Origin of the sequence: Mesorhizobium sp. B2-8-5 (assembly GCF_006440675.2) — a bacterium.
In the GTDB taxonomy this organism is placed as follows: domain Bacteria; phylum Pseudomonadota; class Alphaproteobacteria; order Rhizobiales; family Rhizobiaceae; genus Mesorhizobium.
Genome location: NZ_CP083951.1, coordinates 283,382 through 339,078, shown reverse-complemented (window position 1 = coordinate 339,078; position 55,697 = coordinate 283,382). Strand labels below are relative to the sequence as shown.

Genomic DNA, 55,697 nt, shown 5'->3' with positions numbered 1-55,697 from the left:
GATTTCCTCACGCTTCTGCTGCGCGCCGAGGGGCCGGACGGACTGACGCGCGCCGAAGTCGAGGACAACATCATCACCTTCATCGGCGCCGGCCACGAGACGACCGCGCGGGCGCTGGGCTGGACGATCTATTGCCTCGCCGGGGCGCCCTGGGAACGCGACAAGGTCGAGCGGGAGATCGACGCCGTGCTGGCGCGCGAGCCCGATCCGACCAAATGGCTGGATGCCATGCCGCTCACCCGCGCCGTTTTCGAGGAGGCGCTGCGGCTCTACCCGCCGGCACCCTCGATCAACCGCGAGCCGATCGAGCCGGAGACCTGGAACGGGTTGTACATTCCGAAATACGCCGCCGTGCTGGTGATGCCGTGGGTCGTGCATCGCCACCGCAAGCTCTGGGACAGGCCGAACGCCTTCCTGCCGGAGCGCTTCCATCCGGAAAACCGCGACCGGATCGACCGGTTCCAGTACCTGCCGTTCGGCGCCGGGCCGCGCGTCTGCATCGGTGCCAGCTTCGCCATGCAGGAGGCGATCATCGCCCTGGCGATCCTGCTGTCGCGCTTCCGGTTCGACGTGACTCCTGAGACCCGGCCATGGCCGGTGCAGAAGCTCACCACGCAACCGCAGGGCGGCCTGCCGATGCAGGTCTCCCGCCGCGCCTGAGCTTTTGTCAGCGATCGGCGATAGGCCGGCGCTGCTGGAACTGGCCGGCCGCGCGGAAGCGCCAGAGATAGCTGGGCAGGATCGTGGCGATCGCCTGCGGCTGGATGCCGAGGCCGGTCAGGGTCCTGGCGGCCTTGGCGGCGTCGTCCGAAACGACGTTGTGCTCGCGCAACTGCATGACCTGGTCCTTGGTCAAGAGCGGATTGGGCAGCAGCTGCAGGATCGAGGCCTGGATGTTCGCCACCCAGAACGGCACCGGCACCAGGAGGCGGCGGCGTTCGACGACCATCAGCAGCTCTTCCATGCATTGCTTGAAGGTCAGCACCTGCGGCCCGCCGAGCTCGTAGATCTGGCCGCCCTCGATCTTGCCGTCGACCGAACGCGCCACCGCTTCGGCGACGTCGCCGACATAGACCGGCTGGAACTTGGTCTGCCCGCCGCCGATCAGCGGCAGCACGGGCGAATAACGCGCCATGTTGGCGAAGCGGTTGAAGAAACCGTCCTCCGGCCCGAAATTGATCGACGGCCGGAAGATGACGGCATCGCCGATCGTGTCGAACACGGCTTTTTCGCCGAGCGCCTTGGTGCGGGCATAGTCGGACGGCGACTTGAGATCGGCGCCGAGCGCCGAGATGTGGGTGAGGCCGGCACCGACCGAGCGCGCGGCTTCGGCGACGGCGCGCGCCCCGAAATCGTGCACGGCGCCGAATTTCTGGCGGCCGGTCTCATGCAGAATGGCGACGAGGTTGACGACATGGTCGGCGCCCTGCACGGCGCGGTCTACCGACCAGCGCACGCGCACATTGGCCTGCACCGGCTGGATCTGGCCGACATTGCCGAGCGGCTGCACATGGCCGGCAAGGTCGGGCCGCCGGCAGGCGACCCGGATGCGGTAGCCGCGCTTGGCCAGCGCCCGCACGACATGGCGACCGACGAAGCCCGAGCCGCCGAAGACGACGACGAGCTTGGGGGTCTGCAGGATTTCGGTCATGAGTGGCTCCGCGCGCAAATGCTTGGCTGAAGCCGTTTCTTAATCCGTTTCTCGCCAAAGGCAAAGAGCGACCGGAAGTCGCCGTCGGCTTGTTTTTGAACTTGCCCGGAATGCCTGCCCCGCCGCATTTGGAGAAAACGGAAAACCCCGCCGAAGCGGGGTTTTCCGGGCAGCGTCCGCGCCGAAACAGGGTCCAACGAGGCGGCCAGACCTGAGACGGTATCAAGGTGGCGCGAAGCAAGCACGCACGCCCCGCCCTAAACGCTCGGCGCGGCGCCGCCAACCGCGAGCCAAACGAAGCCAACCGGACGGCTCGCGGCGTGGGATGCCCGGAGATTGGTCGTTGCAGGGCGAGAAAAGGTTCACTCGCGGAGAGGAAAATCAGGCCGAGTAACGCTCGGCGAATTCGGAAATGCGCTGCACGACCGCCCTGGACGTGGTGATGCCGCGCGCCTTTGCCTTCTCCGCGGCTTCGGCGCGGGAGCGGCCGGGGATATGCACGCCATAGCGCCGCCGCAGCCGGTCGAGCTGGTCCTTCATGCGCTGCTCGAATTCCGGGTCGAGCAGCTTGGGTTCGATGGCGAGAACGAACAGGCCGGTGCCGGGGCTGTCCGGCCCGCCGGTGAACCAGGGCGCGTCGAGCGACCAGTTGGCGCCCGAAATGCCGGCCGCCAGCACCTCGACCATCAAGGCGATGTTGGCGCCGCGCTGGCCGCCGAAGGCAAGCATGGCGCCCTTCATCGCCGCCGCCGGATCGGTGGTCGGGTTGCCGCTGGCATCCAGCGCCCAGCCTTCGGGGATGTTCTTGCCGTCCTCGGCCGCCTTGCGGATGTTGACGAAAGCGGTGGCGCTCGACGACTGGTCGATAACCAGCGGCGGCCCGTCGGCGGCGGGCGATGCAAAGGACATCGGATTGGTGCAATAGACCGGCTTGACCGAACCTGAACCGGCAAGCACCGCCGGCCCGTTGGTGGCGGCGAAGGAAACCAGCCCCTGCTCGGCGAGCCGCCCGGTGAAATAGCCGAGCGCGCCGCATGTATAGGAATTCTTCTGCGAGAAGATCGAGACGCCGAACAGTTTTGCTGCCTTGACCAGATCATCGATCGTGCGGTCGAAGCCGGTATGGGCAAGTCCGCCGCGCGCATCCGAAAGATAGACGGCGAGCGCTGGTCGGGTGATCGCCGGATCGGCGTTGCCGTCGATGCGGCCGGCTTCGAGCGCTTCCAGATAATCGATGAAATGCGACAGCCCCACCGCCGACAGGCCTTCGGCCTCCGCGGCGATGATCGAGGCGGTCAATGACTGCGCCGCTTCTTCGTTGGCGCCGGCGCCGAGCGCCGCCATCCGGCATAGGCCTGTTGCCTGGTCGAGAGTGAGTTGCATCAGGGCTGCTCCTGAGTGAGTAGAAAAGTAGGGAGTAGTCAGTAGGGGAAAACCAGCAAGCAGCCCACTGCTCACAACTCACTATTCACGACTCACTTACCCGATCTTGACCGGAATCCGAGCCTCGATCCGACTGAAGACGAAGACCAGGATGCCGGTGATCGTCATATAGATCAGCGCCAAGAGCAGCAAAGGCTCATAGGTCAGGTAGGTGTCCTGGCGCACCTTGGAGGAGACGGCGAAGATATCGATGACGCTGATCGTCGCCACCAGCGGGGTCGACTTCAGCTGCAGCACGGTCTCGCCGGTCAGCGTTGGCAGCGCCCGGTAGAAGGCCTGCGGCAACCAGATGCGCCGGAAGATTTTCCAGCGGCTCATGCCGAACGCGCGGGCGGCCTCCAACTGTCCGCGCGGCACGCCCGCGAAGGCGCCGCGCATCACTTCGCCCTCATAGCCGGCGAAAGACAAGGTCAGCGCCACCACGCCATACGGCCAGGCCTGCCGGAGATACGGCCAAAGCCAAGATTCGCGGATCCACGGATATTGCGGAAAGATCGAGCCGAGGCCGTAATAGAGCAGCCAGAGCTGCAGGAGCAGCGGCGTTCCCCGGATGATGGTGCAGAAGACCTTCGCCGGTGCCGAGAACCAGATCGGTCCGCCTGCCTGGGCGAGCCCGAGCGGCACGGCCAGCGCAAAGCCCAGCGCGCAGGTGACGGCGAGGATCCAAAGCGCCCGCCATATGCCCATCAGGCCCATTTCCCAATATTGCGGCAGCCAGTCCCAGCGCATGAAGAAGGCGGCGCAGAGCACCAGCGCCAGCGCGATCAGGATCAGCATGATGCGGTGCGGTTTGAGCCAGATCGAGGCGCGCGCCGCCATGTTGATCGCGGAGGCTTCGGCCGACATCAGCGCGCCTCCCTGACGGAGGGCATGCCGCGCCGCGACCAGGCCTCGACGCGGCCGATGATCAGGTTGGAAAACAGCGAGAGCGCGAGATAGAGCGCGCCGGCCGCAAGGTAGAAAAGAAGGTAGGCCTTGGTCACGCCGGCCGCCTGGCGCGTTGCAAGGGTGAGTTCGAAGAAACCGACGACGGCAAGCAGCGCGGTGTCCTTGGTGGCGATGAGCCACAGATTCGCCAAGCCGGGGATGGCGAAGGGCAGCATCGCCGGCAGCGTGATGCGTCGCAGCATCAGGCCCGGCGACATGCCGTAGGCGCGGGCGGCCTCGATCTGGCCTTGCGGGATGGCGAGGATGGCGCCGCGGATGACTTCGGTCGAATAGGCGCCCTGGACGAACCCCAGCACGAAAATGCCGGCCGCGAGCCCGCTGATGTCGACACGGCTGTAGCCCATCGCCGTCAGCACCTGGTTGATGAGGTCGGTGCCGGCGTAATAGAGCAGCAGGATCAACACCAGTTCCGGCACGGCGCGCACGACGGTCGTGTAGACCGCGAGCAGATCGCGCGTCACCGGGCCGCCATAGAGCTTGCCGAAGGCGCCGGCGGTGCCGATCATGAGGCCGAGGCAGGTGGCGCCGATGGCGATCTCGACCGAATGCAGCAGGCCGACCAGCAGCGTGCCGCCCCAGCCGGGCGCCACGGGCGACAGGAGTTCCATGAAGCCGGCCGCGGAGGCCGGAAGAAAGACGTCGATCAGCTTCGCCCCCGGATTGCTGGCAAGCCACCGAGGGCAAGGTCGGCGGCGCGCATGCGTGGCAAGGTCGGGCATGGCGCGGACGCCATGCCCTCACTCATTGCAAGAGGACTCAGTTCGACTGCGTAGCGCCGCCATAGATGTCGAAATCGAAATACTTCTTCGAGATCTCGTCATATTTGCCGTTGGCGCGGATCGCCTTGATGCCGGCGTTGAATTTTTCCTTGAGCGCGGTGTCTTCCTTGCGGATACCGGCGCCGACGCCCGGTCCAAGCACCTCATCGTCCGGGGCCACCATGCCCTTCAGGTCGCAGCAGGCCTTGCCCTGGTCCGACTTCAGGAACTCGCCGAGCGCGATCGAGTCGGCCTGCACCGCGTCGATACGGCCGGCGGCCAGATCCTGGTTGGCTTCGTCCTGGGTCTGGTATTCCTTGATCTCCTGTGCGCCCGTGAAATGCTTCTTGGCGTACACGGCATGCACGGTCGAGACCTGGACGCCGATCACCTTGCCCTTGAGATCGTCCGGCGTGGAGCCGAACTTCTGGTCCTTCGGTCCGATGATCGCGGTCGGGGTGTTGTAGTACTTGTCCGAGAAGTCGATCGTCTTCTTGCGCTCGTCGGTGATCGACATGGAAGAGACGATGGCGTCGATCTTCTTGGTGGTCAGCGCCGGGATGATGCCATCCCAGGCAACCGGCGTGATGACGCAGTCGAGTTTCTCTTCGGCGCAGACGGCGTCGACGAAGTCGATCTCCCAGCCCACCCATTTGCCCGAGGCGTCGGGCGAGGTGAAGGGCGGGTAGGGTTCGGCGGCGACGCCGATCTTGACCTGCTCGGCCTTGGCCACGCCACCCATCGCCGCGACGCCGAGAAGCAGCGCGGCGGCGAATGTCTTGACAACAGTCTTCATTTCAGGACTCCCAGTTTGTTGTTGTTCCCGGTTTTTCGCTCCGCTTGATGCCGGCACCTAGCCGACATTGCGGAGGAATTGCTTGAGCCTTTCGGATTTGGGCGCGCCGAACAATTGTTCCGGCGGACCCTCTTCCTCGACCAGCCCGTTGTAGAGATAGACGACATGCGTCGCGACCTCGCGGGCGAACTTCATTTCATGTGTCACCAGCACCATGGTGCGCCCCTCGCGCGCCAGGTCGCCGATGACTTTCAGCACCTCGCCGACCAGTTCGGGATCGAGCGCGGACGTCGGTTCGTCGAACAGCATGACGCGCGGATTGATCGCCAGCGCGCGGGCGATCGCGGCCCGCTGCTGCTGGCCGCCGGACAGGAAGGCCGGATAGACGTCGCGCTTTTCCGCCAGCCCGACTCGGGCAAGCAGCTTCTCGGCCTGGGCGATCGCTTCGTCGCGCTTGACGCCTAGCACATGCACCGGAACCTCGATGACGTTCTCGATCAGCGTCATATGGCTCCACAGGTTGAAATTCTGGAAGACCATGCCGAGCCTCGAGCGGATACGCTCGATCTGCCTGCGGTCGGCCGGAACGGTATGGCCGTGACTGTCGGCCTTGAGCCTGATCTCCTCGCCATTGACCCGGATGATGCCGCTGGTCGGGTTCTCCAGGCAGTTGATGCAGCGCAGCAGGGTCGACTTGCCGGAGCCGGAGCCGCCGATGATGGCAACCACTTCACCGTCGCGCGCCGACAGCGAAACGCCCTTCAGCACGTGCAGCTGGCCGAATTTCTTATGCAGGTTTTCGACATGGATGGCTTCGGCGGCGCCATTCTGCGCCTTGCCTGACTGGACTGCGGCAGCGTCCGCCACGCTCACCGGGCGACCTTTCTATGGTCGAAGGCAGGTCGTCGAACGTCCATCCGGCTAATCAACATACGCTGTATTGCCCGCTCCAGACTTCAGCATGGACCCGACAGCGCGAGCCCGTCAATCCCGCTCATTACGGCACTTGCGGCCTTGTTGCGCAAGTGTATAAATAGCCTTTCATGAAATTTTCACGATTTTTTTCATCTTAAAAGGACATCGATGAGCGCTTTCGGATCACAGTCCATGGCAGCGCCGCTGCGGCGCGTGCTGATGCGGTCGGCGGCCAACGCCATGCGCGACGCCGACAGCGCTGCCTGGCACTATGGCCCGGGATTCAACCCGGCGAAGGCCGCTGCGCAGCATGCGCTCCTTGCCGAACTGGTGGCGGCTTCCGGCGCCGAAATCGAATGGATCGAGGACACGGCCGATGGCCTTTCGGATTCGGTGTTCACGCATGACCCGTCGCTGATGACCGACCGCGGCGCGCTGATCCTGTCCATGGGCAAGCCATTGCGCGCCCGCGAGCCCTCGTTGCATGAGGAAACCTACAAGCGACTGGGCATTCCGGTCCTCGGCCGGGTCGAGGCGCCTGGTCAGGTCGAAGGCGGTGACTGCGTATGGGTGGATGCCCGCACGCTGGCGATCGGGCGCGGTGTGCGCTCCAACCAGGAAGGCATCCAGCAGGTTTCCAACCTGCTGACGCCGCTGGGCGTTTCCGTCTACGGCTTCGATCTGCCGCTGTGGCAGGGCGAAGAGGCGTGCCTGCATCTGATGTCGGTGATCAGCCCGCTGGCCGACGACCTTGCCCTGGTCTATTCACCGCTTCTGCCAGCCCCATTCTATCAGATGCTGAAGGCGCGCGGCATCCGGCTGGTCGAAGGCGACGCCGAAGAGTTCGCCGCTTCCAACGGCCTCAGCCTGAACGTGCTGCCGACCAGCCCGCACAAGGTCATCGCCGTTGCAGGTTTTCCCAAGACCAAGGCCGCGATGGAAGCCGCCGGCTGCACGGTTGAGATATTCGAGGCGGACGCGCTCTGCATCGCCTGCGAAGGCGGGCCGACATGCTTGACGCGGCCGATCCTGCGCCAATGAATGCGCGCCGCAAGTTCCGCCGCGAGGGCGAGGAGCGGCGGCGGCAGGATCTGATCGATGCGACGCTCGACAGCGTGGCGGAACATGGCCTTCAGGGCGCCACCTTGCGTACCATCGCCTTGCGCGCCGGCGTCACCGCCGGACTGATCCGGCACTATTTCCCCGGCAAGGAAGAATTGCTGCAGGAAGCCTATACGGCGCTGGTCGGCCGCATGACCGAACAGGCGAAAGCGGCATTGGTCATGGAAGACGCCTCGCCGCGCCAACGCCTCGCGGCTTTCGTCACCGCCAACCTCAATGCGCCGATCATCGACCAGCGGGTGTTTTCGCTCTGGGCAACCTTCCTCGGCCGCGCCAATGCGGATCCGACGCTCGCCCGTGCCCACCGCGAAGGCTACCTTGGCTTTCGCAACGAGGTGGAAGCGGTCGTGGCCGAAGTGCTCGCCGCCGACCGGCGCAAGCCGGATGCAGGCAAGCTGCGCCACCATGCCATCGCGATCAACGCGATCATCGACGGGCTCTGGATCGAAGGCTGCCTGGCCGGCGAGATGTTCTCGCCCGGCGAGCTGGCGGCGATCGGCATCAAGGCCGTCGAGGCCGAACTCGGCCTCGCGGCGCTGGAGCAATTCCAGGAAAAATGAGAAGCGGTTGGGTTCGGCACTTCGCCGTAACTTTCCGTCCGCAATTGCGTAAGAAACAAAAGGAAGGAAATGCGATGACTACCATCGGCGAAGCGCTCATCACCCTGCTCGAAGCGCATGGCGTCGACACCGTCTTCGGCATTCCAGGCGTGCATACGGTCGAGCTCTATCGCGGCCTGGCGCGCTCGAGGATCCGCCACGTCACGCCGCGCCACGAGCAGGGGGCAGGCTTCATGGCCGATGGTTATGCGCGCGCCGGCGGCCGGCCGGGCGTCGCCTTCGTCATCACCGGACCGGGGTTGACCAACACCATCACCGCCATGGGCCAGGCGCGCGCCGATTCGGTGCCGATGCTGGTGATCTCCGGCGTCAACGCAACCGATACGCTGGGCAAGGGGTTGGGCTTCCTGCATGAGCTGCCGGATCAGCGCGGCATGATGGAAAAGGTCGCGCTGTTTTCCGAGCGTGTCATCGAGGCCGGGCAACTGCCGGGCGCTCTCGCCCGCGCCTTCGCCGTTTTCTCCTCCTCACGTCCGGGTCCGGTCCATATCGAGATCCCCACCGACGTCATGGTGAAGCCCGCCGACGATATCGCGGCAGCGCTGAGCAACGCCGCGCCGCCCGCCCCGGCCCCTGCGGCGACTGCCGAAGCGGCAAAGCTCATCAAGGCGGCGCGCCGGCCGCTGATCCTCGCCGGTGGCGGGGCAAGGAAGGCCGACGCTGGGCTGCGGCGCCTGGCCGAGACGCTTGGCGCGCCGGTCGTCGAGACCGCCAATGCGCGTGGCCTGCTGCATGGCCATCCGCTCTGCGTGCCGGCCAGCCCAAGTCTGAAGGCAGTGCGCGCGTTGATGGCGGACGCCGATCTGGTGATTGCCGCCGGCACGGAGTTCGGACCGACCGACTATGACGGCTATGGCGACGGCGGCTTCGTGCTGCCGAAGAACCTGATCCGTATCGATATCGGCGCCGACCAAATCGCGCGCCGGCCGGTGACGGTCGGCATCCAGGCGGATTGCGCCGAAGGGATCGAGGCTCTGCTTGCGGCGATCGGGCTCGGCCATGCTGCGGCAAGCGATGGCGAGGCTCGTTCGGCTGCCGCGCGGAAGGCAGCGCTAGCCGAATTGAAGCCCGACTATCTGGCGCAAGTTCATGCCGTGGAAACGATCCGCGACGCGCTGCCGGGCGCCATCATCGTCGGCGATTCGACCCAGCCGATCTATGCCGCAAACCTCTATTACGACCACGACCGTCCGGGCGGCTGGTTCAACGCAGCGACGGGCTTCGGCGCGCTGGGCTACGGTCCGCCGGCGGCGATCGGCGCGGCACTTGCGGTGCCCGAGGCGCCGGTGGTGTGCCTCACCGGCGACGGCGGCTTCCAGTTCACCTTACCGGAGATCGGCGCCGCGCTCGACGCCGAAGCGCCCGTGATCTTCGTCGTATGGAACAACCGCGGCTATCGCGAGATCGAGACCTCGATGCTCGATGTCGGCGTCGAGCCGGTCGGCGTCTCACCGGCTCCGCCGGATTTCTGCAAGCTCGCCGAGGCCTACGGCATCGAGGCCGAGCGGCTGGCCGGGACCGGTGGTCTTGCCGAGGCGCTGAGGCGCGCCCGGGCGGCAGGCGAGCCGCGCGTCATCGAAATCACCGTCGACTGAAGACTCGCGCGTCTGCCAGTAGGCCCATTCCGGCGCCGGCAGATTGATGTCGCCTGCCAAGTTCCGACGCATGCAAAGACGCTGCGCCTGCCATGTCGATATTTCAATTGAGTGACGACGCGAAAGGCGCGACGTTCGAGCCTGGGGCGGCATAACCCAAGATATAATCAAAAAAATGACAGGAGCGGTCGAAGGATGACGGAAACGCTTAATGGCAGGCATGTCGTGGTGACGGGCGGTACTGGGGCGCTCGGCGGCGCGGTTGTCGGCAGATTGCTGGAGCAAGGCGCGATCTGCCACGTGCCCAATGCCCACGCGGCAGCCCCGCCGCATTTTCCTTACGCAGCCCATGCCAGCGTGCATCTGGCGCATAATGTCGACCTGTCGGATTCGGCCAAGGTCGAGGCTTTCTACCACCAGGTGCCCGCGCTCTGGGCCTCGATCCACCTTGCCGGCGGCTTCACCATGGCGCCGGTGGAAAAGATCGAGTCGGCCTCCTTCGCCGAGATGATGGAGACCAACGCCCGCACGGCCTTCCTATGCAGCCGCGCCGCGGTGCGCTCGATGCTGGAGTCCAATACGGCCGGCCGCATCGTCAATGTCACCGCGCGCGCCGGTCTCGACCCGAGGCGCGGCTCCGGCATGGTCGCCTATGCCGCGAGCAAGGCGGCGGTCGCGGCGATGACGGTGGCCATGGCTGAGGAACTGAAGCACAAGGGCATCCTGGTCAACGCCGTGGCGCCCTCGACGCTCGACACGCCTGCCAATCGCGCCGACATGCCCGATGCCGATTTCGCCAAATGGGTCAGTCTCGAAGCCGCGGCGGAAGCGATCGCCTATCTCGCCTCGCCCGCCAACCAGGCCATGAGCGGCACGCTGGTTCCGTTGTACGGCCGCGCCTGAACTCGATATCCCGACAAAAGAAAAACCCGCCGGATCGCTCCGGCGGGTTTTTGCTGTTCGTCAGTTGAAGAGCCTGGCTTAGTTGCCCTGCTTCTTCAGCGCCGCGCCCAGGATATCGCCCAGCGAGGCGCCGGAGTCGGTCGAGCCGTATTGGGCGACCGCTTCCTTTTCCTCGGCGATTTCCAGCGCCTTGATCGAGACCTGCAGCTTGCGGGTCTTCTTGTCGAAGGCGATGACGCGGGCATCGACCTTCTGGCCGACGGTGAAGCGCTCGGGGCGCTGCTCGTCGCGGTCGCGCGAAAGGTCCGAACGCTTGATGAAGGTCTCGATGCCGCTGTCGACCAGCCGCACGTCCAGACCGCCATCCTTCACGCCGATGACCTCGCAGGTGACGACGGCGTTCTTGCGCAGTTCGCCGCTGTTGGCCGCTTCGCCGACAGTGTCACGGGCCAGCTGCTTGATGCCGAGCGAGATGCGCTCCTTCTCGATGTCGACGTCGAGCACCTGCGCCTTGACCACGTCGCCGCGATTGTACTCTTCGATGACCTGCTCGCCCGGACGGGTCCAGTCGAGGTCGGAAAGGTGCACCATGCCGTCCACGTCGCCTTCCAGGCCGATGAACAGGCCGAACTCGGTCTTGTTCTTGACCTCGCCCTCGACCTGGCTGCCGACCGGATGGCTCGAGGCGAAAGCCTGCCACGGGTTTTCCAGCGTCTGCTTGAGGCCGAGCGAGATGCGGCGCTTGGCCGGATCGACCTCGAGCACCACCACGTCGACTTCCTGCGTCGTCGACAGGATCTTGCCGGGGTGCACGTTCTTTTTCGTCCACGACATTTCCGAAACGTGGATGAGGCCCTCGATGCCCGGCTCCAGCTCGACGAACGCGCCGTAGTCGGTGATGTTGGTGACGGTGCCCTTGATCTTCTTGCCGATCGGGAACTTGGTGCCGATATCCGACCACGGATCCGACTCGAGCTGCTTCATGCCGAGCGAGATGCGGTGGGTTTCCTGGTTGATGCGGATGATCTGCACCTTGACCGTCTGGCCGATGTTGAGGATCTCGGTCGGATGGTTGACGCGGCGCCATGCCATGTCGGTGACATGCAGCAGGCCGTCGATGCCGCCGAGGTCGACGAACGCACCGTAGTCGGTGATGTTCTTGACCACGCCTTCGACCACCTGGCCTTCCTCGAGGTTCTGCACGATTTCCGAACGCTGTTCGGCGCGGCTTTCCTCGAGCACGGTGCGGCGCGACACCACGATGTTGCCGCGGCGGCGATCCATCTTGAGGATCTCGAAGGGCTGCGGGTTGTGCATCAGCGGGGTGACGTCGCGGATCGGGCGGATATCGACCTGGCTGCGCGGCAGGAACGCCACGGCGCCGTCGAGGTCGACGGTGAAGCCGCCCTTGACCTGGTTGAAGATGACGCCTTCGACGCGCTCACCCTTGGTGAACTTCTCTTCGAGACGCACCCAGCTCTCCTCGCGGCGAGCCTTCTCGCGCGACAGCATGGCCTCGCCAAGCGCGTTCTCGATGCGCTCGACATAGACTTCGACGGTGTCGCCGACCTTGAGGGAGGATTCCTTGCCCTTGGCGCCGAATTCCTTCAGCGGCACGCGGCCTTCGACCTTGAGGCCGACATCGATGATGGCCATGTCCTTTTCGATCGCGGTGATCGTGCCCCGGACAACCTGACCCTCGCCGGAATGGCCGGCGGAGAATGATTCTTCGAGCATGCTCGCGAAATCGTCGCGAGACGGATTAGCAGCTGACATTGTTTCTCCTGGAATGCTCCGCTTCTGTCGCGGAGCGGGCGCCGTGGGTTAGCGTTGCGTGAGCCTGCCGGCGTTCCGGGCTGAAGAGCCCTTGGCCGCTGTTCAGGCGGCAAGTCCGGCGCATGAAGAATGCTGGCAGGCTGGTTCGTGCCCGATATGGGTATTTTCGCCGCCAACGGCAATCGAAAAACCTGATCAGGCCTTGTTTCTCTTGGCAAGGACGTCGTCAACGATCGCCATCGCCGCCAGAAACGCGGCTTCTATAGCCATTTCGCTGGTATCAAGCAAGTGCGCGTCTCCCGCCGGCTTCAGCGGCGAGTCGGCGCGGCCCATGTCGCGCTCGTCGCGGCGCTCGATATCGGCAAGGATGGTGGCGAAATCGGCGCTGCCGCCCATGCTTTCGATCTCGGCCAGCCGGCGACTGGCGCGCACCGCCGCACTTGCCGTGACGTAGAGCTTGATATCGGCGTCCGGGCACACGACGGTGCCGATGTCGCGGCCGTCGAGCACCGCGCCCGGCGGCGCCTTGGCGAAGGCCCGCTGCTTCTCGACCAGGATGCGCCGCACCGTGGGAATGACAGCGACCTTGGAGGCGGCTTCGCCCACCGCATGCGCGGAGAGCACGGTGCGGTCGAGGTTCGACAGGTTGACCTGCCGGGCTGCGGTTTCGGCCGCCGAGACATTGTCGAGCGGCAGGCCGAGCTCCAGCAGCTTGTGGGCCACCGCGCGGTAGGTGAGGCCGGTGTCGAGCAGGTTCAGCCGGTAGTGGTCGGCGAGGCGGCGGGCGAGCGTGCCCTTGCCGGCGCCCGCGGGGCCGTCGATGGCTATGGTGAAGGTGTGGGTCATTGGCTGTTCGCCATGAATAGAGGGCGCAAGGAACAAGGCGAGCGCTGTCCCGCCAGCATTTCTGTTTGGCCCCAACCCATCGACAATCACTCGATCTCCGCGCCCAGCCCCTTCATCAATCCCATGAACTCCGGAAAGCTGGTCGCGATCATGTTCGCGTCGTCGATTGTCACCGGCTTCTCGGTCGCCAGTCCCATCACAAGAAAACTCATGGCGATGCGGTGGTCGAGATACGTCTTCACCGCCGTATCCTGGCCGTTCGGATGGCCGCCCAGCCCTCTGCCGCCGGGCTTGCCGTGCACGGCGAGCGAAGCCTCTCCTTCCGTGCAGTCGACGCCGTTGAGCTTCAGCCCATTGGCCACCGCCGACAGCCGGTCGGATTCCTTGACCCGCAATTCCTCCAGCCCCCGCATCAGCGTCTCGCCCTCGGCGAAGCTCGCGGCAACCGCCAGCACCGGATATTCGTCGATCATCGACGGCGCCCGCTCCGGCGGCACGGTGACGCCTTTCAGTTCGGAATAGCGCACGCGCAGGTCCGCCACGTCCTCGCCGCCGGCATTGCGCGGGTTGAGGATGTCGATCCGGCCGCCCATTTCCTGCAGCGTCAGCAAAAGCCCGGTGCGGGTTGGGTTCATCAGCACGTTCTCGATCGTGATGTCGGAGCCCGGCACGATGAGCGCGGCCACCAGCGGGAAGCCGGCCGAGGACGGGTCGCCCGGCACGGCGATCGTCTGTCCCGTGAGCTTGCCCTGGCCTTCGATGAAGATATGGCGCACGCCGCGCTCGTCGGTCTCGACGCTCAGATTGGCGCCGAAGCCCTTCAGCATCTTTTCGGTGTGGTCGCGCGTCATCACCGGTTCGATCACCGTGGTGATGCCGGGCGTGTTCAAGCCGGCAAGCAGCACCGCCGACTTCACCTGCGCGGACGCCATCGGCACGCGATAGGTGATGGGCGCGGCGTGTTTTGGGCCACGCAGCGTGATCGGCATGCGGTCGCCAGGCGCTGCCTTCAGCACCTGCACGCCCATCTGGCGCAGCGGGTCGAGCACGCGGCCCATCGGCCGGCCGGAAAGCGAGGCGTCGCCGATGAAGGTGGTCTCCATGTCATAGGTGCCGACCAGCCCCATGGTGAGGCGCGAGCCGGTGCCGGCATTGCCGAAATCGAGCGGGCCTTCCGGCTGCAGCAGCGCGCCGTTGCCGGTGCCGCGGATCACCCATTCGGCGCCCTTCTTTTCGACATGCGCGCCCATTGCCTTCATGGCGGCGCCCGTGCGCATCACGTCCTCGCCTTCGAGCAGGCCGGTGATGCGGGTCTCGCCGGAGGCGAGGCCGCCGAACATGAAGGAGCGATGCGAAATAGATTTGTCGCCCGGCACGCGCGCTGTGCCGGCAAGGGCAGGGGATTTGCGGGCCGTGGCTGGCTTAGCGGCGGCGGAGTGAGACATCCTTGTCTTCCAAATGAAATGCCGGCTGGCCGGCTCGGTTCGTCATGGTGCGGCGGTCTCGTATCACGGTGCGTTGCAATGGTCATCCCCTTGTGCGAGGCCTTCGAATACGAGCATTTTACAATGCCGGCTTTTGGCTTTGACAGCGCTCAAAACTGCGGTTATGGGGACCACTCTTTTATTGACGAGGCCTACTGTGGCAAAAGCTGAACTTGGCACCAAGCGTGTCGACCCCGAAACGGGTCGGAAATTCTACGATCTCAACAAGGACCCGATCGTCTCGCCTTATACCGGCAAGAGCTATCCACGCTCCTATTTCGACGAAGGCAAGATTTCCGCCGTCGAGGAAGATGAGGAAGTCGCCGAGAAGGAAGTGGACGCCGACGAAGAGGAAGGCGCCGAAGTCGTCTCGCTCGAGGAGGCCGATGACGAGGCCAAGGGCGGCGGCGACGATCTTCCCGATCTTGGCGATGATGAAGAAGATGTCGATCTCGGCGACGATGAGGACGACACCTTCCTTGCCGACGAAGAGGAAGAGGACGATGACGTCGCCGATATGATCGGCGTCGGCGACGACGATGACGAAGTCTGATTTCGTTTGCCGGCCATTTTGGCCTGTGACGAAAAAGCGGCTTTTCAAGGCTTGATCTTGACCGAAGGCGGCGCTAGAAGCCGCCAGCACTAAACGACGGCGCGGTTCCCGACCGCGCCGGATCTCTTCGCCGGAAACGGCGCCGGCTGACTGCCGGGAGTGGGGCCATAGCTCAGTTGGGAGAGCGCTTGAATGGCATTCAAGAGGTCGTCGGTTCGATTCCGATTGGCTCCACCAAACAGTCTGTTGCTCACGCTTGGCGTCGCGCTATTCGCGCTTGCTGCTTGCCAATCGACTCCAGACACACAGCCTGTTGCCGACCCGCAACCCGCTCCGGCCGCTGTTCCCGCTCCGGCCTCGCTGAATTCGGCCGTGCTGGATCAGACAGTCGCGGTCGTTCCCCCCGGCAAGGGCGTTCCGGCCAGATACGCCGCATTTTCCGGGATATGGGCCGGGCAGCTCAACGGCATGTATGACGGCAAGCTGGCGGTGCTGACCGTGTCCTCGGGCGGGCAGGTGACGGCCAGCTACGCATGGGGCGACTTGGCCGACAACAAGCCGGGCGTCGCCGACGGCTCCGGCAGGATTTCCGGCAACACGTTGAAGCTCGGGCGGCTGCCGAACGGCGCCGACATCACGGCCACGATGCCGTCGCCAGGAACACTCAACGTTACCTACGCGCTTGCCGGCCAGACCTATACCGGCTCGTTCGCCCGGGTCGGCCAGTGAGCAAAGTCAGTCACTAAAGCGCGTCGCGCTGAACGGATTTAGACGACGCGCTTTTAGGTCTTTGTTTTGATGCATGTCGTTGTCCCAGAACCGCTGCGCACTTCTGGGCGACATGCATTAGGATCAAAGCGGGTCCCGCGTGATCCGCACGCACATCGGCGTTCCGATTTCGATGGCGTGGCCGGTGTCGGTCAGCCGGCCGCTCGTCTCGTCGCGGGCGAAGATCGAGATGCGGTCGGCGTTCTGGTTGGCCGAAAACAGATGCCTGCCCGATGGCGTCAGCGCGAGGTTGCGCGGTGTCGCGCCGCCGCAAGGCGCGAAGTCGACCAGCTCCAATTTCCCAGACAGCTGGTCGACGGCGAAGATGGCGACGCTGTCATGGCCTCTGTTGGAGCCGTAGAGAAAGCGGCCGTCGGGCGAGATCTGGATGTCGGCGCAGTGATTATGCGCGCGAGCCTGCTCTGGAACCGCCGGCTTGGTGTCGATGAGTTCAAGCCTGCCTGAAGACGGCTCAAGCGCCAGCGACACCACCGTCGAGTCCAGCTCGTTCATGACGAAGACGAAGCGGCCGTTCGGATGCAGCGCGACGTGACGCGGCCCGGCGCCGGGCGCCAGCGCCGAGGAAGCGAGCTTCATCAGCGTGCCGTCGGGCTCTATCCGGTAGGAGACCAGCTGGTCGATGCCGAGATCGGCGACGATGGCAACGCCGCCCTCAACGGTTTCGGTGACGCTGTGGGCGTGCGATCGCTCCTGCCGGTCGGCGTTGGGGCCGATGCCGGAATGCGCCACGCTCGCCAGCGGCGCGGTCAGGCCGCCGTCGGCCGCGAAGCCGAACACAGCGACCGCCTTGTCGGGGCCGCCGCTTCCCATGCCGTAATTCGCGACCAGAAGCTTGCTGCCGTCGCGGGTGATCGTGTTGTGCGCGGTGATGCTGCCAAGCGACGGCTGCTTGTTGATATAGGCGAGTGAATTGGTCGCGCGCTCGAAGCGATAGGCCGTGACCGTTCCCTCGCGCCAGGCGAAGACTTCCGAGTTGGCAAAGATGCGCGTCCCGTCCGGCGTCACCGACAGGAAGGTCGGGTTGTCGACCTCGTCGGTCTCGGCAAGCTTTTGCACGGCAAGCGTAGCCTCGTCGAAGGCGTAGACGCCGAGGCCGACGCCGCGCGCGCCCTGGAAATAGGGAGCCTCGCGGTTGAGGCTGCCGACAAAGACAAGACACGCGCTTTGCATCGATCTTCCTCCCATCGCCGACGCTGCTGCGCTCGTGCCGGCTTTCCAAAAATTTCGCCGATCGTCGCTTGCAAGGCAATCCCATATGTGAAAATATTATTCACAAAAGAAAATTGACGGGAGGAAAAGCGACATGCGTCTCGCCATCCGGAATCGTGCCCGGAACCGCCTTGCAGACCGCGCCGGAAGCTTCCGGAGAGGATCATGAGCGCATTCGCGCCGACCGTCGGCGTCGCCTCGACTCATCCTGCCGACATGCCTGAGGCGCATGCCGAAATCCCTGTCTGGAATTCGGAAAACTGGTTCTACGAGGACTGGCAGGCCGGCCACAAAATCCGTTCGCTCCGCCGCACCATCGCCGAGGGCGAAAGCCATATGTTCAATGCGCTGGTGCTGGACATCCATCCTTACGTGCAGGACCAGATGTTCGCCGAGAAGGAAGGCATTTTCGGCCGGCGGCTGGTGGCGGGCGCCTTCGTCTTTTCGGCCGGGCTCGGCCTCGTCGCCACCAATTGCATCAACGCCTTTTCCTATGGCTATGACAAGCTCAGATTCATCAAGCCGGTCTTCATCGGCGACACCATCTATTCGATCCGAACCAACCTCGACAAAAAGCCACGCTACCAGGACATGGGCCTGATCCGCGCCAGCTATGAAGTCTTCAAGGGTGAAGGAGAGCTGGTGCTCTACTGCGAGCATCTGCAGACGGTGAAATACAAGAACCCGACCGATTTCGTCGGCAAGACAGAGAAGTGAACCGTGGCCGCTGAAAACGAACTTCCGCTGACCGGCCTCGTCGTCGTCGACATGAGCCAGTTCCTGTCGGGACCCTATTGCTCGCTGCGCCTGCTCGACCTCGGCGCGCGCGTCATCAAGATCGAGCGGCCCGATGGCGGTGACCTGTCGCGCCGGCTCTATCTCAGCGACACCGAGATCGGTGGCGATTCCACCATTTTCCACGCCATCAACCGCGGCAAGGAGAGCCTGGCCGTCGACCTCAAGAACGAGGCCGATCTTGCGATGTTGCGCGCGCTGATCGCCAGGGCCGACGTGCTCATCCAGAATTTCCGGCCGGGTGTCATCGAGCGGCTCGGCCTCGACTATGAGCATGTGAGAACGATCAACCCCCGGCTCGTCTACGCCTCGATCAGCGGCTATGGCGAGGACGGTCCCTGGGTCAAGCGCCCGGGGCAGGATCTGCTCGCCCAGGCCCGTTCCGGCGTGATGTGGCTGAACGGCGACGAGGAGCAGGGACCGGTGCCGTTCGGCCTGGCGATCGCCGACATGCTGGCGGGCGCTGCCTGCGCGCAAGGCATCCTCGCCAAGCTGGTGCGGCGCGGCATCACCGGTGAGGGTGGCCATGTCGAGACCAGCCTCCTCGAGGCGCTGATCGATTTCCAGTTCGAGGTGCTGACCACGCATCTCAACGACGGCCGCCGTCTGCCGAAGCGCTCGTCCTTCCGCAGCGCGCATGCCTATCTGTCGGCGCCCTACGGCGTCTATCCTGCCAAGGACGGCTATCTGGCGATTGCCATGACGCCGATCCCGAAGATTGCCGACCTGCTCGAACTGCCCGAACTCGACCCGTTCCGCGACAAGCCGGCGACCTGGTTCACCGCCCGCGACGAGATCAAGGCGATCGTCGCCAGGCGCATCGGGCAAAAGACCATCGACGAATGGCTGGCCATCCTCGAGCCCGCCGATGTCTGGTGCGCCAATGTGCTGACCTGGCCGGAACTGATGGAAAGCGACGGCTTCAAGACGCTCGACATGCTGCAGACCGTGACGCGCGAGGACAATGTCTCGATCCTAACCACCCGCACGCCGCTGCGCGTCGATGGCGCGCGCGCCAGGGTGGATCGCGCCGCCCCGCGCATCGGCGAGCACAGCGACAGGATTCGCGCGGAGTTCGGCCTGTGATCCGGCTGAAAGGCATGACCTGGAGCCATCCGCGCGGTTACGATCCGATGGTGGCGTGCTCGGCGCTATGGAAGGAAAAGACCGGCGTTTCGATCGAATGGGAAAAGCGCTCGCTGCAGGATTTCGAATCCTTCCCGGTGGAAGAACTCGCCCGCGCCTATGATCTGATCGTTATCGACCATCCGCATGTCGGCCAGATCACCGCCGAAAAGTGTCTGGCGCCGCTCGATGTGCCGGGACGCGAGGCGGAACGCAAGGCACTCGCCGCCGGAAGCGTCGGCCAATCCTATCCGAGTTACACCTGGCAGGGCCGGCAATGGGCGTTTCCGATCGATGCCGCGACCCAGGTTCAGGCCTGGCGGCCGGATCTGATCGAAGCCGCGCCGGCGATCTGGACCGAAGTGCTGGCGCTTGCCGAGCAGGGCCGCGTTCTCTTGCCGCTCCGGCCGCCGCATTCGCTGATGTGCTTCTACACATTGGCCGCCGATCTTGGCCGGCCGTGCATCGTCGACGGTTCGGTCGACCTTATCGATGGCGAGACCGGCGAAACCGCCTTCGAGATGCTGCGCGAGATCGCGGCGCTCGTCGATCCCGCATGCCTGACCATGGACCCGATCGCGGTGTTTGAAGGGATGGCGGAAGCCAATTCCCGCATCGCCTGCGCGCCACTGATCTACGGTTATGTTCCCTATGCGGTGGCGGGTTTCCGACCGCGCCGTCTTGCCTTCGCCAATATGCCGGTCGCCGGCGGCAACGGCCCGATCGGCTCGGCGCTTGGCGGAACCGGTATTGCCGTCTCGGCCTTTTCCGCCGCGCGCGAGGCGGCGATCGACTTCGCCTACTGGATCGCCAGCGGCGACGTGCAGCGCGGGCCTTACACAGCCGCCGGCGGCCAGCCCGGCCATGCCGCGGCCTGGGAGGACGATGCCGTCAACGCCGCGACCGGCCACTTCTATCGCGACACGAGGGCGACGCTCGAAGGCGCCTGGGTCCGCCCGCGCCACGACGGCTACATGGCGTTCCAACAGCAGGCTTCGGACCGCATCAATGAAGGCCTTGCCGGCAGGCAGGACGCCGGCCAAGTCGTCGCCGACATCAATCGCCTGTTCAGGGAAAGTTTCGCGCCGGCCGCCGCCGGCTAGTTTCTGGTGCACCAAGGGAGGAAAAAATGACCAGCCTGATACGCGGCCTGCTCGCCGCAACCGCCATAGTCTCGATCCCGTTCGCCGCCCATGCCGCCGACGTGAAGTCGGTGATCGACGGCCTGCCTGCCGATCTCAAGGCGCAGTATGACGGTGCGCCGCAGAAAGTGCTGCCGTCGGCCTGGGATAATTTCACGCCGCCGGCCAAGCCGTGGAAATGGTGCCACTCGGAGAGCTACCAGGGCAATCCGTGGCGCGTGTCGGTCACCAAGGAGCTGAAGCGGCTGGTCGAGGGCCTGATCGCCGACGGCACGGTATCGAGCTTCGAAGTGTCGGATTCGAACAACGACCCGAGCCAGCAGATCAACCAGATCCGTGCCTTCATCGACAAGAAATGTTCGATCATCACCTCGATCCCGGGCTCGGCGACGGCGCTCGACGATGCCGTGGATGCCGCCGCCAAGGCTGGCATCCCCTTCATCACCGCGGCGGGCTCGATCACCAGCCCCAACGCCATCAATGTCGATTCCAACTATGCCCGCTGGGGCTATGACATGATGACGGCGATCGGCAAGGCAAAGCCCGACGCCAGCGTGCTGGTGGTGGAGGGCATCGCCGGTCATCCGATCGTGGTCCAGGAAAAGCAGGGCGCCGACAAGGCGCTTGGCGAGAACAAGGGCCTCAAGGTCGCGCGCACCGTCAACGGCAACTGGACGGCCAACGTCACCAAGACCGTGGTGTTGCAGGCCATCGCCACCAATCCGGCGCCGATCGACGCGGTGTGGACGACCGGCTCCGAAAGCCGCGTCGTGGCCGAAGCCTTCGCCGAAGCCGGTCGGCCGGCGCCGCTGATCACCGGCTCGATCACCGGCGACGCGCTCGGCTACTGGAAAGCCAATCCCGACAAATACCGCTTCGAGGGCCATGCCGTGCTGCCGGGCTGGACCGCGCAGACGCTGTTTCGCGTCGGTGAGCGCATGCTCGACGGGCAGAAGCCGAAGCTCAACACGCTGCTGATCCCGATCCCGCCGGTGCATGCCGCCGAGCTCGACAAATGGTACAAGGACTGCATGACGCCGGATGCCGTTTCGGTCTTCCCGGTGCCGCCGACGGACCCGATGCCCGAGGACGTGCTCGACGCCTATTTCGCCAATCCCGCGCCCACCAAGGGCTGGGATTATTCCAAGGTGCCGGACGCCTGCGCCAAGTGATGTTTTGCGAAGCCGGCTCTCGCTAGAGCAATTCCAGGAAAAGTGTGAAACGGTTTTCCGTCCGGAATTGCGTCAAAACGAAAAGATAGAGCGGTTTGCCGTTTCCATGAAACGGTGAAACGCTCTAAGGGCCGGCTTCTCCGTTTTTGGAAAGAGACATGCTCGAAGTCCAAGGCGTTTCCAAGCGCTATGGCGAAACCGTCGCGCTGGCCGAGGCGTCGATCGCCTTCCATCCCGGCACGATCCATACGATCCTCGGCGAGAATGGCTCGGGCAAGAGCACGCTGGTGAAACTGTTGTCCGGCATCGTGCAGCCGGATGGCGGTGCGATCCTGCTGGGCGGCAAGGCGTTTTCCGGCACACAGCCCGCCGCCTTCCAGGCCGCTGGCTTTGCTACCGTCTTCCAGGAGGTGCTGGTCGCGCCCGATCGTTCGGTGACCGACAACATCCTGCTTGGCCTGGACGGTCTTTGGCGACGAGGCGTGCCGCGCGACGAGCGACGGGCCCGGGCGCAGGCCGCGCTCGGCCGCTTCGCGGTGACGCCGATCGATCTCGACCGGCCATGCGGCGAGCTGCCGCTTGCCGCGCGACAGCTTGTCGTGCTTGCCCGCGCCGTCATCCGCAACCCGCGTGTCCTGATCCTCGACGAGGTGACGGCGGCGCTCGACTTCGCCGATCGCGAGTCGGTCTTCGCGCTGATGCGCGCCGTGGCTGGGGCGGGCACGCTGATCCTGTTCATCACCCACCGCATGGACGAGGTGATGGCTTTGTCCGACCGGATATCCATCCTGCGCGCCGGCCGAGTGGTGAAGACCGAGGAGCGCGGTGTTTCGACGCCGGCCGAGCTCCTGGCGGCGATGGCGCCGCAGACGGCCGCGGAGCTGGCGCATGGCTGATGCAAAGGCCCTCCGTGTGCGGGAGCTCGTCATCGCTCCCGGTGTCGATCCGATCAGTCTGACGATCGCGGCGGGCGAGATTGTCGGTCTTGCCGGGCTCGACGGCCACGGCCAGGAACGCTTCCTGCGCGCGCTGGCCGGGCTCGAGCGGCCAGTCGCCGGCGAGATCGCAGTCGACGGCAAGGCGGGGTCGATCACCAGCTTCCGCAAGGCCGTCGCCGGCGGCATCGCCTATCTGCCGCGCGACCGCCGTTCGACCGGCATTTTCCCGACGCAGTCGGTGCTCGACAATTTCGCCATCTCCACCGTGTCGAACGACCGCCGCTTCGGCTTCTTGAACTTCGCGGCACGCCGTCGTCGCTATGAGACCTACAGGCAGAAACTCGGCATCGTCGCGCCGCGTCCGGATGCGGCCATAACGACGCTGTCCGGCGGCAACCAGCAGAAGGTGCTGCTCGCCCGGGCGCTTGCGCTGGAGCCGAACTTCCTTCTGCTCAACGATCCGACGCGTGGCGTCGACGTGGCGACCCGCCATGTGCTTTATGACGTCTTCCGTGGCCTCGCCGCCGAGGGCATGGCCCTGGTGATCCTGTCCAGCGAGATCGAGGAGATATTGCTTCTCTGCCACCGCGTGCTGGTGTTCCGCGAGCAGCGCGTGTCGGCCGAGTTCGCGGGCGCGGAGATGACCACCGACACCGTGATTGCCGCCATGTTCGGGCGCGCCGCATGAGCCCGGTCCTTCGCAAGCTCCGTGGCGTCGGCTTTGCCGTGGTGATGCTTGTCGTCCTGCTCGTGCTCAACGTCACGCTCAACCCGGCGCGCTTTCAGCCTTCATCCTGGGGCACGCTGCTGGGGCTGGCCGCACCGCTGATCGGCGCGGCCGTCGCCTCCGCCCCGGTCGTCCTGGCGGGACGCGGCGGCATCGATATCTCCGTCGGTCCGCTCATGGGCTTCGTCAATGCTTTGGTCATCCAGGTGCTGTTCCTCAATCTCGGCATCTCGTCACCGTGGATCATTGTTCCCGCGGCTCTGCTGGTTGGCGCGGCGGTCGGCGCCGCGAACGGTGTGCTCGCCACGATCCTGCGCATTCAACCGATCGTGGCGACGCTTGGCACCTATCTGATTCTGACCGGCGTCACGCTCACCATCCTGCCGGCGCCGATCGGCCCCGCGCCGGACTGGCTGAAGGCGATGGCCGGGCCGCTCTCGATCCTACCGCTGGCGCTGATCGGCCTGTGCTGGCTCCTGGTGCGCCGAACGCCCTATTGCGACCTGCTGATGGCCGTCGGCAGCGACGACCGCGCCGCCTATACCGCCGGAGTGCCGGTGACCAAGGTGCGGCTCATCGCCTATGTCCTGACCGGAATCTTCGCCGCCGCGGCTGGGCTGATGCTCACCGCGCTGATCGGCTCGGCCGACCCCAATATCGGCCCGACCTACACGCTGATTGCGATTGCCGCCGTGGCGCTCGGCGGCGTCAGCCTCGCCGGCGGGCGCGGCGGGCTTGGCGGTGCCGCGATCGGCGCCATCGACATCTTCCTGCTGCAGAGCCTGCTCACAACCTTCAACGTTTCAACCTATGTGCTGCAGATCGCCTATGGCCTGATCCTCGTTATCGCCGTGGTGTTGACGGCGGTGCAGGAACGGCTGTCGAGGCGGAAAGGCTGACCGGGATGATAAGCAACTGGTTCCAGTCCACCAACGCCCGCATCGCCGGTGCCTTCCTCATGGCGCTGCTGCTGCAGATCGTCGGCACGCTGCTCATCCCCGGCTATTCGGCGCCCTTCGCCATCCGCGCGCTGCTGGTCATCGCCTCGCTGCTGGCGGTGGCTTCGATCGGCCAGACGCTGGTCGTCATCCTCGGCGGCATCGATCTTTCCATCCCCTTCGTCATCGGCTTCGCCAACGTCGTGGCGGCGCAGCTTTACGGCCAGGGCTGGAACTTCGCCCTGGTCTGCGTTGTCGTCGGTGTCCTTGCCGTCGCCATCGGGGCGCTGAACGGGCTGATCTCGCGCGGGCTCAACATCCATCCGCTGATCGTCACGCTCGGCATCGGCATGATCGTCCAGGGCGCCGTACTGTTGTGGACCGGCGGTTTTCCATCCGGCTCGGCGCCGCAGGCCGTGTCCAGCTTCGTCTCGATCGGCGGCTCGGTCGGTCCCTTGCCCGTGCCCTTGCTGGTGCCTTGCCTCGTGGTACTGACGGCGCTGATCGTGCTGGTGCTTGCCCGCACGCCCTATGGCCGCCGGCTCTACGCGGTCGGCAGCAACCCGGAGGCAGCGCCCCTGGCGCTGATCGATCCGTTGCGCATGTGGGTCGTCACCTATGCGGCCAGCGCCTTCTTCGCGGCTGTCGCCGGCGTGTTGCTGCTCGGCTTCACCGGCTCGGCCTATGGCGATGTCGGCCAGCCCTATCTCTTCCAGACGATCGCCGCCGTCGTGGTCGGCGGCGCGGCGCTTGTCGGCGGCCGCGGCAGCTATCTCGGCACCATCGCCGGCGTCCTGGTGCTGACCGAAATCAACACGCTGCTGATCGGCCTCGGCTTCCGGCCGTCGACGGTGCAGGCCGCGCTCGGCCTGGTCATCCTGCTTCTGGTCTCGCTCTACGGCCGCGAGCGCCACGTTCGCACGACGGTTTAGATCGAGCGGCAAGCTGTTTGATTCCTGGTCGCCCTCGTAAAATGTCGCGCTTGGGCGACTTAGCGTACGACACTTTGGGGTTACAGAGGCTGGCCCAGCCGTCAGTTGATCGCAGAGAAGCATCGTTCTGGAATTGTCCAGCCCGATGCGCTATATGACTATCTACATGGTCAGGAGTGTGACATGAATGCGATCAATCTCGCCGATGCCAAGGCCCACCTCAGCGAACTGGTCGACCGGGTCGAGGCGGGCGATTCGATCGACATCACTCGTCGCGGCAAGCCGGTCGCACGACTCACTGCCGTAGTCGGGCCGCGCAAACCGATCGATATCGCGCTGCTTCGCTCGCTGACGGCAGCGATGTCGGCCCAGTCCCAGGGCGCCGCCGATCTCGTCCGGTCGATGCGGGATGGCGATCGCTACTGATGCTCTATCTCGACACGTCGCTTATCGTGGCGGCTCTCTCGAACGAAACGATGACGCCGCGTGTGCAGGCTTGGCTGACGGAACAGGAGCCGGCGCAGCTTCTCATTAGCGACTGGACCGTCACCGAGATGTCGTCCGCCATGGCGATCAAGCTACGCACAGGACAAATCAGCCTGGAACAGCGCGCCGCCGCGCTTGCCGTGTTTAATAGGCTTGTCGCGGAGAGCTTTACCGTCCTGGGCGTGACGGGCGGGCAGTTCCGGGCGGCAGCGAGGTTTGCCGATCGGCACGATCTTGGACTTCGAGCAGGGGACGCGCTGCATCTCGCCATCGCATCGGAGCATGGCGCCACGATATATACGCTTGATCAGCGGCTCGCCGACGCCGGGCCAGAACTCGGTGTGCCGGCGCAAATGCTCGCTGGCAGCGATTAGTTTGCAGGCGAGCTCTTTTTTGCCTATCCAAGCCGCCACAACTGGCGCGCATTGCCCGAAAGCAGGCGGGCTCGCTCCGCCTCGCTCGTGCCGGCAAGCAGTGCATGGGTGGCGGCAACCCAGGTCGTCAGCCCGCCGCCCAGCGTGCAGACCGGCCAGTCGCTGCCCCAGATCACCCGATCCCAGCCGAAGCAATGGATCGTGTGCTCGACATAGGGCCGGAGCGTCTCGACCGTCCATGTCGCCGGGTCGGCATAGGCGACGACGCCGGAGATCTTGGCCGTGACGTTCGGCCGCTTGGCGATTGCTTCCATATGCTCGCGCCACGGATGCTCGGCATTGCCCTTGATGTCGGGCACGCCGCAATGGTCGAGGACGAACTGGACGTCGGGCGCGAGGTCGGCAAGCGCTAATGCCTTCGGGATCTGATGCGGCAGCACCACAAGGTCGAAGGTCAGGCCGGTGCCGGCCAGCCGCTTGATGTTCTGGCGAAACAGCGCTCCTTCCGACAGGTCGTCGGGCACGACATGCAGCACGCGGCGGAAACCCTTGACGAACGGATCGGCCCTGACCGTTTCCAGATAGGCCTCGAAACCGGCCTCCTCCGGCCGGCAGGCGGCGATCGCTCCACGAAGCAGGCTCCCGGCCCGGCTGGCGACCGATTTCACATAGGCCGTCTCGGCGGCGATGTCGGCTGGGTCGACATCGACCTCCATATGCAGGACGCCTTCGATGCCTACGCGCCGCGCGTCGGCGGCATATTCCTCATAGGAGAAATCGCGGTTCAGCGCCGGCGCGCCGGCCAGCCACGGATAGCGGAGCGCGCTCTGGTCGATGAGATGCAGATGCGTGTCGATGATCATGGCGACGTATCCTCCGTGGACCGGAGAATGATCCCGAAAAGTTGCAGACTTTTCGGATAAGATCATGCTCCAAAAAACAAGGCGTTAGAGCGGAATGACCGGCTGCTTTTGAGTTCATCCCACTCTAGGACACTATCCCGCCGAAAAATCCATTATTCAAATAAGAAATTACTGCGACTGCGGCACATCGGATCCGGCGAGCTGCGAGAGCCTGGCGGCGGCGCCTTGCAGATGCCGAATCGTCAGCGTGATATCCGGCGCCGTCGGCGCGTTGACCAGGGTGATGTAGGGGATGGTCAGCGCCGCGATGGCTCTGCCGTCAGGGCCTAGCACCGGCGTCGAAAGATTGTAGACGCCGGCGGTCTGCAGCGATGCCATCATCTCGTAGCCCCGGTCGCGCACCTGGTCGAGGCGGGCGAAGAACTCCGGCGTCAGGTTGAGCTGTTCGGTGCTCTGCAGATGCTCGGCGATCATCATCTTGCGCTCTTCGGGTGAGCGGAAGGCGAGCAGCACATGGCCGGAACCGGTGTCGAACAGGCTGATATGCGAGCCGACGCGGATCGAAATGCCCCAATAGCGGGGCGCTTCCTGCTGCGCGATGACCACGGCCGCGCCGCGGTCGAACACCACCAATTGGTTGGCCTGCCATGAGGTTTCGGCCAGTTCCCGCATGATCGGCGTCGCGTAGGACACCAGCCTGCGCACAGGGGCGTGCAGCTGCGCCAGCCCGAACAGCTTGAGCGTCAGCGAATACCGGTCGCCGTCGATCTTGGTGACATAGCCGCGCCGCACCAGCCGGTCGAGCATCCGGTAGAACTCGTTCGGGCTGCGGTCGAGCCGCTTGGCGATCTCCGCCTGCGTCAGCCCGCCATCCACGCTCGACAAGAGCTCGAGGATGTCCAGGCCCTTGTCGAGCGCCGGCGCGCGGTAGCGGTCCCCATCTTCTTCCTCTGCCATCTGCCCCTCCAGTGAATTTCGATCTGCATATATGCATGAACTTCATTCCGCTGGAAGCATAATCATCTTGACCCGGGAATGAAAATGCTATTTGCATATGAATGAAGCTTAAGCGATCGGTCACGCACTCGGCGGGCCGTCGCTGCGAGCCCATGGGAGGAGAACATGACGAGACTGGTTCTAGGCATTTCCGCCGGCCTGGCTGGCCTGCTGCTGAGCGGCACGGCGTTTTCGGCCGATCTGCCCGGCAAATTTCCGGGCGTGACGATCGACGTGAAGCTGATCGGCGGCCAGCAATATGAAAAGCTCTACGAGCGCATCCCCGAATGGGAGAAGGCGACCGGCGCCAAGGTCAACATCCTGACCAAGAAGAACGGCTTCGACATCGACAAGGAATTGAAGTCCGACATCGCCTCGGGCAGCACCAACTGGTGCGTCGGCTGGAACCATTCGTCCTTCGCGCCGCAGTATACGGGCCTTTACACCGACCTCAGCAAGCTCTTGCCGAAGGAAGAGATCGACGCTTTCGTGCCGTCGACGATCAAGGCCGCGACCATCGACGGCAAGCTGGAAATGCTGCCGCGCGCGCAGTTCGACGTCTCGGCGCTCTACTACCAGAAGAGCCTCTACGAGAACGCCGACAACAAGACCAAGTTCAAGGCCAAATACGGCTACGACCTTGCACCGCCCGACACCTGGAAGGAAGTCACCGACCAGGCCGAGTTCTTCGCCAACCCGCCCAATTTCTACGGCACGCAGTTCGCCGGCAAGGAAGAGGCGATCAACGGCCGCTTCTACGAGATGGTGGTCGCCGAGGGCGGCGAATATCTCGACAAGGACGGCAAGCCCGTCTTCAATTCCGAGGCCGGCATCCGTGCACTTGACTGGTTCGTCAACCTTTACAAGGCCAAGGCGGTGCCGGCCGGCACCACCAACTATCTCTGGGACGATCTCGGCCAGGGCTTTGCCTCGGGCACCGTGGCGATCAACCTCGATTGGCCGGGCTGGGCCGGTTTCTTCAACGATCCGAAGTCCTCGAAGGTCGCCGGCAATGTCGGCGTGAAAGTCGCGCCCAAGGGGTCTTCCGGCAAGCGCACCGGCTGGTCCGGTTTCCACGGCTTCTCGGTGACCGAGAACTGCGCCAACAAGGAAGCCGCCGCCTCCCTGGTCTGGTGGCTGACCAACGAGGACAGCCAGAAGCTGGAAGCCGCCGCCGGCCCGCTGCCGACCCGCACCGCGGTTTGGGACTGGGACTTGAGGCAGGCTGAAAACGATCCTTACAAGAAGGAGGTTCTCTCCGCCTTCCAGGAGGAAGCCAAGCACGCCTTCGCGGTGCCGCAGACGCCGGAATGGATCGAGATCTCGAACGCCGTCTACCCCGAGTTGCAGGCGGCGATCCTCGGCGACAAGACGTCCAAGCAGGCCCTGGACGAGGCGGCCGCCAAGGCGACGCAGATACTCCAGGACGCCGGCAAGCTCTAGGCATCGCGCTCGTAAATCGCCTCCCCGGCAAACCGGGGAGGCTGCAGCCTTTGCGGCTGCTCAAATCTCCCCCAGGCTTCGGCCGGGGCTGGCTCAGTCGTTTCTTTCACAGGGTCCCGATGAAGGGCTTCAAGCCATCCGCGCCATTCCTGTTGCTGCTCCCGGCCATCGTCGTGCTGGCGGCGGTCGTGGTGCTGCCGTTGATCCTGTCGCTCTATTCCAGCTTCACGCCGTTCCGCCTGACGCGGCCCGAGACGTTCTTCGTCTTCGTCGGCCTTCGCAACTATCTCTCGATCCTGTCCAATGCCGATTTTTGGTGGGCTTTCGGCCGCACCGTGCTCCTGCTCACCATCGCCCTGAACCTTGAAATGCTGCTCGGCCTCGGCTTGGCCATGCTGGTGGAGAAAGCGACGCGCGGCCAGCGCATCCTGCGCACGCTGATGATGTTCCCCATGATGTTCTCGCCGATCCTGGTCGGCTTCCAGTTCAAATTCATGTTCAACGACAATATCGGCCTGGTGAACAACGCGCTGCAGTCGCTGGGCATCACGCAGGACGCCATCCCGTGGCTGATCGAAGGCCATCTCGCCTTCATCGCCATCTCGATCGCCGAGATCTGGTCGTCGACCTCGATCTTCGCCATCCTGATCCTGGCCGGCCTGCTCGCCATGCCCAAGGAGCCGATCGAGGCGGCGCGCGTCGACGGCTGCACGCCGTGGCAGACCTTCCGCTATGTCATCTGGCCCTTCGTGATGCCCTTCGCCTACATCGCCATGACCATCCGCTCGCTCGACGTCGCGCGCGCCTATGACATCGTCAAGATCATGACCGATGGTGGTCCAGCCGGCCGCACCGAGCTGTTGTGGACGCTGGTCGGCCGCACCGCCTACAGCGACGCCCGCATGGGTCTCGCCAACGCCATGGCCTATTTCTCGATCCTGCTGTCGATCGCCTTCACCGTCTATTTCTACAACAAGCTCGCCGCGGCGCGCGCGCAGATCGGCGCGGAGTGGTGACGATGGACGAGAACGCCTCCGCCCGCCTCACCCGCCGCGCGCTGACCGTCGCGCACCGTGTCGGCCTGTTCTTCGCCATGTTGCTTATTTGCCTGCCGGGCATCTGGATCGTGCTGTCGTCGCTCAGGCCCACGGTCGAGATCATGGCCAAGCCGCCGGTCTGGATCCCACAAGAACTCTCCTTCGATGCCTATGTCGCGATGTTCAGCGGCATCGGCAAGGGCGGCATCCCGGTGCTCGACTATTTCCGCAATTCGCTGATCATCTCGGTCACCTCGACGGTGATTGCGGTGGCCATCGGCATGGCCGGCGGCTACGCCTTCGCGCGCTACCGGTTCCGCGGCAAGTCGGGCATGTTCCTCGGCCTGATGCTGACGCGCACCGTGCCCGGCATCGCGCTCTCGCTGCCCCTGTTCTTCCTCTATGTGCGGCTGGGCATCATCGACACCCATATCGGCATGATCCTGGCTTATGTCGCGCTCAACGTGCCCTTCACCATCTGGCTGATCGACGGCTTCTTCCGCCAGGTGCCGAAAGACCTCGCCGAAGCCGCGCAGATCGACGGCTGCACCCGCTGGCAGGCTTTCTGGCAGGTCGAATTCCCGCTGGCGCGTCCGGGCATCGCCTCGGCCGCGATCTTCGCCTTCCTCACCTGCTGGAACGAGTTCGCTCTGGCTTCGCAGCTGACCCGTTCCGTCAACTCCAAGACGCTGCCCGTCGGGCTGCTCGACTACACGGCCGAGTTCACCATCGACTGGCGCGGCATGTGCGCGCTGGCCGTGGTGATGATCATCCCGGCGCTGACCCTTACTTACATCGTCCAGAAACACCTTGTCGGCGGCCTCACCTCCGGCGCGGTGAAAGGTTGACTTCATGGCAACGGTTTCGCTGAAAAAGCTCACCAAGCGCTACGGCAACATGGAGATCGTGCACGGCATCGATCTCGACATCGCCGACCGCGAATTCATCGCGCTGGTCGGTCCGTCCGGCTGTGGCAAGTCGACGACCTTGCGCATGATCGCTGGTCTCGAAGATATCAGCGGCGGCACGATCGACATCGGCGGCCGCGTGGTCAACGACCTGGCGCCGCGCTCGCGCAACATCTCAATGGTGTTCCAGTCCTATGCGCTCTACCCGCATATGACGGTGCGCGAGAATCTCGGCTTCTCCTTGAAGATCGCGGGTGCGGCCAAGGACGACATGGACCGGCGCGTTGCCGAAGCCTCCGCCATCCTCGGCCTCGACGACCTGCTCGAGCGCCGTCCTTCGCAGCTCTCCGGCGGCCAGCGCCAGCGCGTCGCCATGGGCCGTGCCATCGTGCGCGATCCCGATGTCTTCCTGTTCGACGAGCCGCTCTCCAACCTCGATGCCAAGCTGCGCACGCAGATGCGCACCGAGATCAAGAAGCTGCACGCCAAGGTCAAGTCGACGGTGATCTACGTCACCCATGACCAGGTCGAGGCGATGACGCTCGCGGACCGCATCGTCATCATGCGCTCCGGCCATATCGAGCAGGTCGGCACGCCGGACGAGGTGTTCAGCCGACCCGCGACCCACTTCGTCGCCGGCTTCATCGGCTCGCCGCCGATGAACCTGCACGAGGCGGCGGTGAGCGATGGCAAACTTGTTTTCAGCGGCGGCGACAGCCTGCCGCTGCCCGGCCAGTTCAAGTCGAAGACGGCGGCCGGCGACAGGGTCGTGTTCGGTATTCGCCCCGATGATTTCTATCCGACCGGTCACGGCCTCAGCTCCGGCGGCGAAACAGAAGTCCACCGCGTCGAGCTGCCCGTCAGCATCACCGAGCCGCTCGGCAACGAAACGCTGGTCTTCGCCGAGTTCAACGGCGCCGACTGGGTGTCGCGCATGCTCAATCCGAAACCGTTGAAAGCGGGCGACCGGATCGGCATGAGCTTCGATCTGAGCCGCGCGCATCTGTTTTCCGCCGAAACCGGCAAGTCGCTGAGGAACTGACATGGCGAAAATCGAGAAAATCGAACTGCGCATGGTCGACCTCGTGCCGAAGGTGAAGCGCACGGACGCGATCCAGAGCTTCGTCAGCCAGGAGACGCCGATCGTCACCATTACGGATGCCGACGGCGCGTCGGGCACCGGCTACAGTTATACGATCGGCACCGGCGGCTCCTCGGTGATGCGGCTTCTCGCCGACCATCTGGCGCCGCGCATGATCGGCCGCGACGCCGACCAGATCGAGGCGATCTGGCACGATCTCGAATTCGCCACCCACGCCACCACCATCGGCGCCATCACCGCGATAGCGCTGGCCGCGATCGACACGGCGCTTTGGGATCTGCGGGCGAGAAAACAGAACCTGCCGCTCTGGAAGCTTGCCGGCGGCGCCAAGGACCGCTGCCCGCTCTACACCACCGAGGGCGGCTGGCTGCATATCGAGACGGCCGCACTTGTCGACGACGCGCTTGCCGCGAAGGCAAGAGGCTTCACCGGCTCGAAGGTCAAGATCGGCAAGCCGCACGGCTCCGAGGACGTCGCGCGGCTCTCGGCCGTGCGCAAGGCGGTCGGCGACGGCTACGAGATCATGACCGACTGCAACCAGGGCTTTTCCGTCGACGAGGCGATCCGCCGCGCCGAACGGCTGCGCGAGCTCGACCTCGCCTGGATCGAGGAGCCGCTGCCGGCCGACGACATCGACGGCCATGTGCGGCTGTCGAATTCGACGCCGACGCCGATCGCCGTCGGCGAATCGCTCTATTCCATCAGGCACTTTCGCGAGTACATGCAGAAAGGCGGCTGCAACATCATCCAGGTCGATGTCGGCCGCATCGGCGGCATCACCCCCTGGCTGAAAGTGGCCCATGCGGCCGAGGCCTTCGATATGCCGGTCTGCCCGCATTTCCTCATGGAGTTGCATGTCAGTCTGGTCTGCGCCATCCAGAACGGCAAATATGTCGAGTATATTCCGCAGCTCGATGAGTTGACGGGCGCCAAGATGCGCATCGAGGATGGTCATGCACTGGCGCCCAGCCAACCCGGCATCGGCATCGACTGGGACTGGGACGCGGTCAAGGCAAGAAGCATCGCCGAATTCACCACGGCGATCGTGAAATAGGGAGGCGGATATGCAGCGCATGGGAATGGTGCTGGGCTTGAAGCCCGAGAAGGTCGAGGAATATGTCCGCCTGCACGCTGCTGTCTGGCCTGACGTTCTCGCCATGATCTCGGCCTGCAACATCAAGAACTATTCGATCTATCTGAAGCGGCCGGAGAACTTGCTTTTCTCCTATTTCGAATATCACGGCACCGATTATGCCGCCGATATGGCCAAGATGGCTGCCGATCCCAAGACTCAGGAATGGTGGTCGGTCTGCATGCCTTGCCAGGAGCCGCTGCCGACCCGCAAGGAAGGCGAGTGGTGGGCGTCGATGGACGAGGTCTTCCATCATGACTGATGCCTTCGATCCGGCATCGCTGGTGCAGTCCTGGCCGAAACCGTCGAAGCCGCGCCCGATCGTCACCTTCGGCGCCGGCTCGATCGTCGGCGACGCGCATTTTCCCGCCTATCGCAAGGGCGGCTTCCCGATTTCCGGCCTCTACGATCCGGAGCAGGCCAAGGCGCGGAAGCTCGCCGAGACATGGGGCGTGACGGCGTTCCGTTCGGTCGAGGAAGCAGCGGCGGTGAAGGACGCGATCTTCGATCTCGCCACGCCGCCAGGCCGGCATGCCGAGGTGCTGAAGGCCCTGCCGGACGGCGCGGTGGCGCTGATCCAGAAGCCTATGGGCAACTATCTCGGCGAGGCGACCGAGATCCTCGAAATCTGCCGCGCCAAGCACCTGAAGGCCGCCGTGAACTTCCAGCTTCGCTTCGCGCCGATGATGCTGGCGCTGAAGGATGCCATCGCCAAGGGCTGGCTGGGCGAGGTCGTCGATTTCGACGCGCTTCTGGCGCTCGACACGCCCTGGCAGTTGTGGGAATTCCTGCTCAAGGCGCCGCGCGTTGAGATCGCCATGCATTCGATCCATTATCTCGATCTGATTCGCCAGCTTCTCGGCAATCCGCTGGGCGTGCACGCCAAGACGCTCGGCCATCCCAACCACAAGGTCGCGCAGACCCGCACCAGCGCCATCCTCGACTATGGCGACACGGTGCGCTGCGGGCTGTCGATCAACCACGACCACAAATTCGGCCGCCGCTACCAGGCCTGTGAGTTCCGCATCTGCGGCACCGAAGGCGCGGCTTACGTCAAGCTCGGCCTCAATCTCGACTATCCGCGCGGCGAGCCCGATATTCTGGAAATCCATCCCAAGGGCGGGTCGGATTGGGTCAGCGTGCCGCTCGCCGGCGAATGGTTCCCCGACGCCTTTGTCGGCCGCATGGCCAATGTCCAGCGTTTTGCTTCCGGCGAGGACGCCGAGCTTGTCAGCTCCGTCGAGGATGCCTGGCACACCATGGCATTGGTTGAGGCCGCCTACAAATCCAGTGCCGCGCCGGCAACGCCGCTGGCCGCAAAGCCGTAAGGCCGTACATGGAACAGACCACTTATTTCGAGGACTATGAGATCGGCTCGTCGCGCTTCACCAGCGGCCGCACGATCACCGAGACCGATTTCGTCGTCCATGCCGGCCACACCGGCGATTTCTTCCCGCACCACATGGATGCCGAGTTCATGAAGACGACGCCCTTCGGCCAACGCATTGCCCATGGCACGCTGGTCTTCTCGGTCGGCGTCGGCCTGACGGCAAGCGTCATCAATCCCGCCGCCTTCTCCTACGGCTACGACCGGCTGCGCTTCATCAAGCCGGTTTTCATCGGCGACACGATCCGCACGCGCACCACCATCGCCGCCAAGGAGGACGACACGAAACGGCCAAACGCCGGACGTGTCATCGAGCGTGTCGAGGTTTTGAACCAGCGCGACGAGGTCGTGCTGGCGGCGGATCACATCTACATCGTCGAGCGACGGCCCGGCTGAAGACGGAGACAAAAGAACATGGCTGATATCACAGGCAAGGTCGTGGTCGTCACGGCGGCCGCGCAGGGCATTGGACGGGCAAGCGTTCTGGCTTTCGCAAAGGCCGGCGCCATCGTCCACGCCACCGACATCAACGAGGCGGCCCTGGCCGAACTTAGCAAGACGCCTGGCATTGCGGCGCGAAAACTCGATGTGCTGAACGACGATGCGGTGAAAACCGCCTTTGCCGAAATCGGCCGCGTCGACGTGCTGTTCAACTGCGCCGGCTTCGTCCATGCCGGCTCGATCCTCGAGATGAAGGACGAGGATCTCGACTTCGCCTTCAATCTCAACGTGCGCGCCATGATCCGCACCATCCGCGCCGTGCTGCCCGGCATGCTGGGACGCGGCGATGGCTCGATCATCAACATGGCGTCGGTGGCGGGCGCCCCGAAGGGCGTGCCGAACCGTTTTGCTTATGGTGTGACCAAGGCCGCGGTCATCGGTCTGACAAAATCGATTGCCGCCGATTATGTCGCCAAGGGCATACGCTGCAACGCCATTTGCCCGGGTACCGTCGAGAGCCCCTCGCTTCAGGGCCGCATGCAGGCGCAGGGCGACTATGAGGCGGCCCGCGCCGCCTTCATCGCCCGCCAGCCGATGGGCAGGATTGGCACGCCCGACGAGATCGCCGACCTTGCGGTCTACCTGGCCGGTGCGACCTACACGAGCGGGCAGGCTTATAACATCGACGGCGGCTGGTCGATCTGAGGCCGTTCCGGCAGCCAGCGGCGGCGGCAATCCAGCTACGAGGCAGCCCAGTTAAGAGGCAGGCATGACCAAGATCACGGACCTCAGAACCTTCGACCTTCGCTTTCCGACATCGCAAAGCCTCGACGGCTCCGATGCGATGAATCCGGATCCGGATTACTCGGCAGCCTATGTCATCCTCGACACCGATGTCCCATCGCTGAAGGGCCATGGACTCACCTTCACCATCGGCCGCGGCAATGAGATCTGCTGCGCAGCGATCGAAGCGCTGCGCCATCGCGTCGTTGGGCTCGATCTTGACTGGGTGAAAGAGGACCCCGGCCGTTTTTGGCACCATGTGACCGGCGACAGCCAGCTGCGCTGGATCGGCCCGGACAAGGGCGCCATGCATCTCGCCGTCGGCGCTGTGGTGAACGCGGTGTGGGATCTCTGGGCCAAGGAAGCCGGCAAGCCGGTCTGGCGCCTTGTCGCCGAGATGAGCCCGGAAGAGATCGTGCGCATCGTCGATTTCCGCTATCTCACCGACGCGATCACGCCGGCAGAGGCGCTGGAGATCCTGAAGAAGGCCGAGGCTGGCAAGGCCGGGCGCATCGCCGCGCTCGAGCGCGAGGGCTATGCCTGCTACACCACCTCGGCCGGCTGGCTCGGCTATCCCGACGACAAGCTCAGGCGTCTTTGCCAGGAAGCGGTGGACGATGGGTTCAATCACATCAAGCTAAAGGTCGGCCGCGACCGCGCCGACGACATCCGCCGTCTCAGGATCGCCCGCGAGGTCATCGGCCCGGACCGCTATCTGATGATCGACGCCAACCAGGTCTGGGAGGTCGACCAGGCGATCGACTGGCTGAAGGACCTGGCCTTCGCCAAGCCCTTCTTCATCGAGGAGCCGACCAGCCCCGACGACGTCGCCGGTCACGCGAAGATCCGCAAAGCTATCGCGCCGATCAAGGTCGCGACCGGCGAGATGTGCCAGAACCGCATCATGTTCAAGCAGTTCATCGCCGGCGGTGCGATCGACGTCGTGCAGATCGATTCCTGCCGCATGGGCGGGCTGAACGAGGTGCTGGCGGTGCTGCTGATCGCCGCCAAGTTCGGCCTGCCGGTCTGGCCGCATGCCGGCGGCGTCGGCCTTTGCGAATATGTCCAGCATCTGTCGATGATCGACTATGTCGCCGTGTCAGGCAGCAAGGACGGACGCGTCATCGAATATGTCGACCATCTGCACGAGCATTTCCTGGAACCCTGCGTGATCCGCGATGCCGCCTATATGCCGCCGGCTGCGCCCGGTTTCTCGATCGAGATGAAGGCTCAGTCGATCGAGGATTACCTGCATCGCGCCTGAAGCATCGGCGCAGCAAACCGTGCCGCGGCACGCGACCGGACCGCCGCGAATCGGCTATGCCTGTCGCATGCAGGAAACATCCCTCTACGAGCCGGTGAAGCGGTTCCTCGAGAGCATGGATTTCGCCGTCAAGGGCGAGATCGGCGGCTGCGACGTGGTCGGCGTCCGCGCCGGCGAGCCGCCAGTTGTCGTCATTTGCGAATTGAAGCTGCAGTTCAACCTCGAGCTTGTTTTGCAAGCCGTCGACCGCGCGGCGGCCTGTGACGAGGTCTGGCTGGCTGCTTTGATGTCGGCGCGCGGCAAGGGCAGGGAGCACGACCGCCGCTTCCGCGCGCTGTGCCGCCGTCTCGGCTTCGGTCTGTTGGGCGTCGGCAAGAAGGGCGAGGTCGAGCTGCTTCTCAGTCCCGCCGCCCTGCCGCCGCGCCGCGATCCCAGGCGGCGCTCGCGCCTGGTCGAGGAACATCACCGCCGCAAGGGCGATCCGTCCGTCGGCGGCAGCACGCGCAGGAGGCCGATCATGACTGCCTACCGGCAGGAGGCGCTGGCCTGCGCCGCCGCCATGGCCGACGGCCCGAAACGGCCGCGCGACCTCAAGGCGCTTTCGCCGCGCGCCGCGACCATCCTGCAGCATAATTACTATGGCTGGTTCGCCCGCGCCGAGCGCGGCATCTATGCACTAACAGAAGCCGGCCTTGCCGCGATCACACCCGCGGCGGTGATCTTATAAGCTATTGGGTGACGAAAAATTCGCCGGCTTACCACTCGGTGCCCGGCTTACCATTCGGCGAACGAACCGTCCTTGTGGCGCCAGATCGGGTTGCGCCAGCGGTGACCTTCCTTGGCGCGCTCCTTCACATAGTCCTCGTCGATCTCGACCCCCAGGCCCGGGCCCTCGGGGATGGCGACATAGCCGTCCTCGTAACGGAAGACGTCCTTGTTGGCGGCATAGTCGAGCAGGTCGTTGCCGGCATTGTAGTGGATGCCCAGGCTCTGCTCCTGGATGAAGCAATTGTAGCTCACGGCGTCGAGTTGCAGGCACGCGGCCAGCGCGATCGGTCCCAGCGGACAGTGCGGCGCCACCGCCACGTCATAGGCTTCCGCCATCGCCGCGATCTTGCGGCATTCGGTGATGCCGCCGGCATGCGACAGATCGGGCTGGATGATGTCGACGACCGCTTCCTCGAACACCGACTTGAAATCCCAGCGGCTGTAGAGCCGTTCGCCGAGCGCGATCGGCGTCGAGCCGAGCGCGGCGATCTCCTTCAGCGCCTCGCGGTTTTCGCTCAGCACCGGCTCCTCGATGAACATCAGCCGGTAGGGCTCCAGTTCCTTGACCAGGATGCGCGCCATCGGCCGGTGCACGCGGCCGTGGAAATCGACGGCGATGCCGATATCGGGGCCGACCGACTCGCGCACCATGGCAACCCGCTCGACCGCGGCATCGATCCTGTCATGGCTGTCGACGATCTGCAGTTCCTCGGTGCCGTTCATCTTGAGCGCCTGGAAGCCGCGCGCCACGACATCCCTGGCGCCGGCGGCGACTTCGGCCGGCCGGTCGCCGCCGATCCACGAATAGACCTTGATCGTCTCGCGCAGCTTGCCGCCGAGCAATTCATGCACCGGCACGCCGAGCGCCTTGCCCTTGATGTCCCATAGCGCCTGGTCGATGCCGGCGATGGCGCTCATCAGGATCGGCCCGCCGCGATAGAAGCCGCCGCGATGCATCACCGTCCAATGATCCTCGATCAGACGCGGATCCTTACCGATCAGATAGTCGGCCAGTTCCTTGACCGCCGCTTCGACCGTCAGCGCCTTGCCTTCGACCACCGGCTCGCCCCAGCCGCTGATGCCGGCATCGGTCTCGATCTTGAGGAACAGCCAGCGCGGCGGAACGATATAGGTGGTCAGAGCGGTGATCTTCATGCGGTCGGCCGGTCTCAGTTGTTTTTCAGTTTCTTGGCGCTGACGAGGTCGCGCGCGGCGAGATCGAGTATCTTGTTGGCCGCGTTTCGCGCAGCCACGGCGTCGCGCATCCGCAGCGCCTCGACCACCTCGCCGTGAGCCGCCGCCGCTTCTCTGCGCCTGACCGGCGAGATCGTCGCCGTGGCTTCCAGCGAAAACAGCAGCGCCGTGTCGATCAGCTTGCCGATCTGGCGGAAGATCGGGTTGTGGCTCGCGCCATAGACGATCTGGTGGAAGACGATGTCGGAGCGCGAGAATTGCGTCAGGTCCTCGCCGGCGCCGGCCATGCCTTGCCAGGCTGCTTCGAGGTCGGCGATCTCCTGCAACGTCGCGCGCGTTGCCGCGAGTTCGGCGACCAGCGGCTCGATGGCGCGGCGGGTTTCGAGGATCGCGTCGAACAATTTGTCGTCCAGCGCATGCGGCGCATGCCAGGCCAGCACCTGCGGATCGATGATGTTCCATTTGTCCTGGTCGCAGACGACCGTGCCGACGCGTGGCCGGGACAGCACCAGCCCCTTGGCCGCCAGCACCTTCAGGGCTTCGCGTATGACGGTACGGCTGACGCCATATTCGATGCCGAGATCGTTCTCGGTCGGCAGCGACGATCCGGCCGGATAGCGGCCCGAGAAAATGTCGGAGGCGAGCGCTCTTGTCACATCCGGCATGACGCGCGGGCGACGCGCCGTCTCGCGCTCCTCCGTCGCCTCGTCAGCCTTCTTCGGTGTCTCGTTCACCTCAGCCCCTCCTCCAAGGCAGCGAACCCTGGTTTGCGCGCGCCCGGCCCGGCCTTAGCGGATACCGGTGATTTGCGCCAGCGCTACTGATCGGACTATTTAAATCATTTATCATACCAGATCAATTGACGTGTATGATGAAATTGATTAATGACGGGAGACCCGGGCTCGGCGCCCGGCCGTTCGCTGGGAGGTAAACATGCGACTTTTGAAAACCGCGCTCGTCGCGGGCGCTCTCGCCGTCTTGTCGGTCACAACAATCGCGTCTGCCTATGCGCAGGACACCAAGATCGGCTTCATCGTCAAACAGCCCGAGGAACCCTGGTTCCAGGACGAATGGAAATTCGCTGACCAGGCTGCCAAGGAAAAGGGCTTCACCCTCGTCAAGATCGGTGCCGAAGACGGCGAGAAGCTGATGTCGGCGATCGACAATCTCGGCGCCCAAGGCGCGCAAGGCTTCGTCGTCTGCACGCCTGATGTGAAGCTCGGCCCGGGCATCGTCGCCAAGGCGGCCGCCAACAATCTGAAGCTGATGACGGTGGACGATCGCCTCGTCGGCGCTGACGGCAAGCCGCTCGAAGACGTGCCGCATATGGGCATCTCCGCCACCAAGATCGGCGAGGCGGTGGGTCAGGCCATCCTCGACGAGATGAAGGCGCGGGGCTGGAAGATGGACGAGGTCGGCGCGATCCGCGTTTCCTATGACCAGCTGCCGACTGCCGTCGACCGCGTCGAGGGTGCGATCTCGGTGCTGAAGGCCGCCGGCTTCAAGGCGGAAAACATTTTCGACGCACCGCAGGCCAAGACCGACACGGAAGCCGCGCTCAATGCCGCGACCGTGGTGCTCAATGCCCATGCCGACATCAAGAAGTGGATTGCCTTCGGCCTCAATGACGAGGCGGTGCTGGGCGCCGTGCGCGCTTCCGAAAGCGTCGGCATTCCGGCCGACGGCATGATCGGCGTCGGCATCGGCGGCGCGGAATCGGCGATCAACGAGTTCAAGAAACCGGCCGCGACCGGCTTCGTTGGCACGGTGATCATCTCGCCGAAGCGCCATGGTTACGAGACGGCGCTGAACATGTATGACTGGATCGCCAACAACAAGGAGCCGGCAAAGCTTACGCTGACCTCCGGCGCGCTGGCCAAGCGCGACGACTATCAGAAGGTGCGCAAGGACCTCGGCATCGAATAGCCTTCCCTGTACAAACAGGCGGCGGCTTGATGCTGCCGCCCGTTTGGCATGCTCAAGGATCTAGGCCGTGTCCTTTCTCCAATTTTCCAACATCAGCAAGACCTATCCGGGCGTCAGGGCTCTGTCCGGCGTGTCGTTCGGCGTCGAAAAGGGCGCCGTGCACGGATTGATGGGCGAGAACGGCGCCGGCAAATCCACCCTCATCAAGATCCTGTCCGGCGACCAGCATGCCGATGCCGGCGAGATAAGCATCGACGGCAAGGTCCAGGCCTATGCCTCGACCAGGAATGCCTTCGACAACGGCGTCATCGTCATCCATCAGGAATTGCAGCTGGTGCCCGAGCTGACCGTCGCCGAAAATCTCAGCCTCGGCCGGTTTCCGGCGAGCGGAGGCGTCATCGCCCGCCGCCGCATGCTCGACGATGTCGGCGCCAAGCTGAAGTCGGCCGGCATCGACATCGATATGCGCCGCAAGGTCAAGACGCTCTCGATCGGCGAACGCCAGATGGTCGAGATCGCAAAGGCCGTGATGCTCGACGCCCGCGTCATCGCGCTCGACGAGCCGACCTCGTCGCTGTCCTCGCGCGAAAGCGCGATCCTGTTTAAGCTGATCGACCGGCTGCGCGGCGAGGGCAAGGTCATCATCTATGTCTCGCACCGCCTCGACGAGGTGTTCCGCCTCTGCGACAGCCTGACGGTGCTGCGCGACGGCAAGCTCGCCGCGCATCACGCATCGCTGAAAGATGTGACGCGCGATCAGGTCGTTGCCGAAATGGTCGGTCGCGAGATTTCCGACATTTGGGGTTTTCGGCCGCGAAAGCCGGGAAAGGTCCGCCTCAAGGCCGATAATCTGAGCGGCGCCAGATTGCGGACGCCGGCAAGCTTCGAAGCTCGCGCCGGCGAGATCGTCGGCTTCTTCGGCCTGATCGGCGCCGGACGCTCGGAGCTGATGCGGCTGGTCTTCGGCGCCGATCCGCGCTCGGGCGGCACGATCGCCGTCGACGGCACCGCGATTGCCGCCGTCAGCCCGCATGACGCGATCCGCGCCGGCATTGTGCTCTGCTCCGAGGATCGCAAGCATGACGGCATCATCCAGGGCCGCTCGATCGAGGAGAACATCAACATCTCGTCCAGGCGCCATCACACGCGCTTCGGGGTGCTCAGCCGCGCCAGCGAGATCGCGACGGCTGAAACCTTCATCAAGAAGCTCAAGGTGCGCACGCCTTCGCGCAGGCAGGACATCGTCAACCTGTCCGGCGGCAACCAGCAGAAGGTCATCCTTGGCCGCTGGCTGTCCGAGCAGGGCATACGCGTTTTGATCGTCGACGAGCCGACGCGCGGCATCGATGTCGGCGCCAAGTCGGAGATCTACGAGCTGCTCTACCAGCTCGCAGAGGACGGCATGGCGATCGTCGTCGTCTCCTCCGAGCTGCCGGAAGTGATGGGCATCTGCGACCGCATCCTGGTGATGTGCGGCGGGCGCATCAGCGCCGAGCTCACGCGCGGCCAGTTCGCCGAAAAGGCAATCCTGGCCGCGGCCCTTCCAGACAAGAAAACCCCCGACGCGATCGCATCCTGAGGACACCCGCCATGACCGACCGGTTGAAGAAGATACTGCTCGGCGAGCAGGGCCTCGTCGTGATCTTCATCGTCGCCTTCGCGCTGGTGTCGCTGCTGGTGCCGAACTTCCTCACCGACCGCAACATGCTGGGCCTGCTGCAATCGGTGGTCACCGTTGGCATCGTCGCCTGCACGATGATGTTCTGCCTCGCAGCGCGCGACTTCGACCTGTCGGTCGGCTCCATCGTCGCCTTCGCCGGCATGGTCGCGGTGATGGCCTCGAACGCCACAGGTTCGATCCTGCTTGGCCTTATCGCGGCGATCGCTTGCGGCGCCGTCGTCGGCTGGGTCAACGGCGTCGTCATCGCCAAATTCCGCATCAATGCTCTGATCACCACCTTGGCCACCATGCAGATCGTGCGCGGTTTCGCGCTGATCTCGTCGGACGGCCGCGCCGTCGGCATCAACAACCCGGACTTCTACCAGCTTGCCTTGTCGAAGCTGCTCGGCATACCGACGCCGATCTGGGTGCTGGCGGTGCTCTTCGCCATTTTCGGCTTCGTGCTCAACAGCACCGTCTTCGGCAAGAACACGCTGGCCATCGGCGGCAATCCGGAAGCCTCGCGCCTTGCCGGCGTCAATGTCGACAGGACGCGCATCTGGATCTTCACGCTGCAGGGCGTGGTCTGCGGCATCGCCGGCATCCTGCTTGCCTCGCGCATCACCTCGGGCCAGCCCAACGCCGCGGTCGGGCTCGAATTGTCGGTGATCTCGGCCTGCGTGCTCGGCGGCGTCTCGCTTGCGGGCGGCAGGGCCACGATGTCGGGCGTCATCGTCGGCGTGCTGATCATGGGCATCGCCGAGAACGCGATGAACCTGCTCAACATCCCGGCCTTCTACCAATATATCGTCAGGGGCGTGATCCTGCTTCTGGCGGTCCTGCTCGACAATCTGCGTTCCTCGGCATTGGGCCGGCGCTGAGCCGGCATGTCGATGTCGGGCCGACAGGGCTGAAGAGACTCGTTTCCGGCCAGACCTTCACGGGCTGGGATCGCCATGGCCGTCTTCGACTGGAGTGACGACGATGACTGAACGCCTTTCAGGCAAACGCATCTTTCTCACCGGCGCCGCTCAGGGGATCGGGCTCGCCATCGCCGAAGCCTGCCTGGCCGAGGGGGCGGGTTTGTTCATGATCGATCGCGACGGCGAGCTCCTGGACAAAGCCGCCTCCGGCCTGTTGGCGCCGCGCGGGCGTCTCGGATACTGCCGGGCCGATATAACCGATGCCTCGGCGGTCGCGTCGGCTGTCGCCCGCGCGGGCGAGGAAATCGGCCCGGTCAACGCGCTGATCAACAATGCGGGGATGAATGTCTTCTCGACGCCGCTCGACGCCAGCGAAGAGGAGTGGAACCGCAATTTCGACGTCAACGTCAAAGGCGCGTGGAATTGCAGCAAGGCGGTCTTGCCGGGCATGCTGGCAAGCGGCGGCGGGGCGATTCTCAACGTCGCCTCCACGCACGCATTCACCATCATTCCGCATACCTTCCCCTATCCCGTCGCCAAGCATGCGCTGCTCGGCCTGACCAGGTCGCTGGCGCTCGAATATGCCGGCCGGGGCGTGCGCGTGAACGCGCTGGCGCCCGGCTATGTCGCCACCCAGAAGGTCATCGACTACTGGAACAGTTTCGACGATCCGGAGGCCGCGCGCGCCAAGACGCTGGCGCTGCATCCGGGCGGGCGGATCGCCACGCCGGAAGAGATCGCCATGGCGGCGGTCTTTCTCGTCTCCGACGAGTGTCCCTTCATCAACGCCGCCTGCCTCGTCGCGGATGGAGGCCTGAGCGTGCTTCACCACCCCTGAGACAAGCCATGAACCATTGATATGCCGCGGGAACTCAAAACCACCGCGACCCGGCATCAAGGGCTGACGATGGCCCGCATCGAGCTCGCCGGCGACCGCCTCCGCTATGTCATGCAGTGCGACGAGGGATCCGCCGTGTCGAAGGTCGCGGAAATCTGTCCACGAGAGGCTGAGGTCACATAGGACCCTTCAAGCTCCGCTCCAGGTCGTTGCGTATCAGCCCATGCCGGCGCGCATCCGCGCCTGAGACGGCGGGGCTGAATGGCGCATGCCCGCGCCATTCGCCAAACCTCGTTTCGACCGTTGACACATCTCCCGCTCTGTGCAGAAATTGGTTGGACCATTGAACCACTTTAGGCTCGGCCGGCGTGACCGATTTCCTGCCTCCCATCCAGACCACGGCCCGCGACGACGCGGTTCTGAAGGCGTTGGCGGGTTTCGTTCGGCAGGAGGCTCTGGGGCCTGGTGAAAGACTGCCGACAGAGCGCATCCTGGCTGAACGCCTCAAGGTCAGCCGCAACACGGTGCGTGAGGCGCTGACGCGCTGGGAAGGCCTCGGCCTTGTCGAGCGGCGGCAGGGTTCAGGCACCTACCTCAAGGCCGCCGTTTCGCCCGATATGCTGCACATGCCGCTGACGCTGTCCGGTGGCAATGATTTCGCCGGCCTGATGTCCACGCTTGAGATCCGCCGCGCGCTGGAGGCGGAGGCCGCCGCGCTCTGCGCCCTTCGTGCAGGCAAGGCCGAACTCGCCGAGATCGAGCGCAAGCTCGACCTCATGGAAGAGGCCTTCCAGACCCGCGCCGGGATGTCCTCGGAGGAGGATTGGGAGTTCCACCAGGCGATCTTCCGCGCTTCCGGCAATCCGCTGTTCGAGCAGATCATCGCCGCCATGTACGAGCTGTTCCATCGCTTCTGGGAGCATCCGCTCGGCGTGCGCGACTTCGGCCATGCCAGCTTTCCTTATCACCGGACCATCTTCAATTGCATCGCTGCGCGTGACCCCGATGGCGCTCGCGCCGAGGCGCTAAAACTCATCGCCACCGTCGAGGACGATCTGAAGCGCGGTGCCGCCAACCTCAAACTTTCGGACCGCAGATGAACGAGCAGCCCAACACCTTCGACCCGGCCTCGATGGCCAGCGACTATCTCGGCGAGGCGGCGACGCTGCTGGCGCATGACGATCCGTTCCCGGGCGGCGCCGTGGTGCCGCCGATCTACCAGACCTCGCTGTTCACCTTCGCCAGTTACGCCGACATGGCCGACACCTTCGCCGGCAGGAGAAAGCAGCCGATCTATTCGCGCGGCGACAATCCGACGGTGATGGAGTTCGAGGCGCGTGTCGCCGCCTTGGAAGGCGCCGAGGCGGCGCGCGGCTTTTCCAGCGGCATGGCGGCCATCAGCGCCACGCTGCTCGCCTTTGTCGGCGCCGGCGAGCGCATCGTTGCCGTGCGCAACTGCTATGGCGACGCGTATCGGCTGTTCGAGCGGCTGTTTCCGCGCTTGCAAATCAAGGTCGACTATGTCGACGGCGCCGACCCCGACGCGGTTGCCGCGGCACTTCCCGGCGCCAAGCTGCTCTACCTCGAAAGCCCGACCTCGATGCTGTTCGAGCTGCAGGACCTGGGGCATCTGACACGGCTGGCGAAGGAGCAGGGCATCGTCATCACCATCGACAATTCCTGGGCGACGCCCGTCTTCCAGAAGCCGATTTCGCATGGCGTCGACCTGGTGCTGCATTCGGCCTCGAAATATCTGAGCGGCCACAGCGACACCGTCGCCGGCGTGGTGGCCGGCTCCGCCGCGCATATCAAGCACATCAACGAGCAGACCTATTCGCAGCTCGGCGGCAAGCTGTCGCCCTTCGAAGGCTGGCTCTTGCTGCGCGGGCTGCGCACGCTGCCGCTGCGCTTGCCGCATCACATGAAGAGCGGACTTACGATTGCCGAGCGGCTGAAGGCGCATGGCAAGGTCGAGCGAGTCAACCATCCTGCCTATTCGAACCACCCCGGCAAGAAGACGCTTGCCGGCTATGCCGGGCTGTTTTCCTTCGAGGTCACCGAGGACGTCGACATCCCTGCCTTCGTCGATGCGCTGAAGTTCTTCCGCATTGGCGTCAGCTGGGGCGGCCATGAAAGCCTGGTCGTGCCGGCCAAGGCCTCGCTCGAGCAGACGCCGGGCATCAATTCGATGGCGCGCTTCGGCGTCAGCCCCCGAACCATCCGCTTCAATGTCGGATTGGAAAATGTCGAGGACCTCTGGGCCGACATCGCCCAGGCCTTTGACAAGTCAAAAAAATAATGGATCAAAAATGGGAGTCCTGAACATGAAAAGACTGACCTTCATGCTCGCCGCCGTCGCCGGCCTGGCGATTTCCGCCAGCGGCGCGCTAGCCGACACCACCATCAAGCTGGTCGAAGTCATCACCAGCCCGCCGCGCACCGAATTCCTGAAGAAGCAGATCGCCGAATTCGAGACCGCCAATCCGGGCATCAAGGTCGAGGTGGTCTCGCTGCCCTGGGGCCAGGCCTTCGAGAAGTTCCTCACCATGGTGCAGGCCGGCGATACGCCCGACGTCGTCGAGATGCCGGAACGCTGGATGGGCCTCTATGCCAACAATGCCCAGCTCGAGGATCTCGGCCCTTACATGGCCAAGTGGGACGACGCCAAGACGCTCGGCGACCGCGCCAAGCAGTTCGGCTCGACCGTCAACAACACCCAGTTCATGATCCCCTACGGCTACTATGTGAACGCGCTGTTCTGGAACAAGAAGCTGTTCAAGGAAGCTGGTCTCGACGGCCCGCCGGCAACGCTCGATGAGTTCGTCGCCGATTCCAAGAAGATCTCGGCCATCCCCGGCAAATATGGCTACTGCCTGCGCGGTGGTCCCGGCGCCTTCCACGGCATGCACATGTTCATGAACATCGCCGACGGCAAGGGCGGCTACTTCACCGACGACGGCGTCTCGACCATCAACGACGAAGGCTCGGTCAAGGGCCTGCAGATGCTGGCCGACATGTACAAGAACGGTCTGGCGCCGAAAGATTCCGTGAGCTGGGGCTTCAACGAAACGGTGACCGGCTTCTATTCCGGCACCTGCGCCATGCTCAACCAGGACCCGGATGCGCTGCTCGGCATCGCCGACAAGATGAGCGCCGACGACTTCGCGGTTGCGCCGTTGCCGGTCGGCCCGAGCGGCAAATCCTATCCGACGCTGGGCTATGCCGGCTGGGCGATGTTCGCCAATTCCCAGCACAAGGACGAAGCCTGGAAGCTGATGGCGACGCTTTTGTCGCCGAAGGACAATCTGGAATGGGCCAAGGAAGTCGGCGTCGTGCCGATCCACAACGGCGCCGACCAGGACGCCCACTTCAAGACCGAGCAGTTCAAGGGCTGGTTCACCGAGCTCAGCGACAGCTCGAAATATGAAATGGTGACGCCGCCGACGCATCTGGAAAACCTCGGCAACTTCGTCGACCAGGTGGCGATCAAGAATTTTCAGGAAGTGCTGCTCGGCCAGAAGCCGGCCAAGGAGGTCGCCGATGAATGGGCCAAGTTCCTGACCAAGGAACAGCAGGACTGGCTGGCGAAAAACAAGAAGTAAGGCGCAGGCCTTTTTCCTTCGCCCCGTTTACGGGGAGAAGGCGGCCCGATAGGGCCGGATGAGGGGCAGCGCCGAGTTCTGAGAAGCTAGCGCCGCCCCTCATCTGCCTGCCCGTCCTTCGCAGCAGCTGCGCCGCTGCTACGGAGGGTGAACCGGCATCTTCCCTCGTTCACGGGGAGAAGGACGCTGTCGCCGTCCCCGGCACCCAATCACCACCGTAGAGCCAGAACGTATGACCTACGCAGTGTCCGAAATCCGATCCGCCGCCGCGCCGCGCAAGCGGCGCCTCAGCAAGGCCGCGATCGAGCCGTGGCTTTATCTTTCGCCGGCTATCGTCCTGCTGGTCGTCGTGCTGCTGGTGCCGCTGATCATCGGCATCAGCTATTCGTTCCGCAAATTCTCCGCCTTCAAGTCGGAATATGTCGGGCTCGGCCAGTACCAGGCGATGCTCTCCGACCAGGTGCTCGGCCAGGCGCTCGTCAACACGCTGTGGTGGACGGTGGCCAGCCTGTTCTTCCAGTTCTTTCTGGGCTTGGGTCTCGCATTGCTGCTCGACAAGCCGTTCTTCGGCCGCAAGCTCGTGCAGGCAGTTGTGTTCCTGCCCTGGGCGGTGCCGTCCTTTCTTTCAGGCCTCACTTGGGCCTGGCTGTTCAACCCGATCATCGGGCCGCTGCCACATTGGCTATTCGCCCTTGGCCTGAAGGCCGAGCCGACCAATGTGCTCTCCGATCCCGCCACCGCCATGTGGGGCCCGATCGTCGCCAACATCTGGTTCGGCATTCCCTTCTTCGCCATCACGCTGCTGGCGGCGCTGAAGTCGATCCCCTCGGAACTGCATGAGGCGGCGGCCATCGACGGCGCCTCACCCTGGCAGCGCTTCACCAAGGTGACGCTGCCCTTCCTGGCGCCGACCATCGTCATCACCGTGATGCTGCGCACCATCTGGATCGCCACCTTCGCCGACCTGATCTTCGTCATGACCGAGGGCGGGCCGGCCGGCTCGACCAGCACGGTGCCGGTCTACATCTATGTCAGCGCCTTCAAGTCGCTCGACAAGGGGTATGCATCGGCGGTGGCGGTGCTGCTTCTGGTGCTGCTCATTGCCTACGCCATCGGGCTGATCGCTATCCGCCGCACCCTGGTGAGGCACGTCTGATGATCGCCGGTCGCTCCACTTCCTCGCGCATTTTCGGCGGCATCGGGCTCTACGCGGCCATCGCGGCTTACGTGATCTTCGCGCTGTTCCCGATCTTCTGGACGCTGAAGATCTCGGTGACGCCCGAGCGCCTGCTCTATTCGGAAGGCATCACCTTTTGGCCGTCGCAGACGACCTTCCAGAACTTCGTCACCGTGCTCGAAGCCTCCGACTTTCCACGCTATTTCCTGAACAGCGTCATCGTCTCGGTGTCGACGGCCGCCTTTGTCACCGTCATCGCCACGCTTGCCGGATACGCCATGTCGCGCTTCACCTTCCGCGGCAAGGCGACGCTGGCCATCTTGCTATTGCTGACCCAGACCTTCCCGCTGGTCATGGTCATTCCGCCGATCTATCGGATCATGGGCGATCTCGGCCTGACCAACAGCCTGATCGGACTGATCATCATCTACACAGCCTTCAACACCGCCTTCGCCACTTTCCTCATGCAGTCCTTCTTCGACGGCATCCCGAGGGATCTTGAGGAGGCGGCGATGATCGACGGCTGCACCCGCGCTCAGGCGATGCGCCGGGTGATCGTGCCGCTGACCTTGCCGGGAATGGGCGCCACACTGGGTTTCGTCTTCACCGCCGCCTGGAGCGAGCTTCTGTTCGCGCTGATGCTGATCTCCAGCGACGAGCAGAAGACTTTCGCCGTCGGCCTGCTCACCTTCATCGGCAAGTTCGCCGTCGACTGGGGGCAGATGATGGCGGCGTCGATCCTGGCGCTGATTCCGGTCTGCGTCTTCTTCGCCTTCCTGCAACGCTATCTCGTCACCGGCCTCACCGCCGGCGCGGTCAAAGGATAATCGATGGCTTCCGTCACGCTGCAAAACGTCGAGAAGGATTATGGCGCGCTGCGCATCCTGCATGGCGTCGACCTCGAGATCGCCGATGGCGAGTTCGTGGTCCTGGTCGGTCCGTCCGGCTGCGGCAAGTCCACGCTCTTGCGCATGATCGCCGGCCTCGAAGAGGTCACCGGCGGTGAGATCCATATCGGCGAGCGGCTGGTCAACGACGTCGCGCCGAAGGATCGCGACATCGCCATGGTGTTCCAGTCCTACGCGCTCTATCCGCATATGGACGTCTCCTCGAATATGGGCTTCAGCCTGCTGCTGAAGAAGGCCGAGAAGACGACGATCGACGACAGGGTCGGTGCCGCCGCCAAGCGGCTTGGCCTCGACTCCTATCTCGGCCGCCTGCCGCGCCAACTCTCCGGCGGCCAGCGTCAGCGCGTCGCCATGGGCCGCGCCATCGTGCGCGATCCGAAAGTTTTTCTGTTCGATGAGCCGCTGTCCAACCTCGACGCCAAGCTGCGCGTCCATATGCGCGCCGAGATCAAGGCGCTGCACCAGCAGCTCAAGACCACGTCGGTCTACGTCACCCACGACCAGGTCGAGGCCATGACCATGGCCGACCGCATCGTCGTCATGCATGACGGCTATGTCCAGCAGGTCGGCCGTCCGCTCGAGCTTTACGACCGGCCGGCCAACACTTTCGTCGCCGGCTTCATCGGCTCGCCCGGCATGAATTTCTTGCCGGCTAAGGTCGCCAGGGGCGACAAGGTCGATGCCGTGCTCGCCGACGGCCAGAAGCTCGGATTGCCGGACGGTCTGCCGCTGCAGGATGGCGATGCGCTCACCATTGGCCTGCGGCCCGAGCATATCAGGCTGGTCGACGATGGTGCGCTGAAGGCCGAGGTCGAGGTGGTCGAGCCGCTCGGCCTGTCGACGCAGTTCTATGTCCGGCTAGCCAACCAGCAGATCTGCGTCTTCGTCATGGGACGCAGCGATGTCAGGCCGGGCGACACCATCCGCCTCGCTGCCGATCGGGCGGCGCTGCACCTCTTCGATCCAAAGAGCGGCGTTCGGATCGGCTAGCTGGCCAACAGCGACGCGTCATTGGATGGCTTCGCCAGCAACGCACCGGCGGCAGATGTGGGTGTTCAACTCGGGTACGATCGTTGCGCTGGTGATGGCGACAATTTGATCGCTCAAGGGTCGGCGCCTTCGAGAATATCGACAGGTGAATTGCGGATTTTGATTGCTAGACTCCTGCTGATTCGTCTCGACAGGAAAAGGCATGAGCAAGGCCCTCGGCACATTCGCACTGATCACGGTTTTGAGCGCTTTGCTGATGGCGCTGTCATTGGCCGTGGCGAGGCACGGCTACCCCTATGGCGCGTATGGCGTGAAGCGTCTCGACGGCATCGCCGACGCCGGCTCGTTCCTGGCGATCGCCGCCATCTATTTCTTCGGCGCCATGCTGATGATGATCTTGCCGATCCGCGCCGCCGGCATCGTGCTGACGCATGCAGCCGATGCGATCTTCTGGGCGACGATCATGCTCTTCGCGACGATCGTCGGCTCGCTGGTTGCCAGATGGGCCTTCGGCCAGCACGAGGTGCTTTGGGCGCTGTTCAACTGGCGCTTCCTGTTCGTGGCAGTGATCGTGGCGGCGCATCTCACCATGAACGAGCTTCGCCGCAACATCCTGCTCAGAAGCCTGTTCTTGGTCGCCTTCGGCGCGGTCACGCTCGCCTGCCTGTTCTGGTCATTCTCGACCTGAGTCCTAGCTTTGTCGCATATGGCTGGTAGACCTCCTGCCAGGCAATGGCTATATCATTTGTCTGACAATTGACCCGGTCGAAGGCCGCCGCGACCAAAACCCAAGGAAAAACAAGATGACCGTGCTGCGCAAAAACCTGATCGACGGCGAGTGGCTTGGCGAGGCCGGCTCTCGCAACATCAACCCTTCGAACACCAACGACGTCGTCGGCGAATACGCTTCGGCCGGGCCGGAGGAGGCCAAGCAGGCCATCGCGGCCGCCAAGGCGGCCTTTCCGGCCTGGTCGCGCTCAGGCCCGCTGGCCCGCCATGCGGTGCTGAAGAAAACCTCCGACGAGATCATGGCGCGCAAGGACGAGATCGGCCGCTCGCTGGCCCGCGAAGAGGGCAAGACGCTGGCCGAGGGCGTCGGCGAGACGATCCGGGCGGCGCAGCTCTTCGACTTCTTCGCCGGCGAGACGCTGCGTCTGTCGGGCGAGATGGTGCCTAGCGTCAGGCCCGGTGTCGGCGTCGAGATGACCCGCGAAGGCGTCGGCGTCGTCGGCATCATCACGCCGTGGAATTTCCCGATCGCCATCCCTGCCTGGAAGATCGCGCCGGCGCTGGCATACGGCAATACCATCGTCTTCAAGCCGGCCGAGCTGGTGCCTGAAAGCGCCTGGACCATCGTCGACATCCTGCATCGCGCTGGTCTGCCCAAGGGCGTGCTCAACCTCGTCATGGGCAAGGGCTCGGTGGTCGGCCAGGCGATGCTCGACAGCCCCGACGTCAACGCCATCTCCTTCACCGGCTCGGTCGGCACCGGCAAGCGCGTCGCTGCCGCAAGCGTCGAGCACATGCGCAAGTTCCAGCTCGAAATGGGCGGCAAGAATCCGCTCGTGGTGCTCGATGACGCCGATCTGGCCGTCGCCGTCGATTGCGCCGTCAACGGCGCCTATTTCTCGACCGGACAGCGCTGCACGGCCTCCTCGCGTCTGATCGTCACCGAGGCCATCCACGACCGCTTCGTCGACGCGATCAAGGAGCGGCTGGACAAGCTCGTCATCGGCGATGCGCTGGATGCCAAGACCCAGATCGGCCCGGTCGTCGACCAGACCCAGCTCAAGCAGGACGAGGATTATATCGCCATCGGCCGCCAGGAAGGCGCCGAGCTTGCCTTCGGCGGCGACCGGCTGGAGCGTGAGACGCCCGGCTTCTATCTGCAACCGGCGCTGTTTGTTGGCTCCACCAATGCTATGCGCATCTCGCGCGAGGAGATTTTTGGTCCTGTCGCCAACGTCATTCGAGTCAAGGATTATGACGAAGCCCTGGCTGTCGCCAACGACACGCCGTTCGGCCTCACCTCCGGCATCTGCACCACCAGCCTGAAGCACGCGACCCATTTCAAGCGCAATTCCGAAGCCGGCATGGTGATGGTCAACTTGCCGACGGCGGGCGTCGACTTCCACGTGCCGTTCGGCGGCCGCAAGGGTTCGAGCTACGGCCCGCGCGAGCAGGGCCGCTACGCCATGGAGTTCTACACCACGGTGAAGACCGCCTATACATTCGCCGGCTAATCGAAGAGGGATCGATGACGTCAGCCCTGGACGACATGACATGGCTCAACCCGCCGCCGCACCATACGGTCGGCGGCGGCACGCTCACCGTTCGGACGGGCAAGGAGACCGATTTCTGGCGCGAGACCTTTTATGGCTTCTGGCGCGACAACGGCCATTTCCTCTCCCGCCCGGTCGAGGGAGACTTCAGCGCAGAGGTCACCGTCAAGGGCGATTACAAGGTGCTCTACGATCAGGCGGGGCTGATGCTGCGCCTGAGCGAAACGTACTGGATCAAGGCCGGCATCGAATACACCGACGGGCTGGCCTACTTCTCCGTCGTCGTCACCAACGACACCTCCGACTGGTCGCTGGTCGCCATTGCTGCCGGCAAGGACGGCGTCCGGATCCGCCTGACCCGTCACGCCGAGGCGATCCGCATCCAGTATCTGGACGCTTCGGATGGCCACTGGAAGCCCGTGCGGCTGGCCTATTTCCCGATATCGAAAACGGTCGATGTCGGCATGATGTGCTGCTCGCCGCAGCGCGAGGGTTTCGAGGTCACCTTTTCGGACTTCACCGTCGGGGCGCCCATCTCGCGGGAATTGCACGACTGACGCGGCGCTACCCGTTCATCCGGTGCTGGAAGAATTGCAGGAACAATTCGCGCTCCGTGGTGATGTCCAGCTTCTCATAGATGCGGCGGCGATGGTTCTTCACCGTGCCGACGGTGATGCCGAGGCGCTCGGCGATGTTGGCGGTTGGATGGCCGGCGAGGATCAACTGCACCAGCTCGCGCTCGCGTGAGGACAGCTCCGGCCACAGGTTTTGCGGAATGCTGGGTTTCTGCTGCGGCGAGGCGCCGGGACCGCTCGGCGCCGAGGTGCGTGAAAAGTCTGAGCCGCGCGCCTTGATATCCAGCGCATGCAGCGCCTCGAACACCGGCAGCCGCTCGGTCAGCAGCGCGATCTCGCTGTCCTTGAACGATACGGTCGAGCGGTCGAGGAATATGCCCAGGCACCAGTCGCCGCCGTCGGCGAGCAGGATGCCGACCTCGTCGCAGATTTCCGACTGCGCCAGGAAACCGGCAATGTATTGGCCGCGCTTGGCCTCCTCGTCGGCCAGTCCCTTGAGCGGCATGATGCCGAGCCGGCGCTCGCGCCGCCACGAGGCATAGAAGGGATCGAAGACGTAGTAATTGTCGAGATAGCGCCGCACCATCTCGTCCGAGAAGCGCCGGTGCTTGACGAATTCCGGTGTCCTGGTCGCCGAATAGCGCGTCACCGTCACCAGGTCATGCGCGATGTCGGCGCCGATCAGGTCGATCAGGCAGTCGACATGCCGGTCGGTGCCGGTGGCGGCGATCGCCTTTGCCAGCGGCGCCCAGATATTGCCCATGCGCATGCCCTTTTCTCGGCGAACCGCGCCGCGCGGTCATTGTGTCTTTAGGCATATGGCGCGATCCGGCTCCGGGAATCTAGCCTGTGGTCATTCTCGGCAAGGGAAAGCGACCCGTGGACCAGATCACCACCAATCCAATCGTCATCGGCATCGACGCTGGCGGCACCATGACCGACACGATCCTTGTGGATCAGGACGGCCACTTCAAGATCGGCAAGTCGGCGACGACGCCGAAGAACGAGGCCGAAGGCTTCCTCGCTTCGGCCGAGGATGCGGCGGACGCCTGGGGTATCTCGCTGCAGGATCTGTTTTCCGGCGTCAATGTAGTGCTCTATTCCGGCACCGGCATGCTCAACACGCTGTTGTCGCGCACCGGCCGCAGGCTCGGGCTGATCACCACCAAGGGCCTCGAGGACATGATCCTGATGGGCCGCGGCCTGCAGGCCTGGGCGGATTATTCCTATGCCGACCGCCTGCACGCGGTCACCCACCATCATCCCGATCCGCTGGTGCCGCGCCGCCGCACGCATGGCGTGACAGAGCGCATCGACCAGTTCGGCGACGTCATCTTGCCGCTCTATGAGCACGAGGTGCATGCCGCCGCCAAGAAGCTCATCGCCGACAAGGTCGAGGCGATCTGCATCATGACCGTCTTCTCGCACGTTAACCCGGCGCATGAGAAGCGCATCGCCGAA

The 55,697-nt window shown here is 64.4% G+C and carries 57 protein-coding genes and 1 tRNA gene (2 of these 58 running past the window's edge); 43 read left to right on the top strand and 15 right to left on the bottom strand.

Features of this window, described 5'->3' with window-relative positions; genetic code table 11:
• A protein-coding gene (locus tag FJ430_RS01610) for a cytochrome P450 (protein ID WP_140702297.1) crosses the window boundary here: on the top strand, positions 1-660 show its 3' end. It extends 711 nt beyond the left edge of the window; 660 of the gene's 1,371 nt are visible here — the last part of the coding sequence; the start codon falls outside the window, past its left edge; the stop codon is at positions 658-660.
• Positions 661-667: 7 nt separating this feature from the next.
• Here FJ430_RS01610 and FJ430_RS01605 read toward each other — a convergent pair whose 3' ends face one another.
• The 6 genes from FJ430_RS01605 to FJ430_RS01580 all read right to left on the bottom strand — a co-directional run bounded on the left by FJ430_RS01605 (position 668) and on the right by FJ430_RS01580 (position 6,469).
• Entirely contained in the window at positions 668-1,651 is a 984-nt protein-coding gene (locus FJ430_RS01605) for a complex I NDUFA9 subunit family protein (RefSeq protein WP_140702299.1), read from the bottom strand.
• 381 nt (positions 1,652-2,032) lie between these two features.
• Positions 2,033-3,034: an Ldh family oxidoreductase gene (locus FJ430_RS01600; protein ID WP_181175212.1), complete on the bottom strand. Its 1,002-nt coding sequence runs from the start codon at positions 3,032-3,034 to the stop codon at positions 2,033-2,035.
• A 96-nt stretch (positions 3,035-3,130) separates the two neighbouring features.
• Positions 3,131-3,940: an ABC transporter permease gene (locus tag FJ430_RS01595; RefSeq protein WP_140702302.1), complete on the bottom strand. Its 810-nt coding sequence runs from the start codon at positions 3,938-3,940 to the stop codon at positions 3,131-3,133.
• On the bottom strand, positions 3,940-4,650 hold the full coding sequence (locus FJ430_RS01590; RefSeq protein WP_181175221.1) for an ABC transporter permease: 711 nt from the start codon (positions 4,648-4,650) through the stop codon (positions 3,940-3,942). The genes FJ430_RS01595 and FJ430_RS01590 overlap by 1 nt, the downstream gene beginning before the upstream one ends.
• 148 nt (positions 4,651-4,798) lie before the next feature.
• Positions 4,799-5,596, bottom strand: coding sequence for a transporter substrate-binding domain-containing protein (locus FJ430_RS01585; RefSeq protein WP_140650605.1), 798 nt, complete (start codon positions 5,594-5,596; stop codon positions 4,799-4,801).
• Between the two features lie 57 nt (positions 5,597-5,653).
• A complete protein-coding gene (locus FJ430_RS01580; protein ID WP_140644733.1) occupies positions 5,654-6,469 on the bottom strand; it encodes an ABC transporter ATP-binding protein in 816 nt (271 codons plus the stop codon).
• 210 nt (positions 6,470-6,679) lie between these two features.
• Between FJ430_RS01580 and FJ430_RS01575 the strand changes: the two genes are divergently transcribed.
• From FJ430_RS01575 to FJ430_RS01560, 4 genes are all read left to right on the top strand, one after another.
• The gene (locus FJ430_RS01575; RefSeq protein WP_140702305.1) at positions 6,680-7,552 is read left to right on the top strand and encodes a dimethylarginine dimethylaminohydrolase family protein; all 873 of its coding nucleotides are present in this window, start codon (positions 6,680-6,682) and stop codon (positions 7,550-7,552) included.
• Positions 7,522-8,193 (top strand): TetR family transcriptional regulator C-terminal domain-containing protein, encoded by a 672-nt coding sequence (locus tag FJ430_RS01570; RefSeq protein ID WP_140650600.1) that lies wholly within the window; start codon positions 7,522-7,524, stop codon positions 8,191-8,193. Before FJ430_RS01575 ends, FJ430_RS01570 begins: the two co-directional genes overlap by 31 nt.
• Before the next feature lie 74 nt (positions 8,194-8,267).
• Positions 8,268-9,848, top strand: coding sequence for a 5-guanidino-2-oxopentanoate decarboxylase (locus FJ430_RS01565; RefSeq protein ID WP_140650597.1), 1,581 nt, complete (start codon positions 8,268-8,270; stop codon positions 9,846-9,848).
• Positions 9,849-10,043: 195 nt separating this feature from the next.
• Positions 10,044-10,751, top strand: a complete 708-nt coding sequence (locus tag FJ430_RS01560; RefSeq protein ID WP_140644737.1) for an SDR family NAD(P)-dependent oxidoreductase — start codon at positions 10,044-10,046, stop codon at positions 10,749-10,751.
• Between the two features lie 78 nt (positions 10,752-10,829).
• Here the strand turns inward: FJ430_RS01560 and rpsA are convergent, their stop codons facing one another.
• The 3 genes from rpsA to aroA all read right to left on the bottom strand — a co-directional run bounded on the left by rpsA (position 10,830) and on the right by aroA (position 14,818).
• On the bottom strand, positions 10,830-12,527 hold the full coding sequence (gene rpsA, locus FJ430_RS01555) for a 30S ribosomal protein S1 (RefSeq protein WP_140702308.1): 1,698 nt from the start codon (positions 12,525-12,527) through the stop codon (positions 10,830-10,832).
• A gap of 195 nt (positions 12,528-12,722) precedes the next feature.
• Positions 12,723-13,373 carry a (d)CMP kinase gene (gene cmk / locus FJ430_RS01550; protein WP_140702311.1) on the bottom strand — a complete coding sequence of 217 codons (651 nt, stop codon included), beginning with the start codon at positions 13,371-13,373 and terminating at the stop codon, positions 12,723-12,725.
• An 86-nt stretch (positions 13,374-13,459) separates the two neighbouring features.
• Positions 13,460-14,818: a 3-phosphoshikimate 1-carboxyvinyltransferase gene (aroA, locus tag FJ430_RS01545; RefSeq protein ID WP_140702313.1), complete on the bottom strand. Its 1,359-nt coding sequence runs from the start codon at positions 14,816-14,818 to the stop codon at positions 13,460-13,462.
• 196 nt (positions 14,819-15,014) lie between these two features.
• Here aroA and FJ430_RS01540 point away from each other — a divergent pair, with 196 nt between their 5' ends.
• The 3 genes from FJ430_RS01540 (at position 15,015) to FJ430_RS01530 (ending at position 16,139) form a co-directional block, all read left to right on the top strand.
• Positions 15,015-15,410 carry a TIGR02300 family protein gene (locus tag FJ430_RS01540; protein ID WP_140650589.1) on the top strand — a complete coding sequence of 132 codons (396 nt, stop codon included), beginning with the start codon at positions 15,015-15,017 and terminating at the stop codon, positions 15,408-15,410.
• 161 nt (positions 15,411-15,571) lie between these two features.
• Positions 15,572-15,647, top strand: a tRNA-Ala gene (locus tag FJ430_RS01535).
• 135 nt (positions 15,648-15,782) lie between these two features.
• On the top strand, positions 15,783-16,139 hold the full coding sequence (locus FJ430_RS01530; RefSeq protein WP_226892034.1) for a hypothetical protein: 357 nt from the start codon (positions 15,783-15,785) through the stop codon (positions 16,137-16,139).
• A gap of 123 nt (positions 16,140-16,262) precedes the next feature.
• Here the strand turns inward: FJ430_RS01530 and FJ430_RS01525 are convergent, their stop codons facing one another.
• Positions 16,263-17,369 carry a lactonase family protein gene (locus FJ430_RS01525; protein WP_140702315.1) on the bottom strand — a complete coding sequence of 369 codons (1,107 nt, stop codon included), beginning with the start codon at positions 17,367-17,369 and terminating at the stop codon, positions 16,263-16,265.
• Between the two features lie 204 nt (positions 17,370-17,573).
• Between FJ430_RS01525 and FJ430_RS01520 the strand changes: the two genes are divergently transcribed.
• The 10 genes from FJ430_RS01520 to FJ430_RS01475 all read left to right on the top strand — a co-directional run bounded on the left by FJ430_RS01520 (position 17,574) and on the right by FJ430_RS01475 (position 26,037).
• Entirely contained in the window at positions 17,574-18,125 is a 552-nt protein-coding gene (locus tag FJ430_RS01520; protein WP_140702317.1) for a MaoC family dehydratase, read from the top strand.
• Positions 18,126-18,128: 3 nt separating this feature from the next.
• The gene (locus tag FJ430_RS01515) at positions 18,129-19,289 is read left to right on the top strand and encodes a CaiB/BaiF CoA transferase family protein (protein ID WP_140702320.1); all 1,161 of its coding nucleotides are present in this window, start codon (positions 18,129-18,131) and stop codon (positions 19,287-19,289) included.
• A gap of 14 nt (positions 19,290-19,303) precedes the next feature.
• Complete coding sequence (locus FJ430_RS01510) at positions 19,304-20,431, top strand: extracellular solute-binding protein (RefSeq protein WP_140702852.1); 1,128 nt, start codon at positions 19,304-19,306, stop codon at positions 20,429-20,431.
• Positions 20,432-20,457: 26 nt separating this feature from the next.
• Positions 20,458-21,642: a substrate-binding domain-containing protein gene (locus FJ430_RS01505; RefSeq protein WP_140702322.1), complete on the top strand. Its 1,185-nt coding sequence runs from the start codon at positions 20,458-20,460 to the stop codon at positions 21,640-21,642.
• A 158-nt stretch (positions 21,643-21,800) separates the two neighbouring features.
• The gene (locus FJ430_RS01500; RefSeq protein ID WP_140702324.1) at positions 21,801-22,538 is read left to right on the top strand and encodes an ATP-binding cassette domain-containing protein; all 738 of its coding nucleotides are present in this window, start codon (positions 21,801-21,803) and stop codon (positions 22,536-22,538) included.
• Entirely contained in the window at positions 22,531-23,268 is a 738-nt protein-coding gene (locus FJ430_RS01495) for an ATP-binding cassette domain-containing protein (RefSeq protein WP_140702326.1), read from the top strand. Before FJ430_RS01500 ends, FJ430_RS01495 begins: the two co-directional genes overlap by 8 nt.
• Positions 23,265-24,206 (top strand): ABC transporter permease, encoded by a 942-nt coding sequence (locus FJ430_RS01490; RefSeq protein ID WP_140702329.1) that lies wholly within the window; start codon positions 23,265-23,267, stop codon positions 24,204-24,206. The genes FJ430_RS01495 and FJ430_RS01490 overlap by 4 nt, the downstream gene beginning before the upstream one ends.
• A gap of 5 nt (positions 24,207-24,211) precedes the next feature.
• Complete coding sequence (locus FJ430_RS01485) at positions 24,212-25,177, top strand: ABC transporter permease (RefSeq protein ID WP_140644760.1); 966 nt, start codon at positions 24,212-24,214, stop codon at positions 25,175-25,177.
• A 183-nt stretch (positions 25,178-25,360) separates the two neighbouring features.
• Complete coding sequence (locus FJ430_RS01480; RefSeq protein ID WP_140650566.1) at positions 25,361-25,603, top strand: type II toxin-antitoxin system Phd/YefM family antitoxin; 243 nt, start codon at positions 25,361-25,363, stop codon at positions 25,601-25,603.
• Positions 25,603-26,037 carry a type II toxin-antitoxin system VapC family toxin gene (locus FJ430_RS01475; protein ID WP_140702331.1) on the top strand — a complete coding sequence of 145 codons (435 nt, stop codon included), beginning with the start codon at positions 25,603-25,605 and terminating at the stop codon, positions 26,035-26,037. Before FJ430_RS01480 ends, FJ430_RS01475 begins: the two co-directional genes overlap by 1 nt.
• 23 nt (positions 26,038-26,060) lie before the next feature.
• On the opposite strand, the gene FJ430_RS01470 is transcribed toward FJ430_RS01475, so the two are convergent.
• A complete protein-coding gene (locus FJ430_RS01470) occupies positions 26,061-26,900 on the bottom strand; it encodes an amidohydrolase family protein (RefSeq protein ID WP_140702333.1) in 840 nt (279 codons plus the stop codon).
• A 168-nt stretch (positions 26,901-27,068) separates the two neighbouring features.
• Positions 27,069-27,857 carry an IclR family transcriptional regulator gene (locus FJ430_RS01465; protein WP_140650558.1) on the bottom strand — a complete coding sequence of 263 codons (789 nt, stop codon included), beginning with the start codon at positions 27,855-27,857 and terminating at the stop codon, positions 27,069-27,071.
• 165 nt (positions 27,858-28,022) lie between these two features.
• On the opposite strand from FJ430_RS01465, the gene FJ430_RS01460 reads away from it, so the two are divergent.
• The 11 genes from FJ430_RS01460 (at position 28,023) to FJ430_RS01410 (ending at position 38,120) form a co-directional block, all read left to right on the top strand.
• Positions 28,023-29,339 (top strand): ABC transporter substrate-binding protein, encoded by a 1,317-nt coding sequence (locus FJ430_RS01460; protein ID WP_140702335.1) that lies wholly within the window; start codon positions 28,023-28,025, stop codon positions 29,337-29,339.
• Between the two features lie 119 nt (positions 29,340-29,458).
• Complete coding sequence (locus FJ430_RS01455; RefSeq protein WP_140702337.1) at positions 29,459-30,355, top strand: carbohydrate ABC transporter permease; 897 nt, start codon at positions 29,459-29,461, stop codon at positions 30,353-30,355.
• Between the two features lie 2 nt (positions 30,356-30,357).
• Positions 30,358-31,224 (top strand): carbohydrate ABC transporter permease, encoded by an 867-nt coding sequence (locus FJ430_RS01450; RefSeq protein ID WP_140702339.1) that lies wholly within the window; start codon positions 30,358-30,360, stop codon positions 31,222-31,224.
• Between the two features lie 4 nt (positions 31,225-31,228).
• Entirely contained in the window at positions 31,229-32,326 is a 1,098-nt protein-coding gene (locus FJ430_RS01445; protein WP_140702341.1) for an ABC transporter ATP-binding protein, read from the top strand.
• Between the two features lies 1 nt (position 32,327).
• On the top strand, positions 32,328-33,440 hold the full coding sequence (locus tag FJ430_RS01440; RefSeq protein ID WP_140702343.1) for a mandelate racemase/muconate lactonizing enzyme family protein: 1,113 nt from the start codon (positions 32,328-32,330) through the stop codon (positions 33,438-33,440).
• Between the two features lie 10 nt (positions 33,441-33,450).
• Positions 33,451-33,780, top strand: coding sequence for an L-rhamnose mutarotase (locus FJ430_RS01435; protein WP_140702345.1), 330 nt, complete (start codon positions 33,451-33,453; stop codon positions 33,778-33,780).
• Positions 33,773-34,846, top strand: a complete 1,074-nt coding sequence (locus FJ430_RS01430; RefSeq protein ID WP_140702347.1) for a Gfo/Idh/MocA family protein — start codon at positions 33,773-33,775, stop codon at positions 34,844-34,846. Before FJ430_RS01435 ends, FJ430_RS01430 begins: the two co-directional genes overlap by 8 nt.
• Positions 34,847-34,854: 8 nt before the next feature.
• Positions 34,855-35,301 carry a MaoC/PaaZ C-terminal domain-containing protein gene (locus tag FJ430_RS01425; RefSeq protein WP_140702349.1) on the top strand — a complete coding sequence of 149 codons (447 nt, stop codon included), beginning with the start codon at positions 34,855-34,857 and terminating at the stop codon, positions 35,299-35,301.
• An 18-nt stretch (positions 35,302-35,319) separates the two neighbouring features.
• Positions 35,320-36,051 (top strand): SDR family oxidoreductase, encoded by a 732-nt coding sequence (locus FJ430_RS01420; protein WP_140702351.1) that lies wholly within the window; start codon positions 35,320-35,322, stop codon positions 36,049-36,051.
• 64 nt (positions 36,052-36,115) lie between these two features.
• A complete protein-coding gene (locus tag FJ430_RS01415) occupies positions 36,116-37,393 on the top strand; it encodes an L-fuconate dehydratase (protein WP_140702354.1) in 1,278 nt (425 codons plus the stop codon).
• A 67-nt stretch (positions 37,394-37,460) separates the two neighbouring features.
• Positions 37,461-38,120, top strand: coding sequence for a DUF2161 domain-containing phosphodiesterase (locus tag FJ430_RS01410; RefSeq protein ID WP_140702356.1), 660 nt, complete (start codon positions 37,461-37,463; stop codon positions 38,118-38,120).
• 47 nt (positions 38,121-38,167) lie between these two features.
• Here FJ430_RS01410 and dgoD read toward each other — a convergent pair whose 3' ends face one another.
• Together dgoD and FJ430_RS01400 are read right to left on the bottom strand one after the other, a co-directional pair.
• On the bottom strand, positions 38,168-39,316 hold the full coding sequence (dgoD, locus tag FJ430_RS01405; protein ID WP_140702359.1) for a galactonate dehydratase: 1,149 nt from the start codon (positions 39,314-39,316) through the stop codon (positions 38,168-38,170).
• Between the two features lie 14 nt (positions 39,317-39,330).
• Positions 39,331-40,020 carry a FadR/GntR family transcriptional regulator gene (locus FJ430_RS01400; RefSeq protein ID WP_140644844.1) on the bottom strand — a complete coding sequence of 230 codons (690 nt, stop codon included), beginning with the start codon at positions 40,018-40,020 and terminating at the stop codon, positions 39,331-39,333.
• Positions 40,021-40,288: 268 nt separating this feature from the next.
• Here FJ430_RS01400 and FJ430_RS01395 point away from each other — a divergent pair, with 268 nt between their 5' ends.
• The 13 genes from FJ430_RS01395 to FJ430_RS01335 all read left to right on the top strand — a co-directional run bounded on the left by FJ430_RS01395 (position 40,289) and on the right by FJ430_RS01335 (position 54,218).
• A complete protein-coding gene (locus FJ430_RS01395; protein ID WP_140702368.1) occupies positions 40,289-41,281 on the top strand; it encodes an arabinose ABC transporter substrate-binding protein in 993 nt (330 codons plus the stop codon).
• Positions 41,282-41,348: 67 nt separating this feature from the next.
• Positions 41,349-42,860, top strand: coding sequence for an L-arabinose ABC transporter ATP-binding protein AraG (gene araG / locus FJ430_RS01390; protein WP_140702373.1), 1,512 nt, complete (start codon positions 41,349-41,351; stop codon positions 42,858-42,860).
• Between the two features lie 11 nt (positions 42,861-42,871).
• Positions 42,872-43,822: an L-arabinose ABC transporter permease AraH gene (araH, locus tag FJ430_RS01385; RefSeq protein ID WP_140702375.1), complete on the top strand. Its 951-nt coding sequence runs from the start codon at positions 42,872-42,874 to the stop codon at positions 43,820-43,822.
• A 103-nt stretch (positions 43,823-43,925) separates the two neighbouring features.
• Positions 43,926-44,702, top strand: a complete 777-nt coding sequence (locus tag FJ430_RS01380; RefSeq protein ID WP_140702377.1) for an SDR family oxidoreductase — start codon at positions 43,926-43,928, stop codon at positions 44,700-44,702.
• A 368-nt stretch (positions 44,703-45,070) separates the two neighbouring features.
• On the top strand, positions 45,071-45,802 hold the full coding sequence (locus FJ430_RS01375) for a FadR/GntR family transcriptional regulator (RefSeq protein WP_140702379.1): 732 nt from the start codon (positions 45,071-45,073) through the stop codon (positions 45,800-45,802).
• Complete coding sequence (locus FJ430_RS01370) at positions 45,799-47,001, top strand: PLP-dependent transferase (protein ID WP_140702381.1); 1,203 nt, start codon at positions 45,799-45,801, stop codon at positions 46,999-47,001. The genes FJ430_RS01375 and FJ430_RS01370 overlap by 4 nt, the downstream gene beginning before the upstream one ends.
• A gap of 25 nt (positions 47,002-47,026) precedes the next feature.
• Complete coding sequence (locus FJ430_RS01365; protein WP_140702383.1) at positions 47,027-48,304, top strand: ABC transporter substrate-binding protein; 1,278 nt, start codon at positions 47,027-47,029, stop codon at positions 48,302-48,304.
• Between the two features lie 232 nt (positions 48,305-48,536).
• A complete protein-coding gene (locus FJ430_RS01360; RefSeq protein ID WP_140702385.1) occupies positions 48,537-49,460 on the top strand; it encodes a carbohydrate ABC transporter permease in 924 nt (307 codons plus the stop codon).
• Positions 49,460-50,308, top strand: coding sequence for a carbohydrate ABC transporter permease (locus FJ430_RS01355; RefSeq protein ID WP_140702387.1), 849 nt, complete (start codon positions 49,460-49,462; stop codon positions 50,306-50,308). Before FJ430_RS01360 ends, FJ430_RS01355 begins: the two co-directional genes overlap by 1 nt.
• Before the next feature lie 3 nt (positions 50,309-50,311).
• Entirely contained in the window at positions 50,312-51,379 is a 1,068-nt protein-coding gene (locus FJ430_RS01350) for an ABC transporter ATP-binding protein (protein ID WP_140702389.1), read from the top strand.
• A 202-nt stretch (positions 51,380-51,581) separates the two neighbouring features.
• Positions 51,582-52,067: a hypothetical protein gene (locus FJ430_RS01345; RefSeq protein ID WP_140702391.1), complete on the top strand. Its 486-nt coding sequence runs from the start codon at positions 51,582-51,584 to the stop codon at positions 52,065-52,067.
• Positions 52,068-52,182: 115 nt separating this feature from the next.
• Positions 52,183-53,622, top strand: a complete 1,440-nt coding sequence (locus FJ430_RS01340; RefSeq protein WP_140702393.1) for an aldehyde dehydrogenase family protein — start codon at positions 52,183-52,185, stop codon at positions 53,620-53,622.
• Between the two features lie 14 nt (positions 53,623-53,636).
• On the top strand, positions 53,637-54,218 hold the full coding sequence (locus FJ430_RS01335; RefSeq protein ID WP_140702395.1) for a DUF1349 domain-containing protein: 582 nt from the start codon (positions 53,637-53,639) through the stop codon (positions 54,216-54,218).
• A gap of 7 nt (positions 54,219-54,225) precedes the next feature.
• Here FJ430_RS01335 and FJ430_RS01330 read toward each other — a convergent pair whose 3' ends face one another.
• A complete protein-coding gene (locus FJ430_RS01330) occupies positions 54,226-55,005 on the bottom strand; it encodes a helix-turn-helix domain-containing protein (RefSeq protein WP_140650499.1) in 780 nt (259 codons plus the stop codon).
• A 164-nt stretch (positions 55,006-55,169) separates the two neighbouring features.
• Between FJ430_RS01330 and FJ430_RS01325 the strand changes: the two genes are divergently transcribed.
• On the top strand, positions 55,170-55,697 hold the 5' portion of the coding sequence (locus FJ430_RS01325) for a hydantoinase/oxoprolinase family protein (protein ID WP_413467855.1). It continues 1,560 nt past the right edge of the window; only the first 528 of its 2,088 coding nucleotides appear in the window; its start codon is at positions 55,170-55,172; the stop codon falls past the right edge of the window.

Excerpts from the sequence above, each read along its gene's own strand:
- FJ430_RS01335 (WP_140702395.1), top strand. The coding sequence starts at position 53,637 with ATGACGTCAGCCCTGGACGACATGACATGGCTCAACCCGCCGCCGCAC.
- aroA (WP_140702313.1), bottom strand. The coding sequence starts at position 14,818 with ATGTCTCACTCCGCCGCCGCTAAGCCAGCCACGGCCCGCAAATCCCCT.
- FJ430_RS01415 (WP_140702354.1), top strand. The coding sequence starts at position 36,116 with ATGACCAAGATCACGGACCTCAGAACCTTCGACCTTCGCTTTCCGACA.
- FJ430_RS01490 (WP_140702329.1), top strand. The coding sequence starts at position 23,265 with ATGAGCCCGGTCCTTCGCAAGCTCCGTGGCGTCGGCTTTGCCGTGGTG.
- FJ430_RS01370 (WP_140702381.1), top strand. The coding sequence starts at position 45,799 with ATGAACGAGCAGCCCAACACCTTCGACCCGGCCTCGATGGCCAGCGAC.
- FJ430_RS01435 (WP_140702345.1), top strand. The coding sequence starts at position 33,451 with ATGCAGCGCATGGGAATGGTGCTGGGCTTGAAGCCCGAGAAGGTCGAG.
- FJ430_RS01520 (WP_140702317.1), top strand. The coding sequence starts at position 17,574 with ATGAGCGCATTCGCGCCGACCGTCGGCGTCGCCTCGACTCATCCTGCC.
- FJ430_RS01355 (WP_140702387.1), top strand. The coding sequence starts at position 49,460 with ATGATCGCCGGTCGCTCCACTTCCTCGCGCATTTTCGGCGGCATCGGG.
- FJ430_RS01455 (WP_140702337.1), top strand. The coding sequence starts at position 29,459 with ATGAAGGGCTTCAAGCCATCCGCGCCATTCCTGTTGCTGCTCCCGGCC.
- FJ430_RS01440 (WP_140702343.1), top strand. The coding sequence starts at position 32,328 with ATGGCGAAAATCGAGAAAATCGAACTGCGCATGGTCGACCTCGTGCCG.
- FJ430_RS01595 (WP_140702302.1), bottom strand. The coding sequence starts at position 3,940 with ATGTCGGCCGAAGCCTCCGCGATCAACATGGCGGCGCGCGCCTCGATC.
- cmk (WP_140702311.1), bottom strand. The coding sequence starts at position 13,373 with ATGACCCACACCTTCACCATAGCCATCGACGGCCCCGCGGGCGCCGGC.
- FJ430_RS01525 (WP_140702315.1), bottom strand. The coding sequence starts at position 17,369 with ATGCAAAGCGCGTGTCTTGTCTTTGTCGGCAGCCTCAACCGCGAGGCT.
- FJ430_RS01420 (WP_140702351.1), top strand. The coding sequence starts at position 35,320 with ATGGCTGATATCACAGGCAAGGTCGTGGTCGTCACGGCGGCCGCGCAG.
- FJ430_RS01575 (WP_140702305.1), top strand. The coding sequence starts at position 6,680 with ATGAGCGCTTTCGGATCACAGTCCATGGCAGCGCCGCTGCGGCGCGTG.
- FJ430_RS01365 (WP_140702383.1), top strand. The coding sequence starts at position 47,027 with ATGAAAAGACTGACCTTCATGCTCGCCGCCGTCGCCGGCCTGGCGATT.
- FJ430_RS01360 (WP_140702385.1), top strand. The coding sequence starts at position 48,537 with ATGACCTACGCAGTGTCCGAAATCCGATCCGCCGCCGCGCCGCGCAAG.
- FJ430_RS01410 (WP_140702356.1), top strand. The coding sequence starts at position 37,461 with ATGCAGGAAACATCCCTCTACGAGCCGGTGAAGCGGTTCCTCGAGAGC.
- FJ430_RS01485 (WP_140644760.1), top strand. The coding sequence starts at position 24,212 with ATGATAAGCAACTGGTTCCAGTCCACCAACGCCCGCATCGCCGGTGCC.
- FJ430_RS01585 (WP_140650605.1), bottom strand. The coding sequence starts at position 5,596 with ATGAAGACTGTTGTCAAGACATTCGCCGCCGCGCTGCTTCTCGGCGTC.
- FJ430_RS01330 (WP_140650499.1), bottom strand. The coding sequence starts at position 55,005 with ATGCGCATGGGCAATATCTGGGCGCCGCTGGCAAAGGCGATCGCCGCC.
- FJ430_RS01380 (WP_140702377.1), top strand. The coding sequence starts at position 43,926 with ATGACTGAACGCCTTTCAGGCAAACGCATCTTTCTCACCGGCGCCGCT.
- FJ430_RS01500 (WP_140702324.1), top strand. The coding sequence starts at position 21,801 with ATGCTCGAAGTCCAAGGCGTTTCCAAGCGCTATGGCGAAACCGTCGCG.
- FJ430_RS01570 (WP_140650600.1), top strand. The coding sequence starts at position 7,522 with ATGCTTGACGCGGCCGATCCTGCGCCAATGAATGCGCGCCGCAAGTTC.
- FJ430_RS01460 (WP_140702335.1), top strand. The coding sequence starts at position 28,023 with ATGACGAGACTGGTTCTAGGCATTTCCGCCGGCCTGGCTGGCCTGCTG.
- FJ430_RS01565 (WP_140650597.1), top strand. The coding sequence starts at position 8,268 with ATGACTACCATCGGCGAAGCGCTCATCACCCTGCTCGAAGCGCATGGC.
- FJ430_RS01470 (WP_140702333.1), bottom strand. The coding sequence starts at position 26,900 with ATGATCATCGACACGCATCTGCATCTCATCGACCAGAGCGCGCTCCGC.
- FJ430_RS01425 (WP_140702349.1), top strand. The coding sequence starts at position 34,855 with ATGGAACAGACCACTTATTTCGAGGACTATGAGATCGGCTCGTCGCGC.
- FJ430_RS01505 (WP_140702322.1), top strand. The coding sequence starts at position 20,458 with ATGACCAGCCTGATACGCGGCCTGCTCGCCGCAACCGCCATAGTCTCG.
- araH (WP_140702375.1), top strand. The coding sequence starts at position 42,872 with ATGACCGACCGGTTGAAGAAGATACTGCTCGGCGAGCAGGGCCTCGTC.
- FJ430_RS01590 (WP_181175221.1), bottom strand. The coding sequence starts at position 4,650 with ATGGAACTCCTGTCGCCCGTGGCGCCCGGCTGGGGCGGCACGCTGCTG.
- FJ430_RS01445 (WP_140702341.1), top strand. The coding sequence starts at position 31,229 with ATGGCAACGGTTTCGCTGAAAAAGCTCACCAAGCGCTACGGCAACATG.
- FJ430_RS01340 (WP_140702393.1), top strand. The coding sequence starts at position 52,183 with ATGACCGTGCTGCGCAAAAACCTGATCGACGGCGAGTGGCTTGGCGAG.
- FJ430_RS01430 (WP_140702347.1), top strand. The coding sequence starts at position 33,773 with ATGACTGATGCCTTCGATCCGGCATCGCTGGTGCAGTCCTGGCCGAAA.
- FJ430_RS01450 (WP_140702339.1), top strand. The coding sequence starts at position 30,358 with ATGGACGAGAACGCCTCCGCCCGCCTCACCCGCCGCGCGCTGACCGTC.
- dgoD (WP_140702359.1), bottom strand. The coding sequence starts at position 39,316 with ATGAAGATCACCGCTCTGACCACCTATATCGTTCCGCCGCGCTGGCTG.
- FJ430_RS01600 (WP_181175212.1), bottom strand. The coding sequence starts at position 3,034 with ATGCAACTCACTCTCGACCAGGCAACAGGCCTATGCCGGATGGCGGCG.
- FJ430_RS01480 (WP_140650566.1), top strand. The coding sequence starts at position 25,361 with ATGAATGCGATCAATCTCGCCGATGCCAAGGCCCACCTCAGCGAACTG.
- FJ430_RS01350 (WP_140702389.1), top strand. The coding sequence starts at position 50,312 with ATGGCTTCCGTCACGCTGCAAAACGTCGAGAAGGATTATGGCGCGCTG.
- rpsA (WP_140702308.1), bottom strand. The coding sequence starts at position 12,527 with ATGTCAGCTGCTAATCCGTCTCGCGACGATTTCGCGAGCATGCTCGAA.
- FJ430_RS01510 (WP_140702852.1), top strand. The coding sequence starts at position 19,304 with ATGACCTGGAGCCATCCGCGCGGTTACGATCCGATGGTGGCGTGCTCG.
- FJ430_RS01465 (WP_140650558.1), bottom strand. The coding sequence starts at position 27,857 with ATGGCAGAGGAAGAAGATGGGGACCGCTACCGCGCGCCGGCGCTCGAC.
- FJ430_RS01560 (WP_140644737.1), top strand. The coding sequence starts at position 10,044 with ATGACGGAAACGCTTAATGGCAGGCATGTCGTGGTGACGGGCGGTACT.
- FJ430_RS01605 (WP_140702299.1), bottom strand. The coding sequence starts at position 1,651 with ATGACCGAAATCCTGCAGACCCCCAAGCTCGTCGTCGTCTTCGGCGGC.
- FJ430_RS01345 (WP_140702391.1), top strand. The coding sequence starts at position 51,582 with ATGAGCAAGGCCCTCGGCACATTCGCACTGATCACGGTTTTGAGCGCT.
- FJ430_RS01400 (WP_140644844.1), bottom strand. The coding sequence starts at position 40,020 with ATGCCGGATGTGACAAGAGCGCTCGCCTCCGACATTTTCTCGGGCCGC.
- FJ430_RS01395 (WP_140702368.1), top strand. The coding sequence starts at position 40,289 with ATGCGACTTTTGAAAACCGCGCTCGTCGCGGGCGCTCTCGCCGTCTTG.
- FJ430_RS01495 (WP_140702326.1), top strand. The coding sequence starts at position 22,531 with ATGGCTGATGCAAAGGCCCTCCGTGTGCGGGAGCTCGTCATCGCTCCC.
- FJ430_RS01475 (WP_140702331.1), top strand. The coding sequence starts at position 25,603 with ATGCTCTATCTCGACACGTCGCTTATCGTGGCGGCTCTCTCGAACGAA.